A 55,870-nucleotide genomic window follows, 5' to 3' on the forward strand; every position below is an offset into this window, starting at 1 on the left:
GGGACCGAAGGCGGTCAATCTGGTCATCCTGTCCTAGCGGGACTGACGCACAACATTCGCCGCAATACTTGGCGCAAAGAACACCTGGCGCAAAAAAATCCCGGCCGCGAGCGGCCGGGAGGTTGTGGTCCGGTATTTTCTTCTACTATCAGAACCGATAGTTCACGCCGGCGCGCACAACGCTGGCGCTATAGCCGTTTGACACCCCGGTAATTGCGAACTGAGTCGTCGACAGATCGATGTAGAGATATTCCAGCTTGGCGCTCCAGTTGGGGGCCAGACCGACTTCCGCACCGGCGCCGATGGTCCAGCCGGCGGTGGTGTGCGATTCCGTCCAGCCGAAGGTCTGCGCACGCAGCTCGCCGAAGGCGAGGCCGGCGGTGCCATAGAACAGCACGTTGCTGAAGGCATAGCCGGCGCGGCCGCGCAGGGTGCCGAACCACGGATTGGAGAATTTCCACGGCGCGAAGGTGTCGTCGGCACCGGCGGCCTGGATGTCGCCCTCGACGCCGAACACAAACGGGCCATTCTGGAAGTTGTAGCCGGCCTGCACGCCGCCGACGAAGCCCGACGGCTTCGAGGGGTTGTTGTCCACCGAGCCCCATTCATAGCCGATGTTGCCGCCGAGATAGGGACCCGCCCAGCTATAGGCGTTGAGCGGCTGGTTGACGGTATAGGGCGCGCGCTGACCGTAATTCATGTCGGCGGCCTCCGCCGAAGCTGTCCAGCCGGCGGCAACCAACGCGGCTGCGCCCACAACGAGCCTCTTCATCACTCACTCCAACGCAACTGCCGTCACCGCTGCGGCGCCCGCGCCGCCACGCAAGGCAAACCGCATGGTTACGGAACCACGACCTTTTCGCGTAAGATTTATCGAGAGTTTTAAGTTAAAGGGCTGTTAAGCCGGGTTACCGCGCTGTTAACAGGCTTAAGCAAGCGTTACCGGGAACTGCGCCGCCATCCTGTGCGTGCCGCACGGCCGGAACTTCAAATCGGCACCCCCAGCGCCTAAATTCGCTCCATGGTTCACGATTCCACCGACAATCCGGACGATCGCGCGCGCAAACCCGTGCGTGGCACCGCGCCGGACGTCCCAGCCGAGACGCCCCCGGATCTCGATCCCGCCACCAGCGGCGGCGATGACGAGGACGATGCCCGGCTGCCCGATATCCTGGAAGAGAGCGGCGCGGTCGGCGAAGGCCCGCTGGCGACCGGCCATGAGGCGATCGAGCGCGCGGTCCGCCTCGCCCCGACCTCGCCCGGCGTCTATCGCATGCTCAATGCGAATGCCGACGTGCTCTATGTCGGCAAGGCCAAGAACGTCAAAAAGCGCCTCTCCAACTATGCGCGCCAGAATGCGCCGCAGCCGGCCCGCATCCTGCGCATGATCGCGGCCACGGTGACCGTGGAGATCGTCTCGACCAACACCGAGACCGAGGCGTTGCTGCTGGAAGCCAACCTCATCAAGCAGCTGCGGCCGCGCTTCAACGTGCAGCTGCGCGACGACAAATCGTTTCCCTACATCCTGATCACCGGCGACCATTGGGCGCCGCAGATCCTGAAACATCGTGGCGCGCAGAGCCGGCCCGGGCGCTATTTCGGTCCGTTCGCCTCCGCCGGAGCCGTCAACCGCACCATCACGGCGCTGCAGCGCGCCTTCCTGATCCGCTCCTGCACCGATTCCTTCTTCGAGAGCCGCAGCCGGCCCTGCCTGCTCTACCAGATCCGCCGCTGCGCCGGCCCCTGCACCCGCGAGATCGACTTTCCCGGCTATACGACCCTGGTGCGCGAGGCGAGCGACTTCCTGTCCGGCAAGAGCCATGCGGTGAAGCAGGAACTTGCGGGCGAGATGGAAAAGGCGTCCGGTGAGCTCGAGTTCGAGCGCGCCGCGCTCTACCGCGACCGCCTCGCCGCTTTGTCGGCGATCCAGTCGCAGCAGGGCATCAATCCGCGCACGGTCGAGGAAGCCGACGTGTTCGCCATCCATCAGGAGGGCGGCTTCTCCTGCGTCGAGGTGTTCTTCTTCCGCACCGGTCAGAACTGGGGCAACCGGGCCTATTTTCCGCGCGCGGAGAAGACGTACACCCCGGAAGAGGTGCTCGGCTCCTTCCTCGCCCAGTTCTACGACGACAAGCCGCCACCGAGGAACATCCTGCTCTCGCACGAGATCGAGGAAAGCGAGCTGCTCGCCAATGCGCTGTCGATCAAGGCTGGCCACAAGGTCGAGGTCACCACGCCCAAGCGCGGCGAGAAGAAGGAACTCGTCGCTCACGCGCTGACCAATGCGCGCGAAGCCCTCGGCCGCAAGCTCGCGGACACCGCCACGCAAAGCCGCCTGCTCGACGCCATCGCCACGACGCTGAGCCTGCCGTATTCGCCCAAGCGCATCGAGGTCTACGACAACAGCCACATCCAGGGCACCAATGCAGTCGGCGCCATGATCGTCGCCGGCCCCGACGGTTTCGTGAAGAACCAGTACCGCAAGTTCAACATCAAGTCGGAAGGGATCACGCCGGGCGACGACTTCGCCATGATGCGCGAGGTGCTGGAGCGGCGCTTCAAGCGCCTGATCAATCCGCCCGAGGAAGGGGCGGCCAAAGCCAAGGACGACGATTTCCCGCAATGGCCCGACCTCGTCATCATCGACGGCGGCCGCGGCCAGCTCAACGCCGTGCGCGAGATCTTTGCAAATCTCGGCCTGACCCAGGTGTCGCTGATGTCGGTCGCCAAGGGACCGGACCGGGATGCCGGCCGCGAGACCCTGTTCATGCCGGAGCGTGAGGCGATCAAGCTGGAGCCGCGCGATCCCGTGCTCTACTTCATCCAGCGGCTGCGCGACGAGGCCCACCGCTTCGTCATCGGCTCGCACCGCAAGCTGCGCAAGAAGGACATCCGCGAGGCCGGTTTGCAGGAGATTCCGGGCATCGGCCCGTCACGCAAACGTGCCTTGCTGCATCATTTCGGAACCCTGAAGGAGATCGAACGGGCCTCGATCGCCGATCTCGGCAAGGTTCCGGGGGTCAGCGCCGAGAGTGCGCGCAGGATTTTCGAGTATTTCCATCCCCAGCCGGGATGAATTAAAGGGGGACCGCAGTCATATGATCGTCGTGTCCGCACCTCATTTGGGGTGCGGGGCGGTTGACGTTCAGGCAGCAGCGGTATTGGTAGGACGGATGAACATCGCCACCACACGAGGGACGACCAGCCGCGCGATGTCCCTCCCCAACATCCTGACCTATGGCCGGATCGCCGCGATCCCGGTCGTCGTCGGATGCATCTATGCGCAGTCGATTCTGGATCAGCCGCTCTGGCTGCGCTGGGTGGCGGTCGCCCTCTTCATCGCGGCCGCGGTCACCGATTACCTCGACGGCTATTACGCGCGGATCTGGAATCAGCAATCGGCATTCGGCCGGATGCTCGACCCGATCGCCGACAAGCTGCTGGTCGCCTCGTGCCTGCTGATGCTGGCCGCCGACGGCATCATCCATGGCTGGTCGTTGTGGGCCGCCATCGTCATCCTGTGCCGCGAGATCCTGGTCTCGGGCCTGCGCGAATACCTCGCCGCGCTCAGGGTCAGCGTGCCCGTGACCAAGCTTGCGAAGTGGAAGACCACGGTCCAGCTCGTTGCCATCGGCTTCCTGCTCGCGGGACCTGCCGGCGACGAAGTGGTGCCCGTCGTCTCGATGATTGGCCTCGCGCTGCTGTGGGCCTCGGCGATCGTGACCATCTATACGGGCTACGATTATTTCCGCGCCGGCATCCATCACCTCATCAAGGAGGACGAGGGATGAAGGTGAAGTATTTCGCCTGGGTGCGCGAGCGCGTCGGCAAGGCGGAGGAGACCATCGAGCCGCCGGCGACCGTGCGCACCGTCGAAGAGTTGATCGCCTGGCTGTCCGGCCAAAGCGAGGCCTATGCCTACGCGTTTGAGAAGCCGAAGGTGATCCGCACCGCGATCGACCACGCTCATGTCAAATCGGATGCCGCGATCGCGGGCGCCCGCGAGATCGCGTTCTTCCCGCCAATGACCGGCGGCTAGGCCATGACGTCCCCTGTCGCCAGCTGCCCCGTCACCATCCGTATTCAAGAAGACGATTTCGACATCGCGCGCGAGATCGCGGTCCTGACCAAGAGCCGGACCGACATCGGCGCGGTCGTGAGCTTCTCCGGCATCTGCCGCGCGGACGATGACAGCGCCAAGGTCGCCGCGCTCACGCTCGAGCACTATCCTGGCATGGCCGAGGAAGAGATCAGGCGCCATGCCGACGAGGCGACCTCGCGCTGGCCGCTGAACGGCGTCACCGTGATCCATCGCGTCGGCCGCTTCATGCCGGGCCAAAACATCGTGCTGGTGCTGACCGCCTCGCAGCACCGCCAGGCCGCATTCCATGCCGCCGAGTTCCTGATGGACTACCTCAAGACCAGCGCCCCGTTCTGGAAGAAGGAAGAGAGCGCCACCGGCACCGGCTGGGTCGAGGCCCACGCCCGTGACGACGAGGCCGCCGCACGCTGGACCAAATCCTGATGGCAAGAGCATCCAAAAAGACCGCGCGCGGCCGCGCCGCGCCGAAGCTCGCGACAGTCGGACGCGGCGAGCTCCTCACGCTGCTCGACTACGTCCGCTACGCGGTGAGCCGCTTCGTTGAAGCAAAACTCGCCTTTGCTCATGGCACGACCGATCCGGTCGCCGAAGCCGCCTTCCTGGTCTGCGAGGCGCTGCATCTGCATCCCGAACAGCTCGAAAGCTTTGCCAACGCGCGCGTCACGGCCGCCGAGGGCAAGACCGTCCTCGATCTGATCCATCAACGCGTCACCACGCGCAAACCGGCCGCCTATCTCGTCAACAAGATCTACATGCGTGGCCTGCCCTTCTATGTCGACGAGCGCGTCATCGTTCCGCGCTCCTTCATCGGCGAGCTGCTGGAGTCGCATTTCGGCGGCGACGGCGAGGCCGGATCGCTGATCGACGACCCTACGGGCGTCGAGCGCGTGCTCGATCTCTGCACGGGATCAGGATGCCTCGCCATCCTCGCCGCGCATCATTTCCCGAACGCCGCCGTCGATGCCGTCGACATCTCCAAGGGCGCGTTCGAGGTCGCCACGCGAAATGTCGGCGAATATGGGCTCGAGGACCGGATCAGCCTGTATCGCGGCGATCTGTTCGCCCCGCTCGACGATGCGCGTTACGACCTGATCATCACCAACCCGCCCTATGTCGACGCAGAAGGCATGGCCGCACTGCCGCCTGAATGCCGCGCCGAACCCAAGCTCGCCTTCGACGGCGGTGCCGACGGCCTCGACGTGGTCCGCCGCATCCTGGCTGAGGCGCCCGATCACCTCACCCCGGACGGCGGACTGATCTGCGAGATCGGCCGCGGCCGGGAATTGGTCGACGAGGCCTTCCCGGAACTGCCGCTGCTCTGGCTCGACACCGAGGACTCCGAGGGCGAAGTGTTCTGGATCGCGGCCGCCGATCTCGGCTGATTCGACACGGCGGACGGAGCTCCGTCGGAACAACTCAAATAGCGCCACGTTCATCCCCCGAACGAATTTTCTCGCTCTCGGAGGATGTCCGCATGCTCGCGCCATCGGGCGAATTGCTGCGCGCCGGCATGGCGCTGAAGCTCAACCACCTCAAGCGCGCCGCGCAATCCTATTTGCGTGACCGCACCAGCCAAGCCACCGGACGCGCGACATCCTACGCGGTCGCGGCCGGTCTGTTCGCAGTGGCCGGGCTGTTCGTGATCGCGACCTTCTTCGTCGGCCTGATCGCCCTCTACCGCTGGGTTGCAATCACCTACGGACAATTCTGGGGCTTTGGTGCCGCCGCCGCCGTGCTGCTGGTGCTCGCCGCGGTCTGCGCCGGCGTCGCCATAACGATGATGAAGCGGCCGACCAAGCAGATCGTACCGCTCGCCAGCCGGATGCGCGTTGCGATCGCCTCGCCGCGGATCCCGCGCGGAACGGTCAAGCAGGCGGTGAAGGAGGTCGCGACGACGATTCCCTTGGTGCCGCTCGCGCCGGGCGAGCGCGGCCATGGCAGAAGGGCCTCACCCGTTCGCACCAACCGGCCCGTGCAGCTTGGCCTGATGCTCGCGGCGATTGGGCTGGCGGGGTTCACGGCGGCGCGGCGCAGACGTCACGGTCAAAGATTGGACGCTTGAATGCTGGTGCGGCGCTCCGAACAGCTCGACTCCTGGCTGCTGGTGGCCGCCACGGCCGTGTTCGTGCTGACCGCAGAGCGCTACTTCCAGGACTCCGGCGTGGCCGGGTCGGGCCCTCCACGGGACCACCGCAGAGGCGAGGCGAATTCTCCGGAGACGCACCCCGCGCGCGCGGCCGTGCAGCCCGGCCATGGCCGCCGCGCCAAGAGCCCGTTTGAGATCCCCTGGAAGGGCTGGAAGGATATCTTCTGGCGGACCTATCAGCGCATCGACGAGGATCGCCTTCTGGCGACAGCGGGCGGGGTCGTGTTCTTCGGGCTGCTCGCGATCTTTCCGGCGGTCACGGCGCTGGTTTCCTCCTACGGCCTGTTCGCCGATCCCAAGACGATCAGCGCCAATCTGCAGACGCTCGCGACGATGCTCCCTGAGGGCTCGTTCCAGATCGTCGAGGATCAGGTGGCGCGCGTGGTCTCGCATGGCAGTACCACGCTCGGTGCGACGTTCCTGTTCGGCCTTGTGCTGGCGATCTGGAGCGCCAATGCGGGCGTCAAGGCGATCTTCGATGCACTCAACGTCGCTTATGAGGAGCGCGAGAAGCGCAGCTTCATCAGGCTTAATATGGTGTCTCTGGCCTTCACGGTCGGCGGCATCGTGGCGCTGCTGGTGATGGTGGGGCTTGTCGTTGCCTTCCCGCTGGCGCTCAATCATCTCGGCATGGCGCCCGAAAGCAAGCTGATCGTGGCGCTGGCACGATGGCCGCTCATGTTCCTCGTCCTGCTGGTGGCGCTTGCGATCCTCTACCGCTTCGCGCCCAGCCGCGATGCGCCGCGCTGGCAATGGCTCAGCCTCGGCGCGGTGATTGCCGCCATTCTCTGGATCGCCGGCTCGGCGCTGCTCTCCTGGTACCTCTCGGAATTTGCCAACTACAACGCGACCTACGGCTCGCTCGGCGCCGCCATCGGTTTGATGACCTGGATGTGGATGTCGGCGATCGTCATCATGTTCGGCGCCGAGCTGAATTCGGAGATCGAACGGCAGACGCTGAAGGACACGACCGAAGGGCCGCCCAAGCCGCTCGGCACCCGCGACGCCGTCTCGGCCGACACGGTCGGAGCCGCCGCGCCAGCCTGACCTCGCCCGAGAACGGGCTGCTATCCCCTCGAATCAACAATGATGTTAAGCTCATGCGGCTTGGGGGAGCACGAGGCGTGACGGGATCGTACAGCGGCCCGTGTTTTCCCGGGTGAGGCAGTCAGCTCTTTGAGGCTTAACGCGCGGCATGATTCGCATTTCGACGATCTTCATCGCCATCTGCATGGTACTGGTCGCGGCCTCGCTCGGGCTCGTGCTCTACGCAGTCGCCGGCATCAGCGGAACCGAATCCGCGATCGTGGCGCTGACTGCGCTGACCTTCCTGATCCTCTACAACGCGGTCTCGATGCGGCTGCGCGACCGCAGCGACGTCGGCGGCCAGATCGCCGACCTGTCGCGCGGCACCGCCGACCTCGCCCGCCAGGTGGCCGAATTCGGCCGCCGGTTAGCTGCGATCGAGGGACGCATCGCCTCGTCCAATTCGACCAACTCCGACCGCATCCAGTCGGTGGTCGGCGAGATCAGCGAGCTCGGCGGATTGGTCAGACAACTCGCCAGCACCGTATCGACCCATGAGGATCTGTTGGCCGGCAATGCGCCAGCGCCGGCTGCCGTTCCCGCTCCGATCGCCAGGCTGGAGCCGGAGGCGCCGATCGACCTGATTGCACCATTCGAGGAGCGGCCGGCGGCCCCTCCCCCGCTGCCCACACCGCCGTCACGACCGGCACCGGCGGTCCAGACCCAGGCCGCCAATCCGGTTCCGGCGGTCAACGGCCGCAACCAGACCCAGCTGCTGGCGACGCTGCGCAACGCGATCGACGAAAACCGCATCGACATCTTCCTCCAGCCGATGGTGACGCTGCCGCAACGCAAGGTGCGGTTCTACGAGGCGGTGACGCGCCTGCGTGACGAGCGCGACCAGCTGATCGCCGCCGAGGAGTTCATCAGCATCGCGGAAGCGTCCGGCCTGATCGGGCGCATCGACAACATGGTGATGCTGCGCTGTGTGCAGGTGCTGCGGCGCCTGATGGTGCGCAACAAGGACGTCGGCGTGTTCTGCAACGTCGCGGCCTCCACGCTCGGTAATTCCACCACCTTCGCGCAATGCCTCGACTTCCTCGAAGCCAACCGGGCGCTGGCGCCCTCGCTGGTGCTGGAGTTCAAGCAATCGACGTTCCGCAGTCTCGGCCCGGCCGAGACCGAGAATCTCGCGGCGCTCGCCCAGCGCGGCTTCCGTTTCTCGATCGACCATGTCACCGATTTGCGCATCGAGCCGCGCGAGCTGGCCGACCGCGGGGTGCGCTTCATCAAGGTGCCGGCCACCCTGCTGCTCGACCCCAGGCAGGCCTCCACCTCGGACATCCATCCCTCGGACCTCTCCGACCTGCTCGGCCGCTTCGGCATCGACCTGATCGCGGAGCGGATCGAAGGCGAGCGCGCGGTCGTGGACCTGCTCGACTATGACGTGCGGTTCGGCCAGGGGTTCCTGTTCGCGCCGCCCCGGCCATTGCGGCCTGAGGGGGCATCTGCTACCGGCGGGGCCTCGCCGAACCAGGCGCAGGACATTCAGGGATCCAATGGCTCCGTTCCCCCCAGCCAAGGCGCGACATCTGGCGCGACGTCAGCCGCTCCTCCGGCACAACGCATCACCGGCAACGCGGCGCTGGCGCGCCGCATTTGATCGGCGCTGCGCATCATGACCACACTGCATTTCGCCGAAAGCCTGCGCGAGCTCGTGGGCGGTGTCGATGTCGTGCTCAGCGACATCTGGGGCGTGGTCCATAACGGCCTCGAATCCTTCCCCGAAGCCTGCGAGGCGTTGCACACTTATCGCAGTCGCGGCGGTACGGTGATCCTGATCACCAACGCACCGCGCCCGGCCGATAGCGTGCAGCGGCAATTGCGCAAGCTCGGCGTCGCCGACGAGACCTATGACGCGATCGTTTCGTCCGGCGACCTGACCCGGCTCTATGTCGCCGAGCATCCCGGCCGCAAGATGTTCTGGCTGGGCCCCGAGCGCGACAACTCGATCTATCGCGGGCTCGACGCGAAAACCGCGCCGCTGGAGGAAGCCGACTACATCGTCTGCACCGGCCTCTATGACGATGAGACCGAAACGGCGGAAGACTATCGCGGCATGATGCTGAAGGCGCGCGAGCGCAAGCTGACGCTGGTCTGCGCCAACCCCGACATCGTGGTCGAACGCGGCGACCGGCTGATCTATTGCGCCGGCGCCATCGCGGAGCTCTATCGCGAGCTCGGCGGCGAGGTGATCTTCTACGGCAAGCCGCACCGGCCGATCTACGAGCGCGCGATGGCACTCGCCGGCGAACGCCAGGGCCATCCGATCGACCGGAAGAAAGTGCTGGCGATCGGCGATTCCGTCCGCACCGACTTAACCGGCGCGCGCGAATTCGGCATCGACTGTCTGTTCGTCACCCGCGGCATCCATGCCGAGGAGTTCGAGGGGCTCGACCAGCTCGACCCGGCATCGGTGATGGAATTGTTCGGCCACCCGCCGAAGGCGCTGATGCGCGAATTGAAGTGGTAGCGATCGTCATTCCGGGGCGGTGCGTTAGCACCGAACCCGGAATGACAGAAAAAACGCAGAAAGCCCGGGACAAGCCCGGGCCTTGCGAATTCAGCCGAAAACTCTGGCGACGCTTACGCGCTCGCCATGTCCGGGAAGACCGCCTCGATCTTGGTCTTCAGCGTCGCCGCGTTGAACGGCTTGACGATGTAGTTGTTCACGCCGGCCTTCTTGGCTGCGATCACGTTCTCGGTCTTGGATTCCGCGGTGATCATGATGAAGGGCGTGGTGGCGAGGTTCGGATCCGCGCGCACTTCACGCAGCAGGTCGTAACCCGTCATCGGCTCCATGTTCCAGTCGGAGATCACGAGCCCGTACTTCTTGCCGCGCATCTTGTTCAGCGCTGCCGAACCGTCGCTGGCATCATCGATGTTCTCGAAGCCAAGCTGCTTCAGCAGATTCCTGATGATACGGATCATGGTGCTGTAGTCATCCACCACCAGAACCGGCATCGACAAATCAACCGCCATCTCGACTCCCCCAACACAAACGCAGGAATATTACGATCGGACCTGCCCAAGCCGGAGCCCGGCAGTTCCACGCTCAAGGACTAGCACCAAGGCGTTAAACAGCGCGTTAATTGGGGACGCCCCCCAAGGACTGAAATCGCGTTCGCTGCGGCCGCCCCCTCCCGCTTGACTTCATCCGGCCGGTCGCGCCACGGTCCCGGCCGGTCCTGCCGGTTTGAGAATTCCCCTGATGGCTCCGCATTTTACCATTATCCGCGACACCACGCCGGACTCCGCGATTCCAAGGGGTGCCGTGGTCGCCATGGGCAATTTCGACGGGGTTCATCTCGGCCACCGCGCCGTGATCGCCGCAGCCCTGGAAATGGGCCGGGCGCAGGGCCGCCCTGCGCTGGCATTGACCTTCGAGCCGCATCCGCGGCGGTTTTTCAGCCCCAACACCCCTCAATTCCGCCTGACGGACGAGCGAGCCAAGTTGCGGCTTCTGGCCGGCACCGGGCTTGCCGGCGCCGTGGTCATGACCTTCGACAAAGCCCGTGCCGGAACCAGCGCTCAAGACTTCATTCACCATGACCTGATCGGACGGCTCGGCGTCAGCGGGATCGCGGTCGGCTATGACTTCCATTTCGGCAAAGGACGCGTCGGCTCGCCGAGCCTTCTGGTCAACGAAGCGCCCCGGCTCGGCATCGAGGTCGACGTGCAGCCCCATGTCGATATCGACGAGCGGCCGGTGTCCTCCAGCGCGATCCGGATCGCACTCGCCGAAGGCCAGCTGGACGAGGCCACTACCATGCTGAGCGCACCCTGGTTCGTCACCGGCGAGGTCATCCACGGCGAGAAGCGCGGCCGCGATCTCGGCTACCCCACCGCCAACATCCGCCTGGACGCCAATTGCGGCCTGAAGCACGGCATCTATGCGGTGCGGGTCGGCCGCGGGCCTGAGCGGCAGGATGGGGTGGCGAGCTTCGGCCGCCGCCCGACCTTTGATAACGGCGCTCCCCTCCTCGAGATCTTCCTGTTCGACTTCAAGGGCGACCTCTACGGGCAGGCTCTGGACTGTGCCTTCGTCGGCTTCATCCGCGAGGAGCTGAAATTCGACAGCTTGGAGGCTCTGATCCGGCAGATGGACGACGATTCCGCCCGTGCCCGCGCCATCCTGGCCGCCGCCCCGGACGCGTTTCCGCGGCTCGGCACCATCGATTGAGCCCCGACCCCAGCCTCCCCGAACCTTTGCGCTTCCCTTGGCCCCCTGCTATGGAGAACCCATGTTTTCGCGGCGCATCATAGGGATTAGCGGCCCGGCTTCCGCCTGAGCCTTCGGCTCGGCGCAAGACCGGGATTTTGTCGTTTCACCCCGCGATTCCGCATCGCCATCCGTTCCCGCGCCCTTCCGAGCCAGTCAGCCTCATGTCCGAAAAGCCGCAAAAGTCCCAAAAGTCTGAAGCCAAAGACTATTCGAAGACCCTGTTCCTGCCGCAGACCGAATTCCCGATGCGCGCCGGCCTGCCGCAGCGCGAGCCGGAGATCCTCAAGCGCTGGTACGAGATCGGCCTCTACGAGAAGCTGCGCGAGAGCGCGAAGGGCCGCGCCAAGTTCGTGCTGCATGACGGCCCGCCCTATGCCAACGGCAACATCCATATCGGCACGGCGCTAAACAAGATCCTCAAGGATCTCGTCACCAAGAGCCAACAGATGCTCGGCTTCGATTCCAACTACGTGCCCGGCTGGGACTGCCACGGCCTGCCGATCGAGTGGAAGGTCGAGGAGGAGCATTATCGCAAGAAGGGCAAGCAGAAGCCCGATTTCCGCGACAGCGCCGCGATGATCGACTTCCGCAAGGAGTGCCGTGCCTACGCCACGCATTGGCTCGGCGTGCAACGCGAGGAGTTCAAGCGCCTCGGCGTCATCGGCGACTGGGACCATCCCTACGCCACCATGAGCTATCCGGCCGAGGCCCAGATCGCGCGCGAGCTGATGAAGTTCGCAGCCAACGGCACGCTCTATCGCGGCTCCAAGCCGGTGATGTGGAGCGTGGTCGAGAAGACCGCGCTGGCCGAAGCCGAGGTCGAGTACGAGGACCACACCTCCGATACGGTGTGGGTGAAATTCCCGGTGACCTCGCCCGCGCACGGTGCGCTCGCTACCGCAAGCGTCGTGATCTGGACCACCACGCCCTGGACCCTGCCCGGCAACCGCGCCATCTCGTTCTCGCCGAAGATCGCCTACGGCCTGTACAAGGTGACGGATGCGCCCGCCGACAATTGGGCCAAGACGGGCGATCTCCTGATCCTCGCCGACGCGCTCGCTGAAGAGGTCTTCAAGCAGGCGCGCGTGACGGCCTTCGAGAAGGTGCGCGATATCCCCGGCGACACCATGGACGCGATCGAATGCGCCCATCCGCTGAAGGGCCTTGCCGGCGGCTACGACTTCATCGTGCCGCTGCTACCCGGCGACCACGTCACCGACGACACCGGCACCGGCTTCGTGCACACCGCGCCCGGCCATGGCCGCGAGGACTTCGATGCCTGGATGGCGCAGGCGCGCGATCTCGATGCGCGCGGCATCACCACGGCAATCCCCTACACCGTCGACGAGAACGGCGCCTACACCGATCATGCGCCGGGCTTTGTCGGCAAGCGCGTCATCAACGACAAGGGCGAGAAGGGCGACGCCAACGAGGCCGTGATCAAGGCGCTCGTCGAAAGAGGCATGCTGCTCGCGCGCGGCCGGCTCAAGCACCAATATCCGCACTCATGGCGCTCCAAGAAGCCGGTGATCTTCCGCAATACGCCGCAATGGTTCATCGCGATGGACAAGCCTGTTGTGGACGCGCCGAGCAAGCCCGGCGCTATGGACGTTGCGGTGAGCGGCAGGACCAAGAGCGGCGACACGCTGCGCGCCCGCGCGCTGCACGCGATCTCGGTCACGCAATGGGTGCCGCCTTCAGGCGAAAACCGTATCAACGGCATGATCGAGGCGCGGCCCGACTGGGTGATCTCGCGCCAGCGCGCCTGGGGCGTGCCGATCGCCGTGTTCGTTCGCGAGAAGGGCGACGGCTCCGCCGAGATCCTCCAGGACGAGGCCGTCAACACCCGTATCGGCGATGCCTTCGAGCAGGAAGGCGCCGATGCCTGGTACGCGAAAGGCGCGCGCGGGCGCTTCCTGGGCGCGCGTGCCAATGAAGACTGGCAGAAGGTCGACGACATTCTCGACGTCTGGTTCGATTCCGGCTCGACGCACGCCTTCGTGCTCGAAGACCCCGTGCAGTTTCCCGGGCTCGCCGGCATCAAGCGCAAGGTCGACGGCGGCACCGACACGGTGATGTACCTCGAAGGCTCGGACCAGCATCGCGGCTGGTTCCACTCCTCGCTGCTGGAGAGCTGCGGCACGCGAGGCCGCGCGCCCTACGACATCGTGCTGACCCACGGCTTCACCCAGGCCGAGGACGGCCGCAAGATGTCGAAGTCGCTCGGCAACACCATCGAGCCGCAGGCCGTCATCAAGGAATCCGGCGCCGACATTCTGAGGCTCTGGGTCGCGTCCTGCGACTACACCGACGACCAGCGCATCGGCCCCGAGATCCTGAAGAACACCGTCGAGACCTACCGCAAGCTGCGCAACACCGTGCGCTGGATGCTCGGCACGTTGCATCATTACAAGCCGGCCGACGCAGTGGCGCCTGCCGAGATGCCCGAGCTCGAGCGGCTGATGCTGCACGAGCTCGCGGTGCGCGCGGCTGCGGTCGACAAGGCCTATCGGGAGTTCGACTTCAAATCGGTGGTCGCGATCCTGTCCGCTTTCCTGAACAGCGAGCTCTCCGCGTTCTATTTCGACATCCGCAAGGATACGCTGTATTGCGATCCGCCGTCCTCGCCGACGCGCAAGGCGGCGCTGACGACGATCGACCTGTTGTGCGCCTCGGTCCTGAAATGGCTGGCGCCGATCCTCAGCTTTACCGCGGAGGAAGGCTGGCGCATGTACCGGCCCGAGGCCGAACTCTCGGTGCATCTGACCCAGTTCCCGACCGATCTCGAAGCCTTGCGCGACGACAAGCTCGCCGCGAAATGGGACGCGATCCGCAACGTCCGCCGTGTCGTCACGGGCGCGCTCGAACTCGAACGCGCCGCCAAGAACATCGGCTCGTCGCTGGAGGCGTCGCCGGTGATCTACGTCGCCGACCGGGACATACTGATGACGCTGTTCGACGTCGACCTCGCCGAAATCTGCATCACCTCGAATTACGAGGTGCGCGAAGGCGAGGCGCCCGCCGATGCGTTCCGGCTCGATGCCGTCCCCGGTGTCGCGGTCGTGGTGGAGAAGGCGGTCGGCACCAAATGCGCCCGCTCCTGGAAGATCTCCCCGACGGTCGGCGAAGACGCCGAATACCCCGACGTCACCCCGCGCGACGCCAAGGCGCTGCGCGAGTGGAAGGCGCTGGGGGTGGCGGTCTGATCCCCCGGCCATGACCCCGCTCCGCGCCGGCATCCTCGCGGCCCTGGTCACGCTCGTGGCCGACCAGGCCTCAAAGCTCTGGCTGCTGAACGGGTTCGACCTCGCCCGTCGCGGCGTGGTGAAGGTGACGCCGTTCTTCGACCTGGTGCTGGCCTGGAACATCGGCATCAGCTTCGGCTGGCTGCAGAACGACAGCCAGGCCGCGCAGCTCGCGCTGATGGCGGTCAAGGCCGTCGCCGTGGTCGCGCTGGCGATCTGGATGGCCCGCTCGCACACCCGGCTGGCCACGGTCGCGCTGGGCCTGATCATCGGCGGCGCCATCGGCAACGGCCTCGACCGCCTGGCCTATGGCGCGGTGGTCGATTTCGCCCTACTCCACATCGAGATCGGCGGAAATACCTATAATTGGTATGTGTTTAACCTCGCGGACGTGGCCATCGTAGCTGGGGTGGCGGCGCTATTGTATGATTCCTTCCTGGGGGTACCCGCCGCAAAAGCGCCCTGATCCCGGCCGATACGGACCGGCAGGTGGAACCCGGCCTTTGCGAGGGTTTGCCGCGCGCGAGCGGCGATCTGACACAATATGGAACAGGTACAGTAATGCGCAGCTCGAAGACCAGCATTTCGATGGTTCGAGACCCCCGATCGGGGCTTTGGCAGGCGTTGAAATTGTCCGCTGTCGCGCTCGGCATCGGTCTCGTCATGTCGGCCGGCGCAGCCCGCGCCGGTGACGACGACGAGGAAGATGACGGGATGACCTTCGAAGAGAAGATCATCGACAATCTGATGTCCGGCATCGGCGCCAAGAGCATGGAAAAGCCCGGCATCGAATACCGCGAGCGCTCGCCGCTGGTGGTGCCGCCCAAGCTCGACCTGCCGCCGCCCGCGACTCAGGCCAAGGCCGCTCCGAACTGGCCCAAGGACCCCGAGGAGAAGCGCCGCAAGGAAGCCATCGCCGCGCGCAAGAAGGCAACCAAGGAAACGGAAAACTGGCAGGCCGCCCGACAGCTGACGCCCGCCGAGATGAAGGCCGGCCAGGTCGCCGCAGCCCCCCGGACAAGCAATGACCCGATCCAGCCGGGCACCAACGGCAATCCGTCACTCAGCCCCGCCGAACTCGGCTTCTCCGGCGGCCTGTGGAATATGATGAAGGGCGGCAACGCCACCGAAGAAAAGAAATTCACCGAGGAGCCGCCGCGCCAGTCGCTGGTCGAGCCGCCGCCGGGCTATCAGACGCCGTCTCCGAACTACTCCTATGGCGCCGGGCCGGACAAGTCGCGGCGGACCTATTTCGACATCATGTCCGGCAAGGACAAGGAACAATAGCGTTCCTGTCCGACAGACGCGCTCCCCGCGCCGGCGATCATGTACGCCGGCCGAGGTGCATAAATTGCTGATCAGTAACTTGCCTATGCGTTGAGTTCTCTGCTTCGTGACGCGAAGCCTCAGCCGCACGGTGTAGCATGCCGTGCCGTCCGAGCCGGACATCCGGACCTCGGCCTTTCAAAAGGATCATGATGTCCTCTTACCGATCGGCTGCCTGCCTCCTTGCCGCGCTGCTTTCGACCAGTGTCCTGACATCAGGCGCGGCCCTTGCCCAGACCACGGTAACATCGGCCCCGCCCGCCAGCTTCACGCTCAGCAACGGCATGCAGGTCGTGGTGATCCCCGATCACCGCACGCCCGTCGTCACCGAGATGATCTGGTACAAGGTCGGCTCGGCCGACGAGACGCCGGGCAAGTCCGGCCTCGCCCACTTCCTCGAGCACCTGATGTTCAAGGGCACCTCGAAGCATCCGGTCGGCGAATTCTCCCAGACCGTGCTTCGCGTCGGCGGCAACGAGAACGCCTCGACCTCGGTCGACTACACCAACTATTACCAGCGCGTGCCGAAAGAGCAGCTGCCGACCATGATGGAGTTCGAGGCCGACCGCATGACCGGCCTCATCCTCAAGGACGAGAACGTGCTGCCCGAGCGCGACGTCGTGCTCGAAGAGTACAACATGCGCGTCGCCAACAATCCGGACGCTCGGCTGAACGAGCAGATCATGGCCGCGCTCTATCTCAATCATCCCTACGGCCGTCCCGTGATCGGCTGGCATCAGGAGATCGAGAAGCTCGATCGCGAGGACGCGCTCGCCTTCTACCGCCGCTTCTATGCGCCGAACAACGCGATCCTGGTGATCGCCGGCGACGTCGAGGCCGCCGACATACGCCCGCTGGTCGAGCGCAATTTCGGCTCCATCCCGGCGCAATCAGCCATTCCGGCGCGGCGCGTCCGTCCGCAGGAGCCGGAGCCTGCCGCCCCGCGCACCGTCACGCTGGCCGACCCGCGCGTCGAGCAGCCGAGCATGCGGCGTTATTATCTGGTGCCCTCGGCAACCACGGCCGCTGCCGGTGAAAGCGCCGCCCTCGACGTGCTGGCGCAGCTGATGGGCAGCGGCAGCAATTCCTATCTCTACCGCGCCCTCGTCGTCGACAAGCCGCTCGCGGTCTCCGCCAACGCCAGCTATTCGAGCATCTCACTCGACCCGACCCAGTTCGCGATCTCGGCCTCACCAAAACCCGGCGTCAGCTTCGCCGAGGTCGAGCAGGCGGTCGATGGCGTCATCGCCAATGTCGCGCAGAACCCGATCCGCGCCGAGGATCTGGAGCGGGTCAAGACCCAGCTGATCGCTGAGGCGATCTACGCCCAGGACAATCAGGCGGTGCTGGCACGCTGGTATGGCGGCGCGCTGACCACAGGCCTGTCGATCGAGGACATCAGGAGCTGGCCCGACCGCATCCGCGCGGTCACGGCCGAGCAGGTCCGCGCCGTTGCGCAGAAATGGCTCGAGAAGAAGCGCTCGGTGACGGGCTATCTGATCAAGGACACTGCCGCCACCAAGCGCGAGGAGAAGCGTTCGTGACCTACCCCTTCCTTCGACGCGCTGCATTCTCCCTCGCCACCGGCGCTGCGCTTGCGCTCGCTTCGGTCTCGCCGTCACAGGCGGCTGCGAAGATCCAGCACCTGGTCTCGCCGGGTGGTATCGAGGCCTGGTTCGTGCAGGACGCGACCGTGCCGCTGATCGCCATGGAATATTCCTTTGCCGGCGGCTCGGCGCAGGATCCCAAGGACAAGCCGGGCGTCGCCAATCTGGTCGGCGATCTCCTCGACGAAGGCTCCGGCGATCTCGACTCCAAAACCTTCCACGAGCGGCTCGACCGCCGCGCCATCGAGCTCTCCTTCAGCGCCACCCGCGACACTTTCCGCGGCAGCCTGCGCATGCTGCGCGACAACAAGGACGAGGCCTTCGACCTTTTGCGGAGCGCGCTGACCTCGCCGCATTTCGACCCCGCCGATGTCGAGCGCATCCGCTCGCAGGTCGTCTCGGGCCTGCGCCGCGAGACCACCAATCCGACCTCGCTGGCGAGCCGCAAATTCCTGGAGGTCGCCTTCGGCGATCATCCCTATAGCCGGCAGAGCAACGGCAACCTCGACAGCGTGCCGACCATCACGGTCGCCGACATGAAAGACTATGTCGGCCGCGTGCTTGCGAAGGACGGGCTGAAGATCGCGGTCGTCGGCGACGTCGATCCGGCGACCCTCGGCAAGCTGCTCGACCACACCTTTGGGGCCCTGCCCGCCAAGGCCAACCTCACGCCGGTCCCCGACGTCGAGGCCGCAAAACCGCCGCAACGCGCCTTCGTGACCCTCGACGTGCCGCAGACCGTGATCACGTTCGGCGGCCCCGGCGTGAAGCGCAGCGATCCCAACTTCATGGCGGCCTATGTCGTCAACCACATCCTCGGCGGCGGCGGATTGTCCTCGCGGCTCTATCGCGAGGTCCGCGAGAAGCGAGGCCTGGCCTATTCGGTCTATGAAGCGCTGCTCTGGATGGAGCATTCGGCGGTGTTCATCGGCAATACCGGCACGCGCGCCGACCGCGCTGGCGACACCATCGATGCCATTGAAAAGGAAGTGCGCCGGATCGCCGAGGAAGGCCCGACGCAGAAGGAGCTCGACGAGGCCAAGTCCTACCTCAAGGGTTCGCAGATGCTGGCGCTGGACACCTCCTCCAAGCTGGCGCAAGCGCTGCTGCAGTACCAGCAGGACAAGCTGCCGATCGACTATATCGAGAAGCGCAACGCCATCGTCGATGCCGTGACGCTGGACGACGCCAAGGCCGCCGCCAAGCGCCTTTGGGGCCAGGGTCTCCTGACCGTCGTCGTCGGCCGCGCCCCGCAGGCCGCGGCGCAGCCTTCCGCGGCTCCAGCGACGAAGTCGAACTGATTCTGCCGTGTGAGCGACAGCGTTCTCTCGCTGCGCCAGCGTACGCTATGTTCTCTCCCCCTTGTGGGGGAGGGAACGGATAGAGCGCGGCAAATTTCCATCAAAGCAGCTATGGTGCGCGCGCGAATCTTTTTCCTGGTGCCACCATGCTGCGGATATCCCGCGATCTCGTCATCGACGAGGACGACATCGAGATCGGCTTTGTCCGCGCCTCCGGCCCGGGCGGGCAGAACGTCAACAAGGTCGCGACCTCGGCCCAGCTGCGCTTCGACGCGCGCAAGCTGACCCTGCCGGAGGATGCGGCAATTCGGCTCGCCCGCCTCGCCGGTCAGCGCATGACCAAGGACGGCGTGATCGTGATCCAGGCGCAGCGCTTCCGCACCCAGGAGCGCAACCGCCAGGACGCCATCGACCGCCTCACGGAGATGCTGCGCGAAGCCATGGTGCGGCCAAAGCCGCGGCGGGCGACAAAGCCGACTTTTGGCTCAAAGCAACGCCGGCTCGAGGGCAAGAAGCGCCGCAGCGACGTCAAGGCCGGACGCGGCGGGCGCTTCGACGATTGATTGGGCAAGAACCTCCAGTCGCGGAGCGACCGGAGGTTTGCCTGTTCGCGGCCCGGCGTCAGTAACGCTTGGCGGGAGCAGGACTGCCGGTGGCGGAATTGTCGACCGCCCCCTTGTGCGACGCGCTGCCCGTGGTGCCGACCGTGCCCTTCGTGCCCTTGGTCGACTTCATGCCCGTCTTCTCGCCTGCGGCCCCCTGCTGTGCACCGACGTCTTCGTCCTCACTGCCTGCCGCGCCGCCCTGCATGGGTTTGCTTTGCACGGTGCCGCCAGGCCTGGCGCCAGATGACGTACCTTGCGCGAAAACGGGCGTTGCAATGAGGGCTGCGACAGCGCATGCGATTGCAGAGGTCTTCACCAACTTCATTCATTTCTCCTGGATTTTCCGCGATGAACGGTTCGGCTGCTTCCTGCGCCGCCCGCCTGTGCCGAACCAGTTCATCGCGTCGAGATTTCGAACGGCGCGATCACGATGCAATCCGCGTCGTGTGGTGATCGTTTAGGGATTTGACGGCGGTTTCGCGGAATTGTGCTCCGCATATAAGGCAACGCGGAACACTGCGCATCACGAGCATCTCCGCGCGCAACGAAACAGCCCGCTACTACCACCGCCCGTCTGACGCCGCCTAGAGTTTGCGCAGGTTGATGTGGATGGGCGGCACTTGACGATGCGCGCGATCGTGCTGGGATTGTGCACCGCGATGGTGCTGGTGGTGCGGGTGGCCGACGCGCAAATGCCTTTGCCGGCCGCGAAGCCGCCGGATGGCGCGACACTCTTCAAGCAACAATGCGCCGTGTGCCACACCACCAACTTGTCGGAGCCGGCGCGCCAGGGGCCTCCGCTGCTCAAGGTCGTGGGCGGTCCCGCCGGCAAGGTCGAAGGCTTTCGGTATTCGCAAGGCCTCGCGAACGCAGACTTCACCTGGGACGAAGCCCGGCTCGACGCCTGGCTGACCAATCCGCAGGCTGTCATTCCCCGCGTCGTCATGGCCTACCGGCAAGGCAAGCCGGAGACGCGCGCCGCCATCATCGCTTACCTGAAGGAGCAGAACTGAATGGCAAAGCCGGTGCATTCGATGATCCGCGTGCTCGACGAGGCGCGCTCGCTCGACTTCTACCGGCGTGCCTTCGGCTTAGAGGTCGCCGACCATCTGAAATTCGCGGACTTTGCCCTGATCTATCTGCGTCACCCCTCCTCACCTTTCGAGGTCGAGTTGACGGTGAATTTCGATCGCAAGGAGCCGTACCAGCCCGGTGACGGCTACGGCCATCTCGCCGTGGTGGTCGAGGATCTCGAGACCGAGCATGCCCGCTTCGAGCGCGAGAAGCTCGCGCCGGGGCCCTTACGCGATTTCAAGCACGACGGCAGGACACTGGCGCGCTTCTTCTTCGTCAGCGATCCCGATGGCTACAAGATCGAAGTGATCCAACGGGGCGGACGTTTCAACTAATCAAAATCACAAAATAAAAATCCACGGAGGAATGCCATGAGAGAAGTCGATCGTCGAAGCAAGCACAGCCGTCGCGTCTTTCTCAAGGGCGCGGCGACCGCCGTGCCGGTCGTAGCCGTTGCGACCAGCGTCACTGTGAGCATCGAAGATGCGTGGGCCGATGATGCCAGCGCGCTTTCGCCTGCGACGATGAAGACACTGCTGAAAGTCGCGCGCGACATCTATCCGCACGACATGCTCGGCGACAGCTACTACATCACCGCGGTCAAGCCGTGGGACGGCAAAGCGGCGAAGGATCCCGCCGTCAAGTCGCTGATCAGCGACGGCATCACGCGTCTCGATCAGAATGCACGGGATCGCCACAAGGTGCCCTATGTCGAAGTGCCATGGGAGGCCGACCGTGTGGTGCTCTTGAAGGAGATCGAGGGAAGCGACTTCTTCCAGAAGGTGCGCGGCGATCTCATCGTGTCGCTCTACAATCAGAAGGAGGTCTGGCCACGCTTCGGCTACGAGGGCTCCTCCGCCGAGCACGGCGGCTACATCAACCGTGGCTTCGCCGACATCGACTGGCTGCCGAAGGCTTGAGACCCACCCCAACGGTTCAGGAGAACGCATATGGCAAAATTCGATCTGAACGACTCCAGCGTTGTGGTGATCGTCGGCTCCGGTGCCGGCGGCGGCACGCTGGGCAACGAGCTCGCGCAGAAGGGCGTCAAGGTGGTCATTCTCGAAGCGGGTCCCCGCATCGAGAACCACGACTTCGTCAACGACGAGTGGGAGAGTTTTTCTCAGCTCGCCTGGACCGATGCGCGCACCACGTCGGGCACGTGGCGCGTCGCCAAGGATTTTTCCGGCCTTCCCGCCTGGATCGTCAAGGCGGTCGGCGGCTCGACGACCCATTGGGCCGGCGCCTCGCTGCGCTTCGGCGAGCACGAGTTCAGGGTGAAGAGCACCTACGGCAACCTTCCCTGAGCCAACCTCCTGGACTGGCCGGTCACGCTCGCCGAAATGGAGCCGTGGTACGCCAAGGCCGAGAACAAGATGGGCGTGACCCGCACCAACGGCATTCCCGGCCTTCCTGGCAACAATAATTTCAAGGTGCTGGAAGCAGGCGCCAAGAAGCTCGGCTACAAGACCGTGCACACCGGCAACATGGCGATCAACAGCCAGCCGCGCGACGGCCGCGGCGCCTGCCAGCAGATCGGCTTCTGCTTCCAGGGCTGCAAATCCGGCGCGAAATGGTCGACGCTCTACACCGAGATCCCCAAGGGCGAGGCGACTGGCAATCTCGAAGTGCGGCCGAGCAGTATGGCGATCAAGATCGAGCACGATGCCGGCGGCAAGGTCACCGGCGTCGTCTACGCCGACGAGAGCGGCGCGATGCAACGTCAGAAGGCACGCATCGTCGCGGTCGCCGGCAACTCGATCGAGAGCCCGCGGCTGCTGCTCAACAGCGCCTCGACCATGTTCCCCGACGGCCTTGGCAACTCATCGGGCCAGGTCGGCCGCAACTACATGCGGCACATGACCGGCAGCGTCTACGCCGTGTTCGAGAAGTCCGTGCACATGTATCGCGGCACGACCATGGCCGGCATCATCCGCGATGAAGCCGCCAACAATCCGAAGCGCGGCTTCGTCGGCGGCTACGAGATGGAGACCCTCTCGATCGGACTGCCGTTCATGGCGGCGTTCCTCAATCCCGGCGCCTGGGGCCGTCCATTCACCGCAGCGCTCGACGGTTATCCCAGGATGGCCGGCATGTGGCTGGTCGGCGAGGACATGCCGCAGGAGACCAACCGCATCACGCTCGACCCTCGCGTGAAGGACAAGTTCGGGCAGCCGGTCGCGAGCGTACATTTCGACGATCATCCCAACGACCTCGCGATGCGCGCGCACGCCTACAAGCAGGGCGCTGCGGTCTACGACGCCGTCGGCGCCACCGTGACCTATCCGACGCCGCCCTATCCGAGCACCCACAATCTCGGCACCAACCGGATGAGCGAGAAGCCGCGCGACGGCGTGGTCAACAAGTTCGGACAGAGCCACGACGTCAAGAACCTGTTCGTCTCGGACGGCAGCCAGTTCACCAGCGGCGCGGCCTGCAACCCGACACTGACCATCGTCGCGCTGGCGATCCGGCAGGCGGATTACATTGCGGGGGCGATGCAGAAGAAGGAGATTTGATCGTACGTTGCCGTCATGTGCACCGGGACGATGGTGAGGAGCGATGACGCATCCACACTTGAGCTGTCGTCCCGGCGAACGCCGGGACCCATAACCACAGGGAGCAGTTTGGCGAAGATTAATGGTTCGGTACTCAGATCACCTACGCTCGACAGATTCCGCGGTATGGTCCCGGCGCCCGTGCGCAATTGCGCACTAGGCCGGGACGACATCGAGGTTGGAGCGACTATTCCGCCGCATCGAGAATCGGTGCCACCGTCGCCTTGAACTCCGGCACCGTCGCCATGCTCTTCGAGCGATAGATCAGGCACGAGCAGCGCAGCAGCGAGGCGAAATTGTTGACCTCGCCATGATGGTCGAGCACCTCGTTGTAGAGCGTCGTCAGGAACTTGCCGAGGCTCATGGCCTCCCTGGCCGCGATCTCCTCCAGCGTGTCCCAGAACGCCATTTCCAGCCGGATCGAGGTGCAATGGCCATCGATCCGCAAGGAGCGGGTCTGGGATTCGTAATCGCCCTGGGGCTGATGCGCGAAGAGATGGCACATGGCGTCCTCCCGTCCTGTTGCCGTTTTTTCACGATGCTACACCGCTGCCCGGCGCCTCACAATCCGGACCGTCGTCGGATGTCGGCAGGTCTCGGCCTGCGCAATTTTCTCGAACGCTCAATGTCTTCAATGTGATAGGGAGCCCTCTTCCCCAGGCCGCCACACGGCTGTTGCCCAACACATGCTTTTGACGCAACACGGCCTAGAATAGCGCTGTCCGCGAATCCAGATTCGTAAGCCTAAACTCAGAACCTCATGCCCGTCCGCCAGCTTCCAGAACAGGTCGTCAACCGCATCGCTGCCGGCGAGGTGGTCGAACGACCGGCGAGCGTGGTCAAGGAACTGGTCGAGAATGCGATCGATGCCGGCGCGAGCAGGATCGACGTGTTCACCGATGGCGGCGGCCGGCGGCGGATCGGCATCACCGACGACGGCGGCGGCATGACCGCGAAAGACCTCGCGCTCGCGGTCGAGCGCCACGCCACCTCCAAGCTCGACGACGAGGATTTGCTCCAGATTCGTACGCTCGGGTTCCGCGGCGAGGCACTGCCCTCGATCGGCTCGGTGGCACGACTGTCCATCACCACCCGGCATGCCGGTGAGCCGCACGCCTGGGCGCTCGCGGTCGAGGGCGGCGAGAAGTCCGAGATCATGCCGGCGGCGCTGGCGCATGGCACCCGCGTCGAGGTTGGCGACCTCTTCTATGCGACGCCGGCCCGGCTCAAATTCCTCAAGACTGACCGCACCGAGGCGGAAGCCATCCGCGAGGTGGTGCGGCGCCTCGCGATGGCGCGGCCCGATATCGCCTTCACGCTGGCGGGCGAAGAGCGCGCACCGGTGACTTGGGCTGCCGCGCTGCCCGGCGCCGCCGGCCGCCTGACGCGGCTCGGCGACATCCTGGGCGCTGAGTTTCGCAGCCATGCCTTCGAGGTCCACGCCGAGCGCGAGGGCGTCGTCGTCGCCGGCTACGCCGCTGCACCTGCGCTGACCAAGGCCAACGCGCTCGGGCAGTATCTCTTCGTCAACGGCCGCCCGGTCCGCGACAAGCTGATCCTCGGCGCGGTGCGCGGAGCCTATGCCGACTATTTGCCACGCGACCGGCATCCCGTGCTGGCGCTGTTCGTTACGCTCGACCCACGCGAGGTCGATGCCAACGTCCATCCGGCCAAGACCGAAGTGCGCTTCCGCAACGCCGGCCTCGTCCGCGCGCTGATCGTGCACGGATTGAAGGAAGGTCTCGCGCGTGAGGGGCGTCGCACCGCCGCCAACAGCGGCGAGAGCGCGTTGTCTTCGTTCCGGCCGGCCTTCACGCCGCCGCGTCCCGCAAGCTGGGACTGGCGGGCCTCGCCGTCCGCGCCCGTTGCGCCGATGCCGTCATTCGAAGGATCGGCCGCACCCGCTTTCGCCGAGCGCGCGCAGGCCGCCTTCGACGTCGGTGCGCCCAGCGCGGACGTGCGGTTCGAGACGCAACCGGTCGCTGACCTCATCGATCGTCCGCTTGGCGCCGCGCGCACGCAGATCCACGAGACCTATATCGTCTCGCAGACCCGCGACGGATTGATCATCGTCGACCAACACGCCGCGCATGAGCGCATTGTCTATGAGCGGCTGAAGGCCTCGCTGGCGGCGAACGGCGTGCAGCGGCAGATCCTCCTCATTCCCGAGATCGTCGAGATGGACGAGGCGACGGTGGAGCGCCTCCTGGAGCGCAGCGAGGAGCTCGCCTCGTTCGGCCTCGCCATCGAATCCTTCGGCCCCGGCGCGGTCGCAGTGCGCGAGACGCCTTCGCTGCTCGGCAAGACCAATGCGGGCGGATTGCTGCGCGATCTCTCCGAGCACATGGCCGAATGGGACGAGGCGCTGCCGCTCGAGCGCCGACTGATGCATGTCGCGGCGACCATGGCCTGCCACGGTTCGGTGCGCGCCGGCCGAAGGTTGCGACCGGAAGAGATGAACGCCCTGCTCCGCGAGATGGAGGACACCCCGAACTCCGGCCAGTGCAATCACGGCCGGCCGACCTATGTCGAGCTGAAGCTGAGCGATGTGGAGAAGCTGTTCGGGCGAAGGTGACGGTGCCGTGGTGAAGGTGCCGTAGGGTGGATTAGCCGAAGGCGTAATCCACCTCTTCTGCTTCCGCGGAAAGAGACCTTGGTGGGTTACGCCTTCGGCTAACCCACCCTACGCAGCGGGGCCTACGGCCGCTTCAAAAACACGAACTCCGTGTCGTCATACGCCCGCCGCTCCAATTCCTCGAAACCTTCCGGCGTCGCGAACTGCGCCGCCTTCGCCTCCTCGACCACGATCAACGCGCCGGGCGTCAGCCAGCCGCCATCCCGCAAGCTCGCCAGCGCCTTCTCGGCAAAGCCCTTGCCATAGGGCGGGTCGAGGAACGCCAGCGAGAACGGCTCGACGGGATGCGCCGGACCGAGATCGGTCGCGTCGCGACGATAGACTTTCGTCACGCCGCCGAGGCCGAGCGACTCGACGTTATTGCGCAGCAGCGCCCGAGCTTCCGCGCCGTTGTCGACGAACAGCGTGAACTTCGCGCCGCGTGACGACGCCTCGATGCCGAGCGCCCCGGTGCCGGCGAAGAGATCGAGCACGCGCGCGTCCGCAATCGGATCGTCATAGGCGTGCACGAGGATATTGAAGACGGACTCGCGCAAGCGGTCCGCCGTGGGGCGGATGTCGCGCGAGGACGGTGAGGCGAGATTGCGCCCCTTCAACCTGCCGCCGACGACGCGCAAGCTAGTCCTCCCGCGGCGTCAAATCGCGCTTGCCGTGATAGCCGCGCTTGGGACGGCGCGGCGGGCCATAGCCGTTGGCCTCTTCCTCGTTGCGCTCGCGCGCCTCGTCGCTGCCGGTACGCTGCACCAGCACGCGGCGGCCCTTGCGGTCGTTGATCACCGCGCGCTTGCTGGCGGGCTTCATCTCGCGCGGCGCATCGTCGACGCGCGAGGCGGATTTCGAGGGCACGTCGAACTGCGCCCCCGACTTCTCGATCACCTTGTCGCCGAGCTGGTCGCGCAACACGCGCGACTTGATCTCCTCGACCTGACCTTCGGGCACCTCGCCGAGCTGGAACGGACCGTAAGAAACGCGGATCAGCCGGTTCACCTCGAGGCCGAGATGGGCGCAGACATTGCGCACCTCGCGGTTCTTGCCTTCGCGGATCGCGAACACCAGCCAGACATTGGCGCCCTGGTCGCGCTCCAGTGTCGCTTCGATCGGACCGTATTTGACGCCTTCGACCTCGATGCCGTTCTTGAGCTCGTCGAGTTGCGCCTGGGTGACGTCGCCATGGGCGCGAACGCGATAGCGGCGCAGCCAGCCGGTGTCGGGCAGTTCGAGCGTGCGCGCGAGGCCGCCGTCATTGGTGAGCAGCAGCAGGCCTTCGGTGTTGAAATCGAGCCGGCCGATCGAGATCAGCCGCGGCAGGCCTTCGGGCAGGTTGTCGAACACGGTCGGACGACCCTCGGGGTCGTCATGCGTGGTCATCAGCCCGCGCGGCTTGTGATAGAGGAACAGCCGCGTGCGCTCGCGCTCCGGCAACGGCTTGCCGTCGACCAGAACGACGTCGTTCTTGGTGATGTCGAGCGCGGGCGAGTTGATGACGCGGCCGTTGACGGTGACGCGGCCCTGCGTGACCATCTCCTCGGCATCGCGGCGCGAGGCAAGCCCCGCGCGCGCCAGCGCCTTGGCGATGCGCTCGCCGGCCTTCTTCGGCTTCGGCGCTTCTTCGCGCCGCGGACGGCGGTCGAAATCACGGTCGCGCTCACGATAAGCGCCGCGGCCGCCGAAGGCCGGACGCTTCTCGAAAATCCGGCTGTCGTCCTCGTTCTCACGGCGGGGGCGATCACCGAAACGGCCCTCGCTGCGCGGATGCTCGTGCCAATCGGAACGGCCTTCCGAGCGCTCGCGCGGACGATTGAATGTCGGCCGGTCGCCGCCACGCCCGCCGCGGTCGCCATCGCCGTCGCGACGGGGCCGATCGAATTTCGGACGATCCTCGCGCGGCCGATCGAATTTGGGCCGCTCGCGGAACGGACGGTCACCCGAGGCGCGATCGTCGCGCGAGCGCGAGAAGCGCGGACGGTCCTCGCCGCCGCCGCTGTCGCGACGGTCGTCGCGCTTTTGCCAGGGCTTGTCCTCGCCGCGATCACGGCCGCCGAAATCCTTGCGCGGGCCTTTGCCAAAATCCTTGCGCGGCGGACGATCGCCACGCGGACGGTCGTCGCGCTTCTGCCACGGCTTGGAATCTCCGCGCTCGCCACGGTCGCGATCAGGGCCGCCCCGCGAAAACTTCCGCTCGCCGTCGAACTTGCGTTCCGGACGATCGCCACGCGGCGCGTAGGGCCGCTTGTCACCAAATTTCTTGTCGCCGAACCGGCCGGCGGGACGGGAATCGTCACGATCACGGCGCGGCGGACGGTCGTCACGACCATAGGACGGCCGATCGCCGCGCGGCTTGAATGGGCGCTTCTCGCCATCACGCGAGGAGCGATCGGAGAACGGACGGTCGCCGCGCGGCTTGAAGCTGCGCTCGCCGCGACCCTCGCCGCCGCGGTCATCGCGCTTGAAGCGGGGACGGTCGGAAAAATCGCGGCGCGGGGCATCGCCCTCCTCGCGGCGGCGGAACGGTTTACCCTCACGGGGCGGGCGGCTGTCGCGATCGCCCCTGCCCTCGCTCTTGCCCTCAAAACCGCGCTTGGCGAACTTCTTCTCGGGGCCGCGCGCCTTGCCGGAACGGCCGCCTTTGGCCGGGCCTCGCCGGCCGCGGGAATCGTTGTCTTTGTCGCTGTCGCGAGGCATGAATGATCTCACTCAAGGGGGTGGCCATTAGGCATTGTGCGCGCTCGTTCCGAGCCGCATGCCCAGGCAAAACCGGTAAGCACTTCTGCTGAAGGCGCAGCTACTAGCAGGTTTCTTCGGATGATACGAGGCTTGAAAGCCCCCTCTTTCATGGATTTGGCGCTTCTGGCGGCCGAAAATGCCGGAAAAGCGGGCGAAGTTCCGATCGGCTGCGTGGTGGTCCGCAATGACGAGGTCATTGCCACCGCCGCCAATCGGACGCTGACCGACCGCGACCCCACCGGCCATGCCGAAATCGTTGCGCTGCGCGAGGCGGCCAGGAAGACCGGCAGCGAGCGCCTGGTCGACTGCGACCTCTACGTGACGCTGGAGCCCTGCACCATGTGTGCGGGCGCGATCTCGTTTGCAAGGGTCCGGCGGCTCTATTACGGCGCCGCCGATCCCAAGGGCGGCGCGGTGGAATCAGGCGTGCGGTTCTTCGCCGCGCCGACCTGCCACCACGCGCCGGACGTCTATTCCGGGGTCGGCGAGAGCGAGGCGGCGCGGCTGCTCAAGGAGTTCTTTCGGGAGCGGCGCTAGCTAGCTAGCTGCCCACAAAGAACTCCCGCAGCGCCTCTGCTGTCACGTCGGGATTCTCCTCGGTGAGGAAGTGGCCGGAATCCACCGGCATGCCCACGACGTTCGTCGCCCATTGCTGCCAGGTGTCGAGCGGCGTCGCCGCGGCCTGCGCGACACCGGCATTGCCCCACAGCGCCAGCATCGGAATGGTGATCTTCTTGCCGGCTTCGAAATCGGCCTTGTCGAGGTCGTAGTCGAAATAGGCGCCGGCGCGGTAGTCCTCGCACATCGCATGCACGCGGGCGGGATCGCGGAACGGGGCGAGGTAATGTTCGAGCGCGCGCGGGTCGATGGCGTCCAGCGTCCTCGACTTGGTCTGGCTCGCCATCTTGAAGCGCAGGAAGAACTCGCCATTGCCAGAGATCAGCGTCTCCGGCAGCGGATAGGGCTGCGCCAGGAAGGTCCAGTGATAGATCTTCAGCGCATAGGCGCGGTTCATCCGCTCCCAGTAATTATAGGTCGGCAGGATATCGAGCACCGCGAGCTTCGACAGCCGGCCGGGATGGTCGAGCGCGAGGCGGTAGGAGACGCGGCCGCCGCGGTCGTGTCCGGCCAGCGCGAAGTGCACGTGACCGAGCCGCTCCATCACTTCCACCATCGCCTTGGCCATGGCGCGCTTGCTGTAGGGGATGTGCAGCGCATCGCTCTCGGGCATGTCGGACCAGCCATAGCCCGGCAAGTCGGCGATGATCAGCATGAAGTGCTTGGCCAGCTCAGGCGCGACCTGGTGCCACATCACATGGGTCTCGGAGAAGCCGTGCAGGAGCAGCAGCGGCGGCCCGCTGCCGCCGACGCGGGCGAAGATGCGGCCGAACGAGGTGTTGATCCATTCGGAGGCAAAATCCGGATAGAGGTCGGCGAGATCGGACATCTTGTTGCATCCTTTAAAGGGTCAGCCGGGGCCGGCCCCGACACCTAAAATTGCGAAAACAACCCCATGCACAGTACCGGTATCATCATCGGGGTCAGTAAGCCCCGCGACTGATTACACATTCTGGGGTGCACATGTGGCCATCCGGTGACGACGACCGCGCCAAGCTAGCTCTGGACGAGCCCTCGCTCAGCCCTTGGCCTTCTCCGCCTCCACCGCCTGCCAGCCGATGTCGCGGCGGCAGAAGCCCTCGGGCCACCTGATGCGGTCGACGGCCTGATAGGCGCGCGTCTGCGCCTCCGTCACGGTCTTGCCGAGCGCGCAGACATTGAGCACACGGCCGCCATTGGCGAGGATCGCGCCGTCCTTCTCGACCGTGCCGGCGTGGAAGATCTCGACGGTGTCCACCTCTGAGGCGTCATCGAGCCCGTCGATGCGCGTGCCCTTCTGGTAGTCGCCGGGATAACCCTTCGCCGCCATCACCACCGTGAGCGCGGAGTCCGGATGCCAGCGCAGATCGAAATTCTTCAGCTGGCCGTCGCACGACGCCAGGAAGGCCGGCACGATGTCCGACATCATGCGCAGCATCAGGACCTGGCACTCGGGATCGCCGAAGCGGACGTTGAACTCGAACAGCTTTGGGCCTTGCGTCGTCAGCATGATGCCGGCGTAGAGAATGCCGCGGAACGGCGTGCCGCGCTGCTTCATGCCGGCGACCGTCGGCAAAATGATCTTCGCCATGATGGCGTCGTGGACCGCGGGCGTCACCAAAGGCGTCGGCGAATAGGCGCCCATGCCGCCGGTGTTTGGGCCGACATCGTGGTCGAACACGCGCTTGTGGTCCTGGGCGGAGGCCAGGGGAATGGCGGTCTCGCCGTCGCACAGCGCAAAGAAGCTGATCTCGCGACCCGGCAGAAACTCCTCGATCACGACTTCAGTGCCGGCCTCGCCGAAGGCGCCCTCGAACATCATCGCGATGGCGTCTTCGGCCTCGCGCACGGTCTTGGCGACGACGACGCCCTTGCCGGCGGCGAGCCCGTCGGCCTTCACCACGATCGGCGCGCCCTGGCTGTTCACGTAGTCGCGCGCGTCCTTGGCATTGGTGAAGCGCTTGTAGGCGCCGGTCGGAATGCCGAATTCGGTGCAGAGCGCCTTGGTGAAGCCCTTGGAGCTTTCGAGCTGGGCGGGAATCCTGCTCGGCCCGAACGCCTTGATGCCGGCCGCGGCGAGATCGTCGACGATGCCGGCCGCCAGCGGCGTCTCCGGCCCGACCACCACGAGTTCGACCTTGTTCGTCTTGCAGAAGTCGATCACCGCAGCATGGTCGGCGACGTCGAGCGCCACGCATTCCGCCTCCCGCGCGATGCCGGCATTGCCGGGCGCGCACCAGAACCTGGTCACCAGGGGGGAGGCCGCGATCTTCCACGCCAGGGCGTGTTCGCGGCCGCCGGAACCGAGCAGGAGAATGTGCATCGAAGGCTCAGGATGAGGGGTTTTGCTGGAGGCGGAGGTCGCACGAATCGGGGCGGGGCTCAAGGGGGCTGGCGCCGAACTCCCCCGTCATTCCGGAATGTAGCGTGCTGACTTTCTTACACTCCTCTAGAGGGGGCTATCACTTTGATTGCACAGGATAGCCGGGTTATTCTCCCACAACCGGGGAGAGAACCTTGATGAACAAAATCGTAGAAGCAATACTTGCGGAGTTTTCGAAGGATAATGGCATCGAGGCGTTGCCAGAGAAGGACCGCTTTGAATACCTGACGTCCTATCTGACCATTCGTCGACATTTCAGCCGGGCGCTCGACCTAAACGACGTCGTCATTGGGGATGGTGGAGATACCGGAATCGACGGCTTGGCCATCATCGTGAATGGCGCCCTGATGACAGACGTTGATCAGGTTCAGGAGATGCTTGATCAGAACGGCTACCTTGAAGTCACATTCATTTTTGTTCAGGCAGAGCGCACCGCAGGATTCGATGGGGCAAAAATCGGAACGATCGGAAATGGCGTTCAGGACTTCTTCCGCGATGTGCCAACGATGGTTCAGAACGATAGTGTGAAGGACGCAGCTGAGATTCGAGCGGCTATTTATAACCGCGCACCAAGCTTTAGGAAGCGACCGTCCTGCCACATCTACTATGTCACGACTGGCAAGTGGGTGGACGACGCCAATCTAGTCGCGCGCCGAAACGCGGAAACGAAAGCGATTTCGGACACTGAAATGTTTGAAACGGTCAGCTTCACTCCCTATGGGGCTGACGACATCATGCGCCTGCATACGGCTGCCAAGAACGCCGTTGTAAGGACGTTCACTTGGGAGCAAAAGGTGAAGGTGCCAAGCATCGCCGGCGTGCAGTTGGCGTATCTGGGCTATCTACCAGCAAGGGATTTCGTGAATCTCATCAGCGATGACGCTGGAGACGGAATTGTTGGCGGGATTTTCTACGATAACGTCAGAGACTGGCAGGACTACAATGAAGTCAACTCTGGAATTAGACAGACTGTGCTTTCTGAAAAGAGGCCGCGCTTTGTCCTGATGAATAACGGCGTCACCATTATTGCCAGAGGATTTAAGCAGTTCGGCGATACGCTAACCATTGAGAATTTTCAGATCGTCAATGGTTGTCAGACAAGCAATGTGTTGTTCGACCAGAGAGACAACCTCAAAAACTCTGATGTCCAGGTGCCACTTCGGCTCATATGGACGAATGACGATAACGTCATTGATTCTGTCGTCACGGGCACAAATCAACAGACCGAGCTAACTCAAGAGCAAATCTACGCTCGCACAGATTTTGCAAAAAAGCTTGAGCGGCATTTCGAGTCATATCCGGAGCCTTACCGTCTGCACTATGAGCGACGAGATGGGCAATATGACCGGACTCCGGTTGAAAAGGGCAAGATTGTTTCTCCGCAAACATTGATCAAGGTCTTTGCATCGATGTTTCTGGAAGAGCCGCACGTTGCAGCGAAGAGCTACAAGGCGCTTCGCTCCAGAGTGGGGAAGGACTTCTTTCTAGAGTCTGACAAGCTGGACCCATATTTCCTAGCGGCGCTAGCCAGTTATAGGCTTGAGGTTCGGCTCAGGACCAAAGAACTGAGGGCTTACAAATCAGCTCGCTACCATATGATACTTGCGATGCGCCTTTTGCTTGACCCATTTCCTAATTCGCAAATGAATTCCAAGGACATGGAAAAGCGGTGCGCCGCGATGATTGTCGTTCTTGCAGATGACGGCAAATCCAATGAGCTTGTGAAAAAGGCCAAAGGAATAATTGATAAAGTCTGCGGTGGCGACTTGTCGCGCGACAACGTGAGGACAATTGCAAAAACTGAGGCGATTTTGAAATCGCTGAAAAAGTTCAAAAAGGGGTAACGGCCCGTTATGATAAAAGAACCGCAGACGGAAGAATACTCACCGGAAGAAGCCGCTCGCCGGCGCGACGAAGTGATACGCCGAATGGCCAGCACTCGAGTTACGGTGACAGTATTGGACTGCACCGTCACCGCAATCCGGGAAAAAGAGCTGACCGGCTCTATTATCTCATGCGCCAAAGATTTTTTTGCTGAGCCCCTTCAGACCACCAGCGACGGTCTTCCCGCCAATCAACGCACCCGCGACGATCATCCCGGTTTTCATATCGGCTTCCATAAGCTTGAGAGCGCCAACGGAAGAAAGAAACAGAGCCGTGTCGTACGTGCGGCCAATGATCGCTTCGTGCCCTTTCTGCCACCAATTTTTAATGCCGTCCCGGAACGTAGTAACGGATTTGACGACAGCCGCCTCTTTGACTTGCCCCGCGATGAACGCCGCAACCATATCGCGGATACTCACCAGCTCAGCGCGCATCCGCTCATATTCCGAAACTTGGCCGTTGAGATTTAGGATCGCTTCGTCTGAATTTGGTCGGTTCTGTTTGAGCTCTTCGAGTTTGGCGTCAATCTGCAGAATGAGGGCAGTTACAACGATCTGAATATTGTGCTCGTTCTGCTCAATCGCCTTACCTATTTTGGTTTGCGCCTTCCCACCCCGGTTTCGAGGACGCGGAGGTTCAACAAGCTTGGCAAGCTGGTCGATATCCATGACCCTAAATCGGCGGTCATTCTCTGGGGACAGTCGAATAGGCTCATCCGCGATGCGGCGTCCGACCAACCAATAATCGTCGAAGTCATCCGTATTCCTGCGATAACCCTTATAGCTATCGAAGTGGTCTTGAACTTCTTTCCGCGTGATCTCGATATTCGCCTGGACTCGATAGCGACGCTCTTGCCCGAACTCCGTTCGGTAGGCTGTAAGCGCACCAAACATATTTCGGCTTACTCGGAAGCCAGCGGCCTCCAATATCGCGCGGGCCTCACTCTTCAAGGCCTCTACCTCATCGCGTGACGCTGCACTGCTCGGCTGCACAGTTGTCTGCTGATCAGCTGGCTTAGAAGACGTTTTGGCCGCTCGCTTCGCCGCCTTTTTTGCCGTCTTCCCTGCCTTTTTCGCCATTCCCTGCCCCTTGTAATCGCTCCACTACACACGCTACGCGGGCAGGATGCAACTGGAATTGCTTTGCTTGCCGCCAGACTTGTTTGCGGTGCTGCTACGGCGGGGCTTGATCGGACCGTGGAGAACTGCTCAGGCCCATTCCAAGCCCAGGGGTGTTCGCGGCCATCCCGGAGGTCCATCGGGCAATTGCATTGATGGCAAAATGGATTCCGGGCTCGCGCCCGACAGGCCGCGCTCCGGAATGACGGCGGAGAGAAGGCGCTCCTCGGCGTGAGCTACCCCTGCCTCCCCGCAATAATCTCCTGCAACGTCGCAACATGCCGCGCAAACGCCCCACGCCCTGCCGCCGTGGCAGTGACCGTCGTCTGCGGCTTCTTGCCCACGAACGCCTTCTCCACCGACACATAGCCCGCCTTGGCCAGGGTCTCGATATGCGCGCCGAGATTGCCGTCGGTGGCGCCGGTGAGCTTCTTCAGACGCGCGAACTCTAGTCCCGCGGTCGCAGGCAGCGCGTTCAGCGCCGCCATGATCTTCAGCCGCAGCGGCTGGTGGATGATGTCGTCGAGCTCCGCCACGCCTAGCCCCGCCGCATCCAGAGGGCACCCGCGATCAGCGCGCCGCCATTGACGGCCGCCATCCACGGCAACAGCGGTACACCCGGGATATAAAAGTATCCGATCAGCGTCAGCGCGATGATGGTCGCGCCGAGCGGTGCAAAGGCGTAGCCGAACCGAAGGCCCGCCGTCAGGTAGACCAGCGTGATGTAGACCTGCCAAAACACCGTTTGCTGCCGCGGCGAGAACCTGCCGAAATAGCAGCAGACGAGGCCGAAGGCGGCGATCAGCACAAGCGCCAGCAGACTGCGCCCGTCGAACAGGCGGATGCCGTTTCGCGAAAGATGATAGGCGCCGAGAGCAACGAGGCCGAGGGCCGAGACGACGTAGAGTGCAAACCAGAAATAGAGCCCGTCATTCGCCACGAACCAGCTGTTCCAATAATAGGCCCCGTAGCGCGGCCAGAACCAGATCAGGACATCGTCGGCAAACGGCAGCACGGCCCACAGCAGCAGGACGAGGCCCGCGACCAGGTAGATCTGCGATCGCCGCACAGGACGAATAGTCTTCTCACGCTCGTTCAGCGCATCGGAAGCCCGCTTGCTGTCGGTCACGGGAGCGCTCCTTCCTGGGTATCGGCTGCAGGCCGGTGGATGATGTCGTCGAGCCCGGGCATGCGCTAGATCCGCCGCATCCAGAGGCCGCCGAGGATCAGGCCGCCGCCGTTGACGAAGGCCATCCAGAGCGGGAACGCCTCGCCGATGTAGAAGAAGCCGAACAGCGTCAGCGCGGTGATGCCGAGGCCGATCGCAACGAACGCGTAGCCGAACCAGAGCCCGGCGAGTGTGTAGAACAGCATGAAATAGATCGGCCAGAACGTTCCCAACTGGCGCGGACCAAAATGACCGACGACGTTGGTGACGAGATAGCCGAACGCGAAGAACAGTGCGAATACCAGGAACAGCCTGATGCCGACGCTGGCGCCAAAGGGGTGGCTTTTCGGATCGAACACGCGAAGTGCAATCAGGCCGCCGACGCCGAGAACATCCGCAGCAACCCAGGCATAGGCCGCGTAGATCGGCCAAAGCCAGGTCACGAGATTGGCTGCGAACACCAGCACGCCCCACCAGACCGCGGCGAGGCTCGCCAGCTCATAGAGCTGCGATTGCTTCACGCGCTGGACGATATCGTCGATATCGGCCAGCGCTGCGGACGCCTCCCTGCTGTCGATCATGACTGCCCTGCCCCGCGCGTTGCCACGTCCTCGGCGATCACCGAAATCGCCTTCGGATGGGTGACGATGCCCATATGATTGATGCCGTCAATGACCTTGACGTCGACCGACGGCTTCACCGCCTGCACGGTCTGCGCATATTTGTCCGAGATCATCATCTCGTCATCAGTGCCGCCGAAGATGGTGATCGGACGCGTGGTTGCCGGCAGATCGACGCGATAGCCGCGCGTCGCGAAATTGCGCGTCAGGCGATCGGAATAGGTCGAGACGAGGTACTTCGCCGAGCTCGGCGGCACCGCCAGGGCCAGCACCGGAAGCTGCGAACAGCAGTCGATGCCGAGCTTGCGCAGCGCCGTCAGACCGAAGAAGCGCGGGACATTGAAATTGGCCCAGCCGCCCGCGTTCGGCCTGTTGGTCGGTGCGTCATAGCCGAGATAGGGCGCGAGCAGCACGGTGCGCACGAACATGTCCTGCATGATCGGCGTCGCGGCGACGCGCAGCGAGAAACCGGCGCCGGCGGAATGGCCGATCAGAGTGAGCGGCAGATCCGGCGCGGTCTTGCGAACTTCGGCAACGAAATCGACGAGATCGTCCTCGAGCTGGCCGACATAGCCGATATCGCCGCGGGTGCCGGAGCCGCCATGGCCGCGGATGTCGAGCGCCCAGGTCTCCACCCCGCGCGCGGCGATCGCGTGGGTCAGCGCATGGTTGACGGTGCCGCTGGAGCCGGACGAGCCATGGATGAAGATCGCGCCATGGCCGGTAGCGGGGCTGTTCGGCGCGTAGTGGCGATAGCCGATCCAGGTACCGTCGCGGGCCTGGAAGCGCTCCAGCGCAGGCAGGGTGGACCAGTCGATCCCCTTGGCGGAGTCGGAGACCGACCGCATCTCGGGCGGCCGCTCCAGCGGCGTTGCGATCATCGCGGTCAGGATCAGCGCCACGCCGCCGACCGCACACAGGGCCCATTTCAGACCGCTCAAAACGCCGCGCAGCAACCGGACCGCCATGACCGTTCTCCCTCAAACACATCAATCAATAGAGAACTCTATAGCATAGAGTACTCTCCCAATCAATCCCTCGATTGGCGCCGCGCGGCGAAAATCCTTAACGTCGGGTCTGACCCCAAAATGCCGAATCGTTTGCTAGATGCCGCCTGCGGAACAACTGAACAACGCGTTTGAATTCACCGTCTCCGAGCTCTCCCAATCCCTGAAGCGGACGGTGGAGGATACCTATGGCCATGTCCGGGTCCGCGGTGAGATCTCGGGGTTCCGCGGCGCCCACTCCTCCGGCCATTGCTATTTCGCGCTCAAGGACGAGAGCGCCAAGATCGAGGCGGTGATCTGGAAAGGCGTGCACGGCCGGATGCGCTTCAAGCCCCAGGAAGGGCTCGAGGTCATCGCCACCGGCAAGCTCACGACCTATCCGGGCTCCTCGAAATACCAGATCGTGATCGAGGCGCTGGAGCCGGCCGGCATCGGCGCGCTGATGGCGCTGATGGAGGAGCGCAAGAAGAAGCTCGCCGCGGAAGGGTTGTTCGACGAGGCGCGCAAGCAGCTGTTGCCGTGGTTGCCGGAGGTGATCGGCGTCGTGACCTCGCCGACCGGCGCCGTGATCCGCGACATCCTGCACCGGCTGGAGGACCGCTTTCCCCGCCGCGTGCTGGTGTGGCCGGTGAAAGTTCAGGGCGACGGCTCGGCCGAGCAGGTCGCGGCTGCCATCCGCGGCTTCAACGCGCTGCCCGAGGGCGGCAAGATTCCGCGCCCCGATGTGCTGATCGTCGCGCGCGGCGGCGGCTCGCTGGAGGACCTCTGGTCGTTCAACGAGGAGATCGTGGTGCGGGCGGCGGCCGAGAGCATGATCCCGCTGATCTCGGCGGTGGGGCACGAGACCGACATCACGCTGATCGACTTCGTCGCCGACAAGCGCGCGCCAACGCCGACGGCGGCGGCCGAGATGGCGGTGCCGGTGCGCAGCGAATTGTTCGTCGAGGTCGCCGACCTCGGCCGTCGCACCCGCGCCTATTGGCAACGCAGCCAGGAGAGCCGCCGCAGCGAGCTGCGCGCCGCCGCACGCGCGCTGCCGGCGGCCGGCGATCTGCTCGCCATTCCCAGGCAGCGGCTGGACTCGGCGGGCGCATCCCTGCCCCGCTGTCTCAAGGCCAACACGCATGCGCATTTCCGCCGGTTCACCGCCGCAAGCTCAAAGCTGACGCTGCGGGTGCTGCACGGCCAGATCTCGCAGGCCGATCATCGCCTCACCGTGTGCGGCGAACGGCTTGGCCTGTCCGCGCGCTCGCTGCTGCGACGGCGGCGCGACCGCTTTGCCGGACTCGAGGTTCGCTTGCGCGCGTCAAAGCTCTCCAATGCGCAGGCGCAGCGCAACGCGATTCTCCGCCAGCGCGAGCGCACGCATCGCCTCAGCGAGCGCGCCGGCCGCGCGCTCGTCACGTTGCTGCAGCGGTTAGAGGCCCGCGTCGAGAACAGCGGCAAGCTACTGTCCGCACTGTCCTACCGCAGCGTGCTCGCGCGCGGCTTCGCGCTGGTGCGGGATGAGGCTGGACATCCGCTGCACGCGGCGGACAGCATTGGACCCGGCGCACGCCTTGAGATCGAGTTCGCGGATGGCCGTGTCGGCGCGACCGCGGATGCGGATCGTGCAGCTCCGACGGCCAAGCGCGCGCCGGCCCACGCAAAGCCGGCCGCGCAGGAATCGAAACCCGCGCCGAAGCGCGTGGCCAAGCCGGTGGATCAGGGCAATTTGTTCTGAGGCGTGAGGCCAGCCATCTCAGCTATCCCCTCAATCCGAACTTCAGACCCGTCATCCTGAGGTGCGAGGCTTGCGATGCAGACGCATCGCAAGGTGAGCCTCGAAGGATGAACGGCCGCGATGCAGCGGGGCCGTCGCCCTTCGAGGGCCGCTGAAGGAGCGGCCACCTCAGGGTGACGGTGATGGATTGCTGTACTTCAGCGGCACGACAATCCCGCGTCGATCGTGGTCCAGAAGCCGCAATGCTCCGGCGCGCGCTGTGGGGCGCCGGCTTGGGCTTCGTACAGGAAGATCGCGACGGTGAAGACGACCAGTGCGGAAGAGAAGAGGACGATGCGCATGAGGACTGCGTTTAATCGACATCGTGGTCGAACTAAGGCGCCGTCACGTGCTGAAACCGGCGCCGCGTGCGATCCGTAGATTCCGGGTCGGCCATCAAGTCCGTGCAGGGCGGTGGTCGATGCGGGGCTGTCCGCCTGAATTTGTTCCTCGGGCGGCCCCGCTTTGAAAGACCCGTAGCCCGGATGGAGCGAAAGCGTAATCCGGGTTGGTGCCACGCGCTGCGCTGTCCCGGATTGCCCTGCGCTCCATCCGGGCTACGGCACTCCCATTACCGCGCCAGCCACAGCGCGACGTCCTTTTGCGACTCCGCGCGCGCCTCGGCATCCGTGCCGAGATGGCCGCGCTCGGGCACGGCGGCATCGTTGCTGCCGCCGGCGGCGTGCAGCGGCGTGTTGGCGCGGTCGAAATCGTGATAGGCGCCGGGATAGACCACGATGCGTGCGAGCGCGCTGCGGCCATGCGCGCCCTCGACCATCTGGCGACAGGCCGGCGGCGAGGAGACGTCATCATTGGCGCCGATCAGCACCAGGGTCGGCACCCGCGTGCTCCAGCCGAGACCGGCGGAGATCCGGCAGTCCGGATAGAACGCGATCGCGGCGCGGAAATCCGGCTCCAGGTCGCGCGCCGAGCCCTGCGGCCGCACGGCCCACAGCAGCGCGCTCGCGCCGTTGGCCCAGCCCATCAGGCTGACCCGATCGCGCGCCACCCAGGACTGCTTCATCAGCCAGGCGCGCGATGCTGCGACGTCGGTGACGCGCTCACGCCGCGCCTTGACGTGCATCTCCTTGACGCGGCATTGCGGCCCGAGCTCGCGCGAGCCGTAGCTGTCGGGCAATAACACGGCATTGCCCGCCCTGAGCAGGCGCTCGGCCCAATCGCGGTAGCGCGGCAGCACGGGATCGGAATGACTGCTGAGGCCGTCGCAACCGTGCAGCGCGACCACGGCCGGAAACGGCCCCGGACCTTCAGGCTTGTAGAGCTGCGCGTGCAGCACGCCGGACGCCAGCGGAATGTCGACCGGCTGCGGCGCCGGCGCGGCACGCGCGGCCGACATCAGCAGCATCAGGAACAGGGTGGTCAGTCGAAGGCGCATCGGACTCTGCCACAGGAGATGCCGGAACCAGCGATCCTTCGCCCAAGCACTATCACGCGGAAACGGCGGCAAAACATCACAAACCGGTGGGTTTACCGGGCGGACAAGCCACCCTATCTATGCTACATCCCGTCCAACACATCGTGCCCTCCAGTTTCCACGGAGCGGCCTTCCACGGAGACTTTCGACCGTGCTGAACAAGTTCGGCCCCTCGGGCCATGGCGAAGCGCAGGTGCAATATCTCGACGGCGACTTCCGCGTGATCTCGCCGGGGACCTACGTGCGCTGTGGCATCACCGACACGCGGATTCCGCTCGACGAGCTGAAGTACTGGAGCGTGGATTTGCAGGAGGCCTACGCCACACCCGCCGCCGTGCTGCAGCGGCATTTCCCCGGCGCGCCGAAACCGCAGCAATGAGCTTTCCGCTCCCGTAGGGTGGGCAAAGGCGCAAAGCGCCGTGCCCACCATCTCTCCATGATCGCGATGGACAAGGTGGGCACGCGTTGCTTTGCCCAGCCTACGAGACCGAACGCTTGGCATGGTTCGGCTATTGGGGCTCGGGAGCATCGCCGCCCACGCAAGTCTTGATAAAACTCTTCCTGGCTTCGCCGACGACCTTCTGGTCGATCGCCTGCTTCAGGCAATCGAGCCGCGCCTGCGCCATGCAGAGCTGCAGCTGGTCGCGCTTGTCCTGACCTTTCAGGCTCGCCGTCGTGGCCAGACACGTGACGCGCTTGGTCGCGGGAACCGGCACGGTGCTGCTTGGCGCAGCGGGAGCTGCCGCAGGCGGCGTTTGCGCGAATGCGGGGGCAACGATCAGACACACAAGGCTGGCGGTAACGGTCGCAGACGGCAGTTTCATCGAGTTCTCCTGATCGTCGGGAACCGATAGGCGTTTTGCGATGAATGTCGCCTGAATGGCAGGCTGCTGCAGGTTGGGCAAAGCGCAGCAGTGCGGCGTGGCACGAGCGGTGCAGCTTTTGCGCATCATCGGGAGGAGACGATGTCCGCATGCAGCTGAACTGCGAGTCTCGGAGAGAAAAATATCTCCGCCGTGTCGATACGCGTTGCATCGACGAGTGCTTGCACTCCGTGGTTAGTCATTTCGCGCTGTGGTTGGATTCTTTGTTGCGATCCGGCGCCCTTAAGTTGTTTGACGAAGTCTTGTTGAAACAGAGAGCTGCTACAGTGTTCGTTAGGTAATTAGCCCTGTTCTTTTTATCGCACAGACAATCAAGTCAACCAAACGGCCATCGAGCTTTGGAATTGGCGAAGTCTGTGAACGGGCTCATAGCGAAGAGCCATCTGGCGGGCTACCATCACCTCGAAAATTTACGGTGGAATATCTGTAAATCGAAAGTCAAACGATGGGGGTGATCATGCCCACCATATTGGACCTGCTCTATCGTGAATATTGCCGTGCCCGTCTCGCTGAGATGCGCAAACAACTTCTGATCGCAGCTGAACGCGCCGAAGCTTTCGAAGCGCTTCATCATCCTGCGGATCAGCTTGACGATGAGAGGACGGACGCGCATCGCAAGACCGGTCTCGGCCTGCCGCATTGACGTGGCCCGCGACCGGCGATCTCTCCCGCGTAGCAGTGACCAAGCAATTGGCAACAGTTTGGGAGTGAGCAATGAATACACCCGAATGCTATACCGTCGTGGTGGCCTGCGTCTCGTGCCTGACCATTGTTGGATTGATGGCCGTTGGGGCGTGGTGAGCACGACTGATTGCTGAACTGCGATACAGGTCAAGAACGGGAATCCAGAGCTTCGGTTCTGATTCAATTAGAACCGAAGCTTCAGGTCCGGATGTCAGCTTCCGGGCGGGGTATACGAAGAACGCAGCTTCGCCGCGTTCTGGCGGACCTGCTTGATCTCGTCCTGCGTGAACAACCTGGTCAGTTTCACATTCTGCAGGGTGCCGGCGGTGACGGTCAGGCCGGAAATGGCCGGCGCCGCACCCGGATCAGGCACATCGAAAATCACCAAAACGCCTGGGCCGTCGGCCGCAACGCTGTACATCGAAAGCAGCTTTCCGCCGGCCGCTTCGATGAGCTTTCGTGCCGCCTCCTGGCGATCGGTCGTGGGATTCTCCAAAATGGCATTGAGAGCGCGTGGTGTGTACTGTCCGGTGAGGCAAAAATGCATGGCATGTTCTCCTCTGGGTTTCTGGCAATGATTCTCCCTGCCGTTCCGAATTGATCGTAACGGCCGCTGCATCTGAAATGACGAAGGTACTGCCCGCCGTGGGCATAAACGCCGCCGATGATTTCCGGGAGTTCGGCACGTCCCGGTGACGGCTCTCATGGAAGGCTACATCAACTCCCGAACGTGCGGAAGAGAATTCATCCGCCGCGACATGTCGCCCGATCAGTTGTCGAATACCGCATGGCGATGGATGAATTGTTTTTCCATCCTTTGCTCTTTGGCTACCGCGGACGAGCTTGCCCACCCAACGAGATCAGCGCCTGCTGAACCGCCGCTCGCGCGCCTTGTAGAGATGATCGCTGATCAATTGCCGGAGCGCTGCCGGATCATCGAATTCGAGCTGCACAGCGAACGGCACGATGCTATCAGGCACGCCTTCACGGCCGCGGAGGCGCGCGAGATCCTTTTCCGTCGTCACCAATGTGTACTGCTCGCGCTGCGCCTCCGCTGCGAGAGCTGCGATCTCGTCGTTTGAAAACATGTGATGATCGGCGAAGGCACGCGTGCGCGCGACCTCGATGCCGCAGGCGCGCAAGCTGCGGAAGAATCGTTCGGGATCGCCAATGCCCGCGAATGCGAACACCGGCTTGCCCAACAGTCTTGCGACCGACCCGGCGTCCGGCCTCAGGCGCGCACGCATCTCCGGTTTGTCGCGCTTGGCGAGCTCGGCCGCGACATCGTTGGCGGCGCGGCCGTCGCCGATCAGCACCAGCGCGTCGGTGCGCGCGAGTTGCGCCTTCAGCGGCGCGCGCAGCGGGCCGGCAGGAAATACCTTGCCGTTGCCGAGGCCGCGTTCGCTATCGATCACGATCAGCGAGGTGTCCTTGACCAGGCGCGGGTTCTGAAAGCCATCGTCCATCAGGACCACGGTGGCGCCTTGCGATTTGGCGAGCGCGACACCCTCGAGGCGGTCACGCGCGACCGCGACCGGGACATCGCGCGCCATCATCAAGGGCTCGTCGCCGATGTCGGAAGCGGTGTGGCGTGCGCGGTCGACCATGACCGGGCCCTGCAGCCGTCCGCCATAGCCGCGACTGAGCACCACCGCCGTCTCGCCGAGCTCGCGCAGAAGCTTCGTCAGCGCCAGCACGGTCGGCGTCTTGCCGGCGCCGCCGACATGGTAGTTGCCGACGCAGATCACGGGGATGCCGGCATCCACGCCTTTGCGCAGCATGCGCCGTTCGGTGATCGCGCCGTAGAGCGCTCCGAGCGGCCATAACGCGTACGACTGGAGAGAACGTGGCCGGTACCAGAAGGCCGGCTCACGCATTGGCGGCTCCCATCTCGATCCGCAGCTGCAGCAGATACGGCTCGAGCGCGATCATGGTGCGATCGAGTGCGCCGCCGAGCTCCTCGACCACGCCGCTGCCTGCGCGCTGCATCTTGTCGCGCAAGGTGGGATCGGCCAGCAGCTGGCCGAGCTGCTTGACCAGCGCCTCCGGCGTGTCAGCCTGGCGCGCACCGCCGCTGCCGTCGAGCGCCTCATAGACATCGGCGAAGTTGAAGACGTGCGGACCATGCACGATCGCGGCACCGAGCTTGATCGCCTCGATCGGGTTCTGCCCGCCATGACTGATCAGCGATCCGCCCATGAACACGATCGGCGACAGCCGGTAGAACAGGCCGAGCTCGCCCATGGTGTCGGCGACATAGATGTCGGTGGTCGCGGTCGGCAGCTCCTCGCGCGAGCGCAATGCCGGCTTCAGGCCTGAGGCCGTGATCAAGCCCGCGATCGAGGAGCCGCGGTCGGGATGGCGCGGCACGATCACGGTGAGGAGCTGCGGGAAGAATCCGGACAGGCTGCGATGCGCGGCGACCAGCATCTCGTCCTCGCCCGGGTGGGTCGAGGCCGCGACGATGATGGGGCGCCCGCGCGTCATCGCCATCAGCCGTTCGAGCTTGGCGGGATCGGCCGGCGGCGCCGGCACGTCGAGCTTGAGATTGCCCGTGGTGACGACGTCGCGGCCGCCGAGAGTGGAGAAGCGTTCGGCATCGGTTTTCGACTGTGCGAGGCAGATGTCGAAACGCGACAGCAGCGCCGAGATGGTGCCGTGCATGCGGCGCCAGCGCGGGAAGGAGCGCGGCGACATCCGCCCGTTGATCAGCACCATCGGCACCCGGCGGGTAGCGCCCGCCAGGATCAGGTTCGGCCACAGATCGGATTCGATGAACAGCGCCAGCGACGGCTTCCAATGATCGAGGAAACGCGCGACGAAACGCGGCGAGTCGTACGGCACGTATTGATGAATGACGTCGGGCGGAAACCGCTTTGCCACCACGGCGGCCGAGGTGACGGTGCCCGAGGTGAGCAGGATGCGCAGATTGAGATCGCGCAACCGCTCGATCAGCCCCGCTGCGGCCAGCACCTCGCCGACACTGGCGCCGTGGATCCAGACCAGCGGACCATGCGGCCGCACGTCCCGGGACAGGCCGCGCCGCTCGCCGACGCGCGCGGGATCCTCCTTGCCCTGCTTCAGCCGCCGCTTGATTAGCGCCGGCGCAAGCGGCACCAGCCCGGAGGCCAGGCGCTGATACATCCGCAGCGTCATCGGCAACGAATTGGGCAGCGAATTAGGCATCTTCCGGTCCCGGGCGGCCGAGTTGCGCATAGGCGCGGCGGGTCGCCTCGTTCAACGTGTCTTCCAGCTCCTGCCGCAGCGCTTCCATCATGGCAGCGTCGGCATCTGCGGGAACGTGGATTTCCTTGATGCCGACCAATGCGCCCCGCCCGAATGGCAAATTGATGGTGGTGCGGTCCCAGTTCTTGAGCCGGACGAAGCGGCTGGTCGCCATCGCGAAAGGCATGATCGGCCGTCCCGATTCCCGTGCCAGCATGATGATGCCGAGCCCGGCCACGCGCGAGCGCTTGGGGACATCGGCGGTCAGCGCGACATTACAACCGGTCTGGAGCGTGCGCACCATTTCCTTGAAGGCGCCGACCCCGCCCTTGCGGTGAAAGGCACCGCCGTGATCGCCGGAACCGCGGATGGTGCCGATGCCGAGCCGCTCGGCGGCGATCGCATTGAACTCGCCGTCGCGGTGGCGGGAGATCAGGACCTTGGCGCGATAGGAAGCCTTGTTCTGGTTCTTGATGAAGGGCGTGAGGAAATGCTGGCCGTGCCAGAACGCGAAGATCGCAGGGAGCTGCGGCTCAACCTGCGCATAGACGTCGGGCGGATCCAACGTGAATTTGTTGGTCCGCCAGACCAGACGCAGATATTCGGCCGCCAGGACCCCGACGGCACGCTGAACGAAGCTGCTTCGCAGCGTATTGCGAAGCAGTTTTTTCAACGCGCCGGTTCTTGATTCGGGTCGAGCAACCGGTGGAGGTGGACGATGAAATAGCGCATCTGCGCGTTGTCGACCGTGCTCTGCGCCTTGGCCCGCCAGGCGGCGTGGGCGGTCGCATAATTCGGATAGAGGCCGACGATCTCGACATCGTCGAGGTTCTTGAAGGTGTTGTGCTCGAGATCGACGAGCTCACCGCCGATGACGAGGTGAAGCAGTTGTTGCGGGGCACTATCTGGCATGAGTTCTGTTCCTAACGGGCTGCCCGGCAAAAGCAGTGTTCGACGAGCACGACGAAAAGCGCTTTAGGCCAAGGGACGGTTTCGAAAATGCGCGACAATGCCCGCATGACGATCGCGTCCCGCTGCCACCAGCACCCCGTGCGCCACTTCCCGGCGGTTATAGAGGATGGGTTCTCCGGAGAGGTCGCTCATCCTACCATCGGCTTCCTGCACGATCAAATCGGCCGCCGCAAGGTCCCAATCATGGCTGTTGCCCCCCGCAAAAGCCGCATCCAGCGCGCCATGGGCGACCCGGCACAGGCGCAGCGCGAGCGAGCCGATTCGCGGATGCAGCTTGATCTCGCCGCCCGAGCTGTTCAGCCGCTCGACCATCGGTTTCGGGCCGGCGACACGGGAGAAATCGAGCGCGGATCCGGGCGAAGCCTGCACGGCAACGCCGTTGAGCGTGGTGCCCTGACCGCGTGCGGCGAAGAAGAACTCGTCGCTCGTCGGCGCGAACACCGCGGCCAGCACCGGCGCGGCATCCTCGACCAGCGCGACGCTGACGCACCAATCGTCGTGGCCGTTGAGGTAGTTGCGCGTGCCGTCGATGGGATCGACGATCCAGGTCAGCCGCCGCGACAGCCGGGCCACATCGTCGGCGCTCTCCTCAGAGAGCCAGCCATAATCCGGCGTCGCACTGCGCAGGCGCGCTTCGAGCAAATCGTTGACGGCGATGTCGGCTTCGGACACCGGCGAGGATGCGCCCTTGGTCCACTTCTTCAGTTCGGTACGGAACATCGACTGCGCCAGTGCACCCGCCTCGCGCACCGTGTCCTGCAGCAGCGCCGCATCGCGCGTCAGGATGGTTTCGCCCGGGGCGTTCGCCTCAACGTCCGCCAAGCGTCAATCCCTCGATGCGCACCGTCGGCGCATTGATGCCGTAGCGGAACTCGAGATTGTTCGCGGGCTGCATCGACTTGAAGATCTCGAACAGGTGCCCCGCGATCGTCACCTCGCTGACGGGATAGGTGATTTCGCCGTTCTCGATCCAGAAGCCGGAGGCGCCGCGGCTGTAATCGCCGGTGACGCCGTTCACGCCGGAGCCGATCAGATCGGTGACGTAGAAACCCTGCTTGATGTCGGCGATCAGCTCGGCCGGCGTCGGTGTGCCGGGCTCGAGATGCAGATTGTACGGCCCGGGCGAAGGCGATGAGGAGACGCCGCGATGGGCGTGGCCAGTAGTGGCAAGGCCGAGCTCGCGCGCGGTGGCGCAGTCGAGCAGCCAGGTCGTCAGCACGCCTTCGTCGATCAGCGCGATCTTCTTCACGGCAACGCCTTCGGCGTCGAATGTCTGCGAGCGCAGGCCGCGCTTGCGCAGGGGATCGTCGATGATGCGGATGTTCTTCGCAAACAGCTGCTGGCCGAGCTTGTCCTTGAGGAAGCTGGTCTTGCGCGCGATCGAGGCGCCGTTGATGGCGCCAACGACATGGCCGACCAGCGAGCCGGCGACGCGCGGATCGAACACGACAGGCACCTTGCAGGTCTCGACCTTGCGCGGATTGGCGCGCGCCACGGTGCGCTCGCCGGCGGAACGGCCGACGATCTCCGGCGACAACAGGTCGGCGCCATGCGGCGCCGAGGTGAAGTCGTAATCGCGCTCCATGCCGGTGCCTTCGCCCGAGATGGCGGTGGCCGAGATGCCCTGGCTGGAGCGCAAATAGGAGCCGTGGAAGCCGGTCGAGGTGACCAGCACCATGCCGCCCATGCCCGCGGACGCCGAGGCGCCGCCGGATTTGGTGACGCCCTTCACGGCGAGCGCGGCAGCTTCGGCCGCGAGTGCGCGGCGCTCGAGCTCGCTGGTGGCGGGCACATCGGGATCGAGCAGATCGAGATCGGGGAAGTCGCGTGCGAGCAGCGCGGGATCGGCGAGCCCGACATATTTGTCGTCGGGCGCAACGCGCGCCATCGCGACCGCGCGTTCGGCAAGCTTGGTCACGGCATCGCCGCTGACGTCGTTGGTCGAGACCACCGCCTGGCGCTGGCCGACCAGCACGCGCAGGCCGACGTCGTCACCCTCGGAGCGCTCGGATTCCTCGACGCGTCCGTCGCGCACTTCGACGCCTTGCGAGACGCCGCGCACCGCGACCGCGTCGGCCGCATCCGCGCCGGCGCGCTTGGCCGCCTCCACCAGCCGCTGCGCCAGATCCGACAAAGCGGACTGGTCGAACAGGTCTCGGCTGGCCTTTGACCCCTTGGAGGAATCCTTGGACGAAAGCGTCGAGCTTGCGGATGGTGAAGAGTTCACGAACGAAATCCTGTTGGGGCGGGGGTTCGGGACCGGAACCCACAGATGTGCCCTGATCGCGCGGACTTCAAGCATTTTCAGCCCGCCAAAAGCTCAGATTTGCGCCTTTGGCGCAACGTCTCGTCAATCATGCGCGCCAAGGTCTTGTCAATCATGAGCAGCAGTGACGGTGGGTTAACCAGCCTTTTTAAGCGGTTTCGGAAAGCCGCGCGCTAAGGTCCTCGCATCGACCGGGAACATAATCCCGGCGGGGAGAACTAAAGCCGTGAGGCGTCAAACAGCAACATGCGGGGTCGCTCCCGCCGGGTCGAGCCGCTCTCTGCGGCTCGACCCCCTTTCCCTTCCGGTCCGCTTCGATGCGCACGATCCGCGCGCCGACGGACATGTCAGGCAGATCGAGCTTCATCGCGAACGCGTCGTGCTTCGCCGTGCCGTTCGCGGCATGCAGATGGCGATCAACGTCCGCGTCAGCGACTTCACAGGCGTCGCACTGCGCGGCAATGACAAGGCGCAGGCCATCGTCCTGGTGCATCGCGATCCCTCGCTCTCCGTTCCGCTGCTCGTCGGCGCCGACGGCGACGAGCTCGTCGAGGCCTTGGCGATCTGGAGCGAGCTGTTCGCGCTTCCGCAGCTCGACGAAGGTGCGCGCAAGCCCGCAGCCCGCCGCCGCCGCGCCAATGCGATCCGCGCCCGCCGTCCGAAATTCCTGATGCGCCGCCGTGTTGCGATGGCGCGCGAGCTGTCGGTTCATCGCGAAGAACGCGAGATCATCGCGAGGAATTAAACGGCATTCACAGGTGCCGTAGGGTGGGTTAGCCGTAGGCGTAACCCACCTCTTTGCTTTCCACGCGGATAGAAGTTGGTGGATTACGCTTCGCTAATCCACCCTACGCAGTGGCGTCAGGCCGCCCGCATCACCGCGTCCACCAGCAGCCCCGCAAACAGCAGCGCCCCCGCATATTTATTCGACTTGAACAGGCGCAGACACAGCTCGGGATCGTGGATCCGCAAGCGCACGATCTGCGAGGCCAAGTGCACGGCGAAGGCGATCAGCCCGAGCCAGGCCAGCCAGCGCGCATCGCCTGAGGCCAGCGCGACGCCGATCAGCATCACCGACAGCCCGTAGAACAGGATCAGCGCCTGGTGCGTGTGCGCGCCGAACAGGCGTGCGGTGGACTTGATGCCGATCAGCGCGTCGTCATCGGCGTCCTGATGCGCGTAGATCGTGTCATAGCCGATCACCCACGAAATCGCGCCGGCATAGAGCACCATCGCGGTGACGTCGATGCGGCCGAAGGTGACGGCAAATCCCATCAGGGCGCCCCAGGAGAAGGCAAGCCCGAGCACGATCTGCGGCCACCAGGTGATGCGCTTCATGAAGGGGTAGATCGCGACGATCAGGAGCGAAGCGATGCCGGTCGCAATCGCGAAGCGGTTGAATTGCAGCAGCACGATAAGGCCGACCAGCGCCTGCACGACCATCCAAGCCAGCGCCTGCTTCGTGCTCACCTGCCCCGACGGCAGCGGCCGCGAGCGGGTGCGCTCGACCTTGTCGTCGAGATCGCGGTCGGTGATGTCGTTCCAGGTGCAGCCCGCCCCGCGCATCACGAAGGCGCCGATGAAGAACAGCAGGATGGTGAGCGGCAGTCCGCGGACGTCATGCGCCATGCCGCTCGCAAGCGCCGCCGACCACCAGCACGGCATCAACAGCAGCCAGGAGCCGATCGGACGATCGAAGCGGGACAATCGCAAATAAGGCCGCGCCCATGGCGGCGCGAGCGTTTCGACCCAGTTGCCGGTGGAATCGGCAACGCGGGCGGATGTGCTAGTGCCCAGTTTTCGAAGTTCGTATTCCATCGCGGCGTATTCCGGTACGAACTTCGAAAACTACAAGGGCACTAGCAAGAAATTATAATTCACGTGCCGCTTATCAATTTGAAGTTCCTATGAGGATCTCGCGGCAAGCACCGTAGGAACTTCAAATCGGCGGCACGTGCATCATCGGGTCAGGACGTTGCCGTTGAGCGTGTCGAAGGTGCTGCCGCCCTTCTTGCCGGCATTGGCCTCAGGCGCCGAGCCTGAACCGAGCACCTCGCTCAGCGACGGGCCGGCCGGACCGCGCGGCTGGTTCTGCATCTGCTGCGCGACGTTGCAGACCTTCGTCGCCATGGCCTCGGTATTCTTGTGACCGTCCTTCATCTGCGCGCCGATCTGCGCCGGGATTCCGCATTTGGCGGCGTGGGACTCGATGTACTTGATCATCTTGGTCTCAGCCTGGCTGAAATTGCGGATCAGCTTGCAGGCTTCGTCCGGCGGCGCATGACGGTCGCTCGCGGCCTTGATCAGCTTGCCGCGCTTCTCGGCTTCCTCGCGCAGAGGAATGAAAGCCTTCATGCAGTCCTCGCCGGGGCCGCCCTGGGTCGGCGGGGCCGCGCTGAACGCGCCAGCGCCGCCGACGGGCGCGGCGCCATTCACGGGAAAGGACGATTGCGGTGCCGTGCCGACCGAAGCGGTCGGCGCCGAGCCGTTCACCGGGGGAAACGCGGAACTGGTGGCGGCCTGGTTCGGCAGCGGCGCCGGGAAGGCGCTTTGCGCATAGGCGCCCGCGGTGCTCAGGGTGACCATGGCGGCAGTGATCGGAACCATCAAATGACGGATCATCAGGATAGTCTCTCCGGCAGGAGCTACGGGGTCCAGCGTCTTCCCAATTGAAGCGCAACCAGCGTGTTCGCGTTTTTACGATTCCCGCCGGCGCTTAACAACCCGTTGAATAGGGCAAGAGCGCGGCGCGGGGACGCACCATTTCGGCAATATTTACCCCCGGAATGGCTGCTTTCGGTTAAGAACGGCCCCAAATCGGACCCCTGAACGATGCCCTCCCACGATTTTCGCGCTCCCCGCCTGTTCGTCGACGCTCCTCTTGCCCAGGACGCCAGGATCCCGCTCGACCGCGACCAGAGCAATTATCTCGGCAATGTGCTGCGGCTTGCCGCCGGGGCCGAGGTTCTGGCCTTCAACGGCCGCGACGGCGAGTGGCAGGCCGCCATCGAAGGCCGCAAGCGGCCGGACGGCCTCGTGATCCTGCAGCAGACCCGGCCCCAGGACGGGCTGCCTGACGTCGCCTACGTTTTCGCCCCGCTCAAGCATGCCCGGCTGGATTACATGGTCCAGAAGGCCATCGAGATGGGCGCCGCCGCGCTTCATCCGGTCCTGACCCGGTTCACCCAGGCCTCCCGGGTCAACACCGAGCGGATGCGCGCCAATGTGGTCGAGGCGGCCGAGCAATGCGGCATTCTGAGCATCGCCACGGTCACCGAGCCGGTGCCGCTGGAGCGGTATCTCAGTCAGCGCCCTGCGGGCCGCCTGCTGATCTTCTGCGACGAGGCGGCGGAGGTGCAAAACCCCGTTCAAAGCCTGCAGAACGCCCGCGAGGCCGGACAGGGGATCGACGTGCTGATCGGCCCCGAAGGCGGCTTTGCCGAGGAAGAACGGGCCCTGCTGCTGCGGCAGCCCAAGATCCTCCGGCTGGCGCTCGGCCCGCGGATCATGCGGGCCGATACCGCCGCCGTGGCCGCCCTGGCGCTGGTACAGGGGGTGCTGGGCGATTGGGGCAATGCCAGCTGATCCCGGCGTTGCCCGCCTGTTAAGCGATTGATCCTTTGGAGGTCGAAACCGCTTTCGGGCCATGCTAAGGGCTGCGCAATTCCCGTCCTTCCCCTTGCCTGCCCGGTTCCACCGGGACGATGGACCTCTGTTATGACCGCGACTGCCACCTCAAATGCTGCCGGCTCCGCCGCCTGGGCGGATACGCTGCTGTTGTCGTTCGCGCAGGCCGGTTACGTCAGGGCCGAGCCCGCCATCCTGCAGCCGGCCGAGCCGTTCCTGGACCTCTCCGGCGAGGACATCCGCAAGAGCCTGTACCTGACCACGGACCTCTCCGGCGAGGAACTGTGCCTGCGCCCGGACCTGACCATTCCCGTGGCGCGCGATTACCTGAGCTCCGGTCGTGCCGGCCAGCCGGCCGGGTTCAGCTATCTCGGCCCGGTGTTCCGCTACCGCAGCGGCCAGGCCAGCGAATTCCTGCAGGCCGGCATCGAATCGTTCGGCCGCCAGGACCGCGCCGCGGCCGACGCCGAGACGTTGGCGCTCGGGCTCGAAGCGACCGCGGCGTTCGGTGTCCGCGACGTCGAGATCCGCACCGGCGACGTGGCGCTGTTCAACGCGCTGCTCGATGCGCTCGACCTCTATCCGGTCTGGCGCCGCCGCCTGGTCAAGGACTTCAACCGCAAGATCAGCCTGGAAAAGGATCTGGAAAGGCTGGCGGCCGCGACCACCGCGACCCGCAGCGAATATGAGGGCGTGCTCGCCGCCCTCGCCGGCTCCGACCGCAAGGCGGCGCTCGCCTTCGTCACCGATCTGATGTCGATCGCCGGCACCACCAATGTCGGGGGACGCACCACGGCCGAGATCGCCGATCGCTTCCTCGAGCAATCGACGCTGAAGGGCGGCGCGCTGCCGCGCGAGGCGATTGCCGTGCTCAAGCGCTTCCTGACGATCGCAGGCAATCCGGACGAGGCCATCGCCGAACTGCGCGCGCTCACTGCCGACGCCAAGCTCGACCTTACGGCTGCGATCGACCAGTTCGAGAGCCGGGTCGGCTTCATGGCGGCGCGTGGCATCGACGTGAAGCAGACGCGCTTCTCGACCGCGTTCGGGCGCGGCCTCGACTATTACACCGGCTTCGAATTCGAGCTGCATCACCGGGGCAACGGCGCCGAGCCGCTGGTCGCCGGCGGCCGCTATGACGGGCTGATGACCCAGCTGGGATCGACTGAACCGATCCCCGCGGTCGGCTTCTCGGTCTGGGTGGATGCGCTGACGAAGATCGGCCGCAAGGTGGGAGCTTAAGCCATGAGCGCGCCATTCGTTCTGGCCGTTCCCTCCAAGGGCCGCCTTCAGGAAAACACCGAGGCCTTCTTCGCCCGTGCCGGCCTCAAGCTATCGAAGGCCGGCGGCGCCCGCGACTATCGCGGCACGCTTGCAGGCCTCGACCATGTCGAGGTCGCCTATCTCTCGGCGAGCGAGATCGCCTCGCAACTGTCGCGCGGCTTTGCGCATCTCGGCGTTACCGGGGAAGACCTGGTGCACGAGAACATCGCGGACGCCGACAAGCGCGTGTCGCTGATCGATGGGCTCGGCTTCGGCTATGCCGACGTCGTCGTCGCGGTGCCGCAGGCCTGGATCGATGTTCGCACCATGGCCGACCTCGACGACGTCACCACCGGCTTCCGCGAGCAGCATCACATGCGGATGCGGGTCGCGACCAAGTTCGTCAACCTCACCCGCGCCTTCTTCCAGAACCACGGCATCACCGATTACCGCATCGTTGAAAGTAGCGGCGCGACCGAAGGCGCGCCGGCCGCCGGCAGTGCCGAGCTGATCGTCGACATCACCACGACGGGCGCGACGCTCGCCGCCAACGGCTTGCGGGTGCTCGACGACGGCGTGATCCTGCGCAGCCAGGCCAATCTGGTCGCCTCGAAAGAGGCCGACTGGACGCCGCAGGCGCGGGAGACCGCGCGCGTCATCCTCGATCACATCGCAGCAAGGTCGCGGGCCAACAAGTATCGCGAGGTCCGCACCCGCTTCCGGCAATGCGACGCCGCCCTGCTCGGCGAAGCCCATAGCCGGTACGGCGTCGAAGCCCCGTTCGGCGGACCGACCTCGTCGGGCATGCTGACGCTGCACTGCCCGCCGGGACAGCTCTATGCGCTGGCAAGCTTCCTGCGGGAGCATGGCGCCGAAACCGTCTCGGTGGTTTCGCTCGACTACGTGTTCGACCGGGAGAACCCGCTGTTCGCCAAGCTGGAGGCGTTCCTGCGGCAGTGAGCCTCAGGTCCGCTCAGCTTTTCCGTTCAGCTTTGCGACAGCAAACGGCAGCTACCATATGCTGTTGAGATGACTTTGAACGCCTCTGGAACCTTGATCGATGACGTTGGGCTCTGACGTTTCCGGCATGACGACGACCGCAAGCACCGCGGCCGCGAAGGGACTGTCGATCGTCGTCCCCGTCTACAACGAGGCGGCGGGCCTTGCCGCCCTGCACCAGCGCATCTGCGATCTCGCAAAAACCCTGCGGGAGCGCTATCGGCTGGCTTGCGAGGTCGTCTATGTCGACGACGGCAGCAAGGATGCGACACTGGCGATCGCCCGCGCGCTGCCGGCCGACGCGATCGACGTCCAGGTGGTGTCGCTGTCGCGCAATTTCGGCAAGGAAGCGGCCCTGATGGCCGGCCTCGACCATGCCCGGCTCGGCGCCGTCATGTTCATGGACGGCGACGGCCAGCATCCGCCGGCCCTGATCGAACAGCTGGTGCGGCACTGGATCGATGACGGCTATGACGTCGTCTACACCGCCAAGGCGCATCGCGACAACGAGACCTTCCTGCGCCGGGTCGCCGTGCACGGCTTCTACGCGCTGATCAATTGGGGGGCACGGCAGAAGATTCCCGAGGACGCCGGCGACTTCCGCCTCCTGTCGCCGCGCGCGGTCACAGCGCTCAGGCAGCTGCCCGAGCGCAACCGGTTCTTCAAGGGTCTCGCCAGCTGGATCGGCTTCCGCCAGATCCGCGTCGACTATGAGCCTTCGGCGCGGGCCCATGGCGTCACCACCTTCAACGCCGCGAGCCTGCTCGGCCTGTCGATCGAGGGCCTGACCTCGTTTTCGGTGGCACCCCTGCGCTTCGCCAGCCTGCTCGGCGTCATTCTCGCCGGGGGCGCCTTCCTGTTCGGCCTTTCGATCCTCTGGGAGGTGTTCACGACCGGCAAGCAGGTGCCCGGCTATCCCTCGCTCGTGATCGGCCTGATGACGATCGGCGGCGTGCAGCTCATCATGATCGGCATCGTCGGCGAATATATCGGCAAGATCCTCTCCGAGCTGAAGGCGCGCCCGATCTACTTCGTTGCCGAGCATAGTGAAAAGCACTTCGAAGCCGACAAGGCCGACGACGCCGCGAAGAGGACGGCGGCCGAATGAGCGCGGCCGCGGGCCTGCGGCGGATCTGGCTCTGTGCCGACGATTACGGCATCAGCCCGGGCGTCAACCGGGCCATCCGCGACCTGATCGAACGCGGCCGCCTCAACGCCACCTCGGTGATGATGGTGGGGCCTGCGATCGCGCGCGGCGAAGTCGAGGCGCTTCAGGCCTCGGCAAAGTCGAGCCCGCGCTGCGCGATCGGATTGCACGTGACGCTGTCGGCGCCGTTCCGCC

57 protein-coding genes and 1 pseudogene (2 of these 58 only partly in view) are annotated in these 55,870 nt (G+C 64.8%); 33 read left to right on the forward strand and 25 right to left on the reverse strand.

Annotation, left to right across the window (positions count from 1 at the left end):
- Nucleotides 1-37: the 3' portion of a cold-shock protein gene (locus RAD04_RS34875; protein WP_008544396.1), read on the forward strand. 179 nt of this gene lie to the left of the window's left edge; 37 of the gene's 216 nt are visible here — the last part of the coding sequence; its start codon lies beyond the left edge, outside the window; it ends in the stop codon at nt 35-37.
- 111 nt (nt 38-148) lie between these two features.
- On the opposite strand, the gene RAD04_RS34880 is transcribed toward RAD04_RS34875, so the two are convergent.
- Nucleotides 149-772, reverse strand: a complete 624-nt coding sequence (locus RAD04_RS34880; protein ID WP_028140149.1) for an outer membrane protein — start codon at nt 770-772, stop codon at nt 149-151.
- A 249-nt stretch (nt 773-1,021) separates the two neighbouring features.
- On the opposite strand from RAD04_RS34880, the gene uvrC reads away from it, so the two are divergent.
- The 9 genes from uvrC (at nt 1,022) to RAD04_RS34925 (ending at nt 9,807) form a co-directional block, all read left to right on the forward strand.
- Nucleotides 1,022-3,076: an excinuclease ABC subunit UvrC gene (gene uvrC / locus RAD04_RS34885; protein ID WP_461627399.1), complete on the forward strand. Its 2,055-nt coding sequence runs from the start codon at nt 1,022-1,024 to the stop codon at nt 3,074-3,076.
- Between the two features lie 97 nt (nt 3,077-3,173).
- Nucleotides 3,174-3,791, forward strand: a complete 618-nt coding sequence (gene pgsA / locus RAD04_RS34890) for a CDP-diacylglycerol--glycerol-3-phosphate 3-phosphatidyltransferase (RefSeq protein WP_018318354.1) — start codon at nt 3,174-3,176, stop codon at nt 3,789-3,791.
- A complete protein-coding gene (gene moaD / locus RAD04_RS34895; RefSeq protein ID WP_018318355.1) occupies nt 3,788-4,039 on the forward strand; it encodes a molybdopterin converting factor subunit 1 in 252 nt (83 codons plus the stop codon). The genes pgsA and moaD overlap by 4 nt, the downstream gene beginning before the upstream one ends.
- A 3-nt stretch (nt 4,040-4,042) precedes the next feature.
- Complete coding sequence (locus tag RAD04_RS34900) at nt 4,043-4,525, forward strand: molybdenum cofactor biosynthesis protein MoaE (RefSeq protein WP_461627400.1); 483 nt, start codon at nt 4,043-4,045, stop codon at nt 4,523-4,525.
- Nucleotides 4,525-5,484, forward strand: a complete 960-nt coding sequence (gene prmB / locus RAD04_RS34905; protein WP_461627401.1) for a 50S ribosomal protein L3 N(5)-glutamine methyltransferase — start codon at nt 4,525-4,527, stop codon at nt 5,482-5,484. Before RAD04_RS34900 ends, prmB begins: the two co-directional genes overlap by 1 nt.
- Nucleotides 5,485-5,576: 92 nt before the next feature.
- Nucleotides 5,577-6,164 (forward strand): phage holin family protein, encoded by a 588-nt coding sequence (locus RAD04_RS34910; RefSeq protein ID WP_461627402.1) that lies wholly within the window; start codon nt 5,577-5,579, stop codon nt 6,162-6,164.
- Complete coding sequence (locus RAD04_RS34915) at nt 6,165-7,295, forward strand: YihY/virulence factor BrkB family protein (protein ID WP_461627403.1); 1,131 nt, start codon at nt 6,165-6,167, stop codon at nt 7,293-7,295.
- Nucleotides 7,296-7,443: 148 nt separating this feature from the next.
- Nucleotides 7,444-8,937 (forward strand): EAL domain-containing protein, encoded by a 1,494-nt coding sequence (locus RAD04_RS34920; protein ID WP_461627404.1) that lies wholly within the window; start codon nt 7,444-7,446, stop codon nt 8,935-8,937.
- A gap of 15 nt (nt 8,938-8,952) precedes the next feature.
- On the forward strand, nt 8,953-9,807 hold the full coding sequence (locus RAD04_RS34925) for a TIGR01459 family HAD-type hydrolase (protein ID WP_028140142.1): 855 nt from the start codon (nt 8,953-8,955) through the stop codon (nt 9,805-9,807).
- A gap of 113 nt (nt 9,808-9,920) precedes the next feature.
- Here RAD04_RS34925 and RAD04_RS34930 read toward each other — a convergent pair whose 3' ends face one another.
- Nucleotides 9,921-10,316: a response regulator gene (locus RAD04_RS34930; protein WP_008567674.1), complete on the reverse strand. Its 396-nt coding sequence runs from the start codon at nt 10,314-10,316 to the stop codon at nt 9,921-9,923.
- Nucleotides 10,317-10,545: 229 nt separating this feature from the next.
- On the opposite strand from RAD04_RS34930, the gene RAD04_RS34935 reads away from it, so the two are divergent.
- The 7 genes from RAD04_RS34935 to arfB all read left to right on the forward strand — a co-directional run bounded on the left by RAD04_RS34935 (nt 10,546) and on the right by arfB (nt 19,601).
- The gene (locus RAD04_RS34935) at nt 10,546-11,517 is read left to right on the forward strand and encodes a bifunctional riboflavin kinase/FAD synthetase (RefSeq protein ID WP_461627405.1); all 972 of its coding nucleotides are present in this window, start codon (nt 10,546-10,548) and stop codon (nt 11,515-11,517) included.
- A gap of 203 nt (nt 11,518-11,720) precedes the next feature.
- Entirely contained in the window at nt 11,721-14,765 is a 3,045-nt protein-coding gene (gene ileS, locus RAD04_RS34940; protein ID WP_461627406.1) for an isoleucine--tRNA ligase, read from the forward strand.
- A 10-nt stretch (nt 14,766-14,775) separates the two neighbouring features.
- Nucleotides 14,776-15,270 (forward strand): signal peptidase II, encoded by a 495-nt coding sequence (lspA, locus tag RAD04_RS34945; RefSeq protein WP_461627407.1) that lies wholly within the window; start codon nt 14,776-14,778, stop codon nt 15,268-15,270.
- A gap of 95 nt (nt 15,271-15,365) precedes the next feature.
- Nucleotides 15,366-16,091, forward strand: a complete 726-nt coding sequence (locus RAD04_RS34950; protein ID WP_095424807.1) for a hypothetical protein — start codon at nt 15,366-15,368, stop codon at nt 16,089-16,091.
- Between the two features lie 188 nt (nt 16,092-16,279).
- Nucleotides 16,280-17,674: a M16 family metallopeptidase gene (locus RAD04_RS34955; RefSeq protein WP_461616633.1), complete on the forward strand. Its 1,395-nt coding sequence runs from the start codon at nt 16,280-16,282 to the stop codon at nt 17,672-17,674.
- Nucleotides 17,671-19,038: a M16 family metallopeptidase gene (locus RAD04_RS34960; protein WP_461627408.1), complete on the forward strand. Its 1,368-nt coding sequence runs from the start codon at nt 17,671-17,673 to the stop codon at nt 19,036-19,038. The genes RAD04_RS34955 and RAD04_RS34960 overlap by 4 nt, the downstream gene beginning before the upstream one ends.
- Nucleotides 19,039-19,184: 146 nt before the next feature.
- On the forward strand, nt 19,185-19,601 hold the full coding sequence (gene arfB / locus RAD04_RS34965; RefSeq protein WP_018321949.1) for an alternative ribosome rescue aminoacyl-tRNA hydrolase ArfB: 417 nt from the start codon (nt 19,185-19,187) through the stop codon (nt 19,599-19,601).
- Between the two features lie 58 nt (nt 19,602-19,659).
- Here arfB and RAD04_RS34970 read toward each other — a convergent pair whose 3' ends face one another.
- Complete coding sequence (locus RAD04_RS34970) at nt 19,660-19,968, reverse strand: hypothetical protein (protein ID WP_461627409.1); 309 nt, start codon at nt 19,966-19,968, stop codon at nt 19,660-19,662.
- Between the two features lie 301 nt (nt 19,969-20,269).
- Between RAD04_RS34970 and RAD04_RS34975 the strand changes: the two genes are divergently transcribed.
- From RAD04_RS34975 to RAD04_RS34990, 4 genes and pseudogenes are all read left to right on the forward strand, one after another.
- Entirely contained in the window at nt 20,270-20,656 is a 387-nt protein-coding gene (locus RAD04_RS34975) for a c-type cytochrome (RefSeq protein WP_461627410.1), read from the forward strand.
- Nucleotides 20,657-21,052 carry a VOC family protein gene (locus RAD04_RS34980; RefSeq protein ID WP_028140132.1) on the forward strand — a complete coding sequence of 132 codons (396 nt, stop codon included), beginning with the start codon at nt 20,657-20,659 and terminating at the stop codon, nt 21,050-21,052.
- 36 nt (nt 21,053-21,088) lie between these two features.
- Nucleotides 21,089-21,637, forward strand: a complete 549-nt coding sequence (locus tag RAD04_RS34985) for a gluconate 2-dehydrogenase subunit 3 family protein (protein ID WP_461627411.1) — start codon at nt 21,089-21,091, stop codon at nt 21,635-21,637.
- 30 nt (nt 21,638-21,667) lie between these two features.
- Nucleotides 21,668-23,236 (forward strand): annotated as a pseudogene (locus RAD04_RS34990) (GMC family oxidoreductase).
- A 226-nt stretch (nt 23,237-23,462) separates the two neighbouring features.
- Here RAD04_RS34990 and RAD04_RS34995 read toward each other — a convergent pair.
- Nucleotides 23,463-23,780: a ribbon-helix-helix domain-containing protein gene (locus RAD04_RS34995; protein ID WP_461627412.1), complete on the reverse strand. Its 318-nt coding sequence runs from the start codon at nt 23,778-23,780 to the stop codon at nt 23,463-23,465.
- A gap of 255 nt (nt 23,781-24,035) precedes the next feature.
- Between RAD04_RS34995 and mutL the strand changes: the two genes are divergently transcribed.
- A complete protein-coding gene (gene mutL / locus RAD04_RS35000; protein WP_461627413.1) occupies nt 24,036-25,850 on the forward strand; it encodes a DNA mismatch repair endonuclease MutL in 1,815 nt (604 codons plus the stop codon).
- A gap of 122 nt (nt 25,851-25,972) precedes the next feature.
- Here the strand turns inward: mutL and rsmD are convergent, their stop codons facing one another.
- Together rsmD and RAD04_RS35010 are read right to left on the reverse strand one after the other, a co-directional pair.
- Nucleotides 25,973-26,527 (reverse strand): 16S rRNA (guanine(966)-N(2))-methyltransferase RsmD, encoded by a 555-nt coding sequence (gene rsmD / locus RAD04_RS35005; RefSeq protein WP_461627414.1) that lies wholly within the window; start codon nt 26,525-26,527, stop codon nt 25,973-25,975.
- Between the two features lies 1 nt (nt 26,528).
- Nucleotides 26,529-28,592, reverse strand: coding sequence for a pseudouridine synthase (locus RAD04_RS35010; protein ID WP_461627415.1), 2,064 nt, complete (start codon nt 28,590-28,592; stop codon nt 26,529-26,531).
- Nucleotides 28,593-28,712: 120 nt separating this feature from the next.
- On the opposite strand from RAD04_RS35010, the gene RAD04_RS35015 reads away from it, so the two are divergent.
- Nucleotides 28,713-29,171 carry a nucleoside deaminase gene (locus RAD04_RS35015; RefSeq protein ID WP_461627416.1) on the forward strand — a complete coding sequence of 153 codons (459 nt, stop codon included), beginning with the start codon at nt 28,713-28,715 and terminating at the stop codon, nt 29,169-29,171.
- A gap of 4 nt (nt 29,172-29,175) precedes the next feature.
- Here RAD04_RS35015 and RAD04_RS35020 read toward each other — a convergent pair whose 3' ends face one another.
- Together RAD04_RS35020 and purD are read right to left on the reverse strand one after the other, a co-directional pair.
- Nucleotides 29,176-30,081, reverse strand: a complete 906-nt coding sequence (locus RAD04_RS35020; protein WP_461627417.1) for an alpha/beta fold hydrolase — start codon at nt 30,079-30,081, stop codon at nt 29,176-29,178.
- Between the two features lie 189 nt (nt 30,082-30,270).
- Nucleotides 30,271-31,554 carry a phosphoribosylamine--glycine ligase gene (gene purD, locus RAD04_RS35025; RefSeq protein WP_461627418.1) on the reverse strand — a complete coding sequence of 428 codons (1,284 nt, stop codon included), beginning with the start codon at nt 31,552-31,554 and terminating at the stop codon, nt 30,271-30,273.
- Between the two features lie 197 nt (nt 31,555-31,751).
- Here purD and RAD04_RS35030 point away from each other — a divergent pair, with 197 nt between their 5' ends.
- On the forward strand, nt 31,752-33,458 hold the full coding sequence (locus RAD04_RS35030; RefSeq protein WP_461627419.1) for an AIPR family protein: 1,707 nt from the start codon (nt 31,752-31,754) through the stop codon (nt 33,456-33,458).
- A 168-nt stretch (nt 33,459-33,626) separates the two neighbouring features.
- Here RAD04_RS35030 and RAD04_RS35035 read toward each other — a convergent pair whose 3' ends face one another.
- From RAD04_RS35035 to RAD04_RS35055, 5 genes are all read right to left on the reverse strand, one after another.
- On the reverse strand, nt 33,627-34,577 hold the full coding sequence (locus RAD04_RS35035) for a hypothetical protein (RefSeq protein WP_461627420.1): 951 nt from the start codon (nt 34,575-34,577) through the stop codon (nt 33,627-33,629).
- A 275-nt stretch (nt 34,578-34,852) separates the two neighbouring features.
- On the reverse strand, nt 34,853-35,152 hold the full coding sequence (locus tag RAD04_RS35040) for a winged helix-turn-helix domain-containing protein (protein ID WP_061029834.1): 300 nt from the start codon (nt 35,150-35,152) through the stop codon (nt 34,853-34,855).
- 2 nt (nt 35,153-35,154) lie between these two features.
- Nucleotides 35,155-35,745, reverse strand: a complete 591-nt coding sequence (locus RAD04_RS35045; protein WP_461627421.1) for a hypothetical protein — start codon at nt 35,743-35,745, stop codon at nt 35,155-35,157.
- Between the two features lie 65 nt (nt 35,746-35,810).
- Nucleotides 35,811-36,365, reverse strand: a complete 555-nt coding sequence (locus RAD04_RS35050; RefSeq protein ID WP_461627422.1) for a hypothetical protein — start codon at nt 36,363-36,365, stop codon at nt 35,811-35,813.
- Nucleotides 36,362-37,372 carry an alpha/beta hydrolase gene (locus tag RAD04_RS35055; protein ID WP_461627423.1) on the reverse strand — a complete coding sequence of 337 codons (1,011 nt, stop codon included), beginning with the start codon at nt 37,370-37,372 and terminating at the stop codon, nt 36,362-36,364. Before RAD04_RS35055 ends, RAD04_RS35050 begins: the two co-directional genes overlap by 4 nt.
- A 139-nt stretch (nt 37,373-37,511) precedes the next feature.
- Here RAD04_RS35055 and xseA point away from each other — a divergent pair, with 139 nt between their 5' ends.
- Nucleotides 37,512-39,134 (forward strand): exodeoxyribonuclease VII large subunit, encoded by a 1,623-nt coding sequence (gene xseA, locus RAD04_RS35060; protein ID WP_461627424.1) that lies wholly within the window; start codon nt 37,512-37,514, stop codon nt 39,132-39,134.
- A 197-nt stretch (nt 39,135-39,331) separates the two neighbouring features.
- Here the strand turns inward: xseA and RAD04_RS35065 are convergent, their stop codons facing one another.
- Together RAD04_RS35065 and RAD04_RS35070 are read right to left on the reverse strand one after the other, a co-directional pair.
- The gene (locus RAD04_RS35065; RefSeq protein ID WP_165637439.1) at nt 39,332-39,475 is read right to left on the reverse strand and encodes a hypothetical protein; all 144 of its coding nucleotides are present in this window, start codon (nt 39,473-39,475) and stop codon (nt 39,332-39,334) included.
- A 269-nt stretch (nt 39,476-39,744) separates the two neighbouring features.
- Nucleotides 39,745-40,569, reverse strand: coding sequence for a dienelactone hydrolase family protein (locus RAD04_RS35070; protein ID WP_461627425.1), 825 nt, complete (start codon nt 40,567-40,569; stop codon nt 39,745-39,747).
- Nucleotides 40,570-40,759: 190 nt separating this feature from the next.
- On the opposite strand from RAD04_RS35070, the gene RAD04_RS35075 reads away from it, so the two are divergent.
- Nucleotides 40,760-40,987: a DUF2093 domain-containing protein gene (locus RAD04_RS35075; protein WP_461627426.1), complete on the forward strand. Its 228-nt coding sequence runs from the start codon at nt 40,760-40,762 to the stop codon at nt 40,985-40,987.
- 130 nt (nt 40,988-41,117) lie between these two features.
- On the opposite strand, the gene RAD04_RS35080 is transcribed toward RAD04_RS35075, so the two are convergent.
- Nucleotides 41,118-41,432, reverse strand: a complete 315-nt coding sequence (locus RAD04_RS35080; protein ID WP_461627427.1) for a hypothetical protein — start codon at nt 41,430-41,432, stop codon at nt 41,118-41,120.
- A 505-nt stretch (nt 41,433-41,937) separates the two neighbouring features.
- Between RAD04_RS35080 and RAD04_RS35085 the strand changes: the two genes are divergently transcribed.
- Nucleotides 41,938-42,135, forward strand: a complete 198-nt coding sequence (locus tag RAD04_RS35085; RefSeq protein WP_461627428.1) for a hypothetical protein — start codon at nt 41,938-41,940, stop codon at nt 42,133-42,135.
- Nucleotides 42,136-42,387: 252 nt separating this feature from the next.
- On the opposite strand, the gene RAD04_RS35090 is transcribed toward RAD04_RS35085, so the two are convergent.
- The 7 genes from RAD04_RS35090 to RAD04_RS35120 form a co-directional block, all read right to left on the reverse strand.
- A complete protein-coding gene (locus RAD04_RS35090; protein ID WP_018321923.1) occupies nt 42,388-42,723 on the reverse strand; it encodes a GYD domain-containing protein in 336 nt (111 codons plus the stop codon).
- Nucleotides 42,724-43,036: 313 nt separating this feature from the next.
- Nucleotides 43,037-44,053 (reverse strand): tetraacyldisaccharide 4'-kinase, encoded by a 1,017-nt coding sequence (lpxK, locus tag RAD04_RS35095; RefSeq protein ID WP_461627429.1) that lies wholly within the window; start codon nt 44,051-44,053, stop codon nt 43,037-43,039.
- Complete coding sequence (locus RAD04_RS35100) at nt 44,046-45,392, reverse strand: 3-deoxy-D-manno-octulosonic acid transferase (protein ID WP_461627430.1); 1,347 nt, start codon at nt 45,390-45,392, stop codon at nt 44,046-44,048. The genes lpxK and RAD04_RS35100 overlap by 8 nt, the downstream gene beginning before the upstream one ends.
- A complete protein-coding gene (locus RAD04_RS35105) occupies nt 45,355-46,074 on the reverse strand; it encodes a lysophospholipid acyltransferase family protein (RefSeq protein ID WP_018321920.1) in 720 nt (239 codons plus the stop codon). Before RAD04_RS35105 ends, RAD04_RS35100 begins: the two co-directional genes overlap by 38 nt.
- Nucleotides 46,071-46,313 carry a DUF4170 domain-containing protein gene (locus tag RAD04_RS35110; protein WP_018648410.1) on the reverse strand — a complete coding sequence of 81 codons (243 nt, stop codon included), beginning with the start codon at nt 46,311-46,313 and terminating at the stop codon, nt 46,071-46,073. The genes RAD04_RS35105 and RAD04_RS35110 overlap by 4 nt, the downstream gene beginning before the upstream one ends.
- A 63-nt stretch (nt 46,314-46,376) precedes the next feature.
- Nucleotides 46,377-47,195 (reverse strand): 3'(2'),5'-bisphosphate nucleotidase CysQ, encoded by an 819-nt coding sequence (locus RAD04_RS35115; protein ID WP_461627431.1) that lies wholly within the window; start codon nt 47,193-47,195, stop codon nt 46,377-46,379.
- Complete coding sequence (locus tag RAD04_RS35120; RefSeq protein ID WP_461627432.1) at nt 47,182-48,600, reverse strand: TldD/PmbA family protein; 1,419 nt, start codon at nt 48,598-48,600, stop codon at nt 47,182-47,184. The genes RAD04_RS35115 and RAD04_RS35120 overlap by 14 nt, the downstream gene beginning before the upstream one ends.
- Nucleotides 48,601-48,865: 265 nt before the next feature.
- Between RAD04_RS35120 and RAD04_RS35125 the strand changes: the two genes are divergently transcribed.
- Nucleotides 48,866-49,384: a DUF6101 family protein gene (locus RAD04_RS35125; protein WP_461627433.1), complete on the forward strand. Its 519-nt coding sequence runs from the start codon at nt 48,866-48,868 to the stop codon at nt 49,382-49,384.
- Between the two features lie 116 nt (nt 49,385-49,500).
- Here RAD04_RS35125 and ubiA read toward each other — a convergent pair whose 3' ends face one another.
- Nucleotides 49,501-50,457 carry a 4-hydroxybenzoate octaprenyltransferase gene (ubiA, locus tag RAD04_RS35130; protein ID WP_461627434.1) on the reverse strand — a complete coding sequence of 319 codons (957 nt, stop codon included), beginning with the start codon at nt 50,455-50,457 and terminating at the stop codon, nt 49,501-49,503.
- 141 nt (nt 50,458-50,598) lie between these two features.
- A complete protein-coding gene (locus tag RAD04_RS35135; protein ID WP_028140105.1) occupies nt 50,599-51,261 on the reverse strand; it encodes a hypothetical protein in 663 nt (220 codons plus the stop codon).
- A gap of 210 nt (nt 51,262-51,471) precedes the next feature.
- On the opposite strand from RAD04_RS35135, the gene RAD04_RS35140 reads away from it, so the two are divergent.
- From RAD04_RS35140 to RAD04_RS35160, 5 genes are all read left to right on the forward strand, one after another.
- Entirely contained in the window at nt 51,472-52,224 is a 753-nt protein-coding gene (locus RAD04_RS35140) for a 16S rRNA (uracil(1498)-N(3))-methyltransferase (RefSeq protein ID WP_461627435.1), read from the forward strand.
- Between the two features lie 132 nt (nt 52,225-52,356).
- Complete coding sequence (locus RAD04_RS35145) at nt 52,357-53,508, forward strand: ATP phosphoribosyltransferase regulatory subunit (protein WP_461627436.1); 1,152 nt, start codon at nt 52,357-52,359, stop codon at nt 53,506-53,508.
- Between the two features lie 3 nt (nt 53,509-53,511).
- The gene (gene hisG / locus RAD04_RS35150) at nt 53,512-54,489 is read left to right on the forward strand and encodes an ATP phosphoribosyltransferase (protein WP_461627437.1); all 978 of its coding nucleotides are present in this window, start codon (nt 53,512-53,514) and stop codon (nt 54,487-54,489) included.
- 100 nt (nt 54,490-54,589) lie between these two features.
- Complete coding sequence (locus RAD04_RS35155) at nt 54,590-55,636, forward strand: glycosyltransferase family 2 protein (protein ID WP_461627438.1); 1,047 nt, start codon at nt 54,590-54,592, stop codon at nt 55,634-55,636.
- Nucleotides 55,633-55,870, forward strand: partial view of a ChbG/HpnK family deacetylase gene (locus RAD04_RS35160; RefSeq protein ID WP_461627439.1) — the 5' end (the start) only. The gene runs 608 nt beyond the window's last position; only the first 238 of its 846 coding nucleotides appear in the window; its start codon is at nt 55,633-55,635; its stop codon lies beyond the right edge, outside the window. The genes RAD04_RS35155 and RAD04_RS35160 overlap by 4 nt, the downstream gene beginning before the upstream one ends.

This window comes from Bradyrhizobium sp. 25ACV, assembly GCF_054863005.1.

Coding starts and splice junctions, on each gene's coding strand:
- RAD04_RS34880 (WP_028140149.1), bottom strand. CDS start 772: ATGAAGAGGCTCGTTGTGGGCGCAGCCGCGTTGGTTGCCGCCGGCTGG.
- uvrC (WP_461627399.1), top strand. CDS start 1,022: ATGGTTCACGATTCCACCGACAATCCGGACGATCGCGCGCGCAAACCC.
- pgsA (WP_018318354.1), top strand. CDS start 3,174: ATGAACATCGCCACCACACGAGGGACGACCAGCCGCGCGATGTCCCTC.
- moaD (WP_018318355.1), top strand. CDS start 3,788: ATGAAGGTGAAGTATTTCGCCTGGGTGCGCGAGCGCGTCGGCAAGGCG.
- RAD04_RS34900 (WP_461627400.1), top strand. CDS start 4,043: ATGACGTCCCCTGTCGCCAGCTGCCCCGTCACCATCCGTATTCAAGAA.
- prmB (WP_461627401.1), top strand. CDS start 4,525: ATGGCAAGAGCATCCAAAAAGACCGCGCGCGGCCGCGCCGCGCCGAAG.
- RAD04_RS34910 (WP_461627402.1), top strand. CDS start 5,577: ATGCTCGCGCCATCGGGCGAATTGCTGCGCGCCGGCATGGCGCTGAAG.
- RAD04_RS34915 (WP_461627403.1), top strand. CDS start 6,165: ATGCTGGTGCGGCGCTCCGAACAGCTCGACTCCTGGCTGCTGGTGGCC.
- RAD04_RS34920 (WP_461627404.1), top strand. CDS start 7,444: ATGATTCGCATTTCGACGATCTTCATCGCCATCTGCATGGTACTGGTC.
- RAD04_RS34925 (WP_028140142.1), top strand. CDS start 8,953: ATGACCACACTGCATTTCGCCGAAAGCCTGCGCGAGCTCGTGGGCGGT.
- RAD04_RS34930 (WP_008567674.1), bottom strand. CDS start 10,316: ATGGCGGTTGATTTGTCGATGCCGGTTCTGGTGGTGGATGACTACAGC.
- RAD04_RS34935 (WP_461627405.1), top strand. CDS start 10,546: ATGGCTCCGCATTTTACCATTATCCGCGACACCACGCCGGACTCCGCG.
- ileS (WP_461627406.1), top strand. CDS start 11,721: ATGTCCGAAAAGCCGCAAAAGTCCCAAAAGTCTGAAGCCAAAGACTAT.
- lspA (WP_461627407.1), top strand. CDS start 14,776: ATGACCCCGCTCCGCGCCGGCATCCTCGCGGCCCTGGTCACGCTCGTG.
- RAD04_RS34950 (WP_095424807.1), top strand. CDS start 15,366: ATGCGCAGCTCGAAGACCAGCATTTCGATGGTTCGAGACCCCCGATCG.
- RAD04_RS34955 (WP_461616633.1), top strand. CDS start 16,280: ATGATGTCCTCTTACCGATCGGCTGCCTGCCTCCTTGCCGCGCTGCTT.
- arfB (WP_018321949.1), top strand. CDS start 19,185: ATGCTGCGGATATCCCGCGATCTCGTCATCGACGAGGACGACATCGAG.
- RAD04_RS34970 (WP_461627409.1), bottom strand. CDS start 19,968: ATGAAGTTGGTGAAGACCTCTGCAATCGCATGCGCTGTCGCAGCCCTC.
- RAD04_RS34975 (WP_461627410.1), top strand. CDS start 20,270: ATGCGCGCGATCGTGCTGGGATTGTGCACCGCGATGGTGCTGGTGGTG.
- RAD04_RS34980 (WP_028140132.1), top strand. CDS start 20,657: ATGGCAAAGCCGGTGCATTCGATGATCCGCGTGCTCGACGAGGCGCGC.
- RAD04_RS34985 (WP_461627411.1), top strand. CDS start 21,089: ATGAGAGAAGTCGATCGTCGAAGCAAGCACAGCCGTCGCGTCTTTCTC.
- RAD04_RS34995 (WP_461627412.1), bottom strand. CDS start 23,780: ATGTGCCATCTCTTCGCGCATCAGCCCCAGGGCGATTACGAATCCCAG.
- mutL (WP_461627413.1), top strand. CDS start 24,036: ATGCCCGTCCGCCAGCTTCCAGAACAGGTCGTCAACCGCATCGCTGCC.
- RAD04_RS35010 (WP_461627415.1), bottom strand. CDS start 28,592: ATGCCTCGCGACAGCGACAAAGACAACGATTCCCGCGGCCGGCGAGGC.
- RAD04_RS35015 (WP_461627416.1), top strand. CDS start 28,713: ATGATACGAGGCTTGAAAGCCCCCTCTTTCATGGATTTGGCGCTTCTG.
- RAD04_RS35020 (WP_461627417.1), bottom strand. CDS start 30,081: ATGTCCGATCTCGCCGACCTCTATCCGGATTTTGCCTCCGAATGGATC.
- purD (WP_461627418.1), bottom strand. CDS start 31,554: ATGCACATTCTCCTGCTCGGTTCCGGCGGCCGCGAACACGCCCTGGCG.
- RAD04_RS35030 (WP_461627419.1), top strand. CDS start 31,752: ATGAACAAAATCGTAGAAGCAATACTTGCGGAGTTTTCGAAGGATAAT.
- RAD04_RS35035 (WP_461627420.1), bottom strand. CDS start 34,577: ATGGCGAAAAAGGCAGGGAAGACGGCAAAAAAGGCGGCGAAGCGAGCG.
- RAD04_RS35050 (WP_461627422.1), bottom strand. CDS start 36,365: ATGATCGACAGCAGGGAGGCGTCCGCAGCGCTGGCCGATATCGACGAT.
- RAD04_RS35055 (WP_461627423.1), bottom strand. CDS start 37,372: ATGGCGGTCCGGTTGCTGCGCGGCGTTTTGAGCGGTCTGAAATGGGCC.
- xseA (WP_461627424.1), top strand. CDS start 37,512: ATGCCGCCTGCGGAACAACTGAACAACGCGTTTGAATTCACCGTCTCC.
- RAD04_RS35065 (WP_165637439.1), bottom strand. CDS start 39,475: ATGCGCATCGTCCTCTTCTCTTCCGCACTGGTCGTCTTCACCGTCGCG.
- RAD04_RS35070 (WP_461627425.1), bottom strand. CDS start 40,569: ATGCGCCTTCGACTGACCACCCTGTTCCTGATGCTGCTGATGTCGGCC.
- RAD04_RS35080 (WP_461627427.1), bottom strand. CDS start 41,432: ATGAAACTGCCGTCTGCGACCGTTACCGCCAGCCTTGTGTGTCTGATC.
- RAD04_RS35085 (WP_461627428.1), top strand. CDS start 41,938: ATGGGGGTGATCATGCCCACCATATTGGACCTGCTCTATCGTGAATAT.
- RAD04_RS35090 (WP_018321923.1), bottom strand. CDS start 42,723: ATGCATTTTTGCCTCACCGGACAGTACACACCACGCGCTCTCAATGCC.
- lpxK (WP_461627429.1), bottom strand. CDS start 44,053: ATGCGTGAGCCGGCCTTCTGGTACCGGCCACGTTCTCTCCAGTCGTAC.
- RAD04_RS35100 (WP_461627430.1), bottom strand. CDS start 45,392: ATGCGCAACTCGGCCGCCCGGGACCGGAAGATGCCTAATTCGCTGCCC.
- RAD04_RS35110 (WP_018648410.1), bottom strand. CDS start 46,313: ATGCCAGATAGTGCCCCGCAACAACTGCTTCACCTCGTCATCGGCGGT.
- ubiA (WP_461627434.1), bottom strand. CDS start 50,457: ATGGAATACGAACTTCGAAAACTGGGCACTAGCACATCCGCCCGCGTT.
- RAD04_RS35135 (WP_028140105.1), bottom strand. CDS start 51,261: ATGATCCGTCATTTGATGGTTCCGATCACTGCCGCCATGGTCACCCTG.
- RAD04_RS35140 (WP_461627435.1), top strand. CDS start 51,472: ATGCCCTCCCACGATTTTCGCGCTCCCCGCCTGTTCGTCGACGCTCCT.
- RAD04_RS35145 (WP_461627436.1), top strand. CDS start 52,357: ATGACCGCGACTGCCACCTCAAATGCTGCCGGCTCCGCCGCCTGGGCG.
- hisG (WP_461627437.1), top strand. CDS start 53,512: ATGAGCGCGCCATTCGTTCTGGCCGTTCCCTCCAAGGGCCGCCTTCAG.
- RAD04_RS35155 (WP_461627438.1), top strand. CDS start 54,590: ATGACGTTGGGCTCTGACGTTTCCGGCATGACGACGACCGCAAGCACC.